Here is a 56,437-nt window from a genome sequence, read left to right on the forward strand (position 1 = left end):
TGTTTGGTGGTTCGAGAGACGTAGTCTCTCGTCATCACGAAAATCGGAGATTTTCGAACGACACAGCCATCGGTGCGCCTGTTCGATAAATCAACGGGCAGACTACGCCCACAAGAACAGGTAGTGTCGTAAACCACAATATCCCAACGGCGGTCGGGAATCCTCGCCCTTCAGGGCGGGGAGGATGTCAAGTATATGTGCGAGCTCGTGAGCGAGGACTCCCTCCACCTCGTCGGAGTTAAGCCTGTTGAGGAGTTCCTGTGACACGACGACAGTTCCGGCTCCCTTGCGTCCGACCGCGAAGGCGTTCGGCACCCCCATCTTAGCCACCATCAGACGCGGCTTCTCTATTCCCATGTCGTTGGACAGCGACTCGACACGTCTGTGTATCTCGGGGGCTCGGTTCTCGGCGAGATCCTCGGCTCCTACGCTTCTGAGAGCCGCCCACTTACCAACCTTGTACTGAAAACCGACCAGTCCTATGCTTCCCACGAGAACTAATGGGAGCGAGACTCCAAAGACAGCCATCGCCACAGCGGCTGCAACAGCATACAGTGCAAAAAGGACTGATCCGGCTATTAGCATCCGAATCTTGAGTCCAAGATGTCGCATATCTGAGGCTTGTTACGTCACGCATAAATGAGTGGTGTGGGTACTGTTGTCACTCTCAGCTAACCAAAAGACTCGTGTCCCCACGGGTGAAACCGACTGTAATGCCTTCTCAGAGAGAGTTCGACACGAAGCTCCGAGAGCTGTCTAACTACGTCGAACGTATAGGCGACGAGGTAACAGGAGAGGTTGAGGGAGAGGCTGACGGGTCGCCTCTCCATGGCTACGAATGTGACCACGGAGGTCACAAGTACCGGATAATCGGGACTCAGGACTGGGAGTACTTTATACTGAGGTACTCTTACCAGATATACGGTGACTACGCCGTAGCCCAGAAGCTCCAGAGAGCGGAGGTACCTGAGGCGAGTGAAGACCAAGAGGTAAACATAAACGTCGATCTGACCGACCAAGACCTCCAGAATGCGAAACAGGAACTATACCAACAGCTTTCTCAGGAGAGCCAGGAGGAGGTGGCTCAGGTTCGACAGAAGATGATACAGATGCTCTCGACCCCCGAATCAGCGATTTCTTTCGTGCCTGATGACTCTCAGCAGATTCACGGGTTCAACATCGATAGAAAGATCTTCCCTTACTCAGAGAGATTCTGTCTCTCGGAGTTCAACCGCAGTGTTCAGACTGTGGTGAGCCTGGGTTTTAAAGGGGTTGAGTACCTCAAAAACAGCTACGGCATACGAAGTATTACTATCTCTCAGTCGAGCACGAAGCAGGATCATCTTCGAGACCCCGGCTTTCGGTAGGATTCGGTCTTGGATATCATCGTGGGAGTTATATATCGGAGCCAAGAAGGTTTAGAAGAGAGATGGACAGCCCGACCCGGATCCTGGTTGTCGACGACGACGAAGTCGCCGACTCCCTGGAACAGAGCCACAGCGGGTTCGACGTCGAAACCGCGTCGTGCTATACAGACTGTCTCGAACGGATAGTCTCGGTTGACTACGACTACGACTGCGTGGTCAGCGGCTACGGAGTACCCGGAGGAGATGGTGTCAAGCTACTCGAATCCGTGCGCGATAGGTTTCCCGATCTTCCCTTCATTCTGTACACTGACAGTGGCTCGGAGGAGATCGCTAGCAAGGCTATTTCAGCAGATGTCACTGACTACCTTACGAAAGACAGACACGCCGACGGTGATCCGGATCACGAGGCACTAGCCCGCAGGATACTCGGTGCAGTTGAGGATTACCACGCCAAAAAGGAAGACGGGGTAGGCGAGCATGACGCCTTGTCTCGGCGTATCGATCTGGATGGGGACGTAGATGTGGATGTTGACGTTGACGTGGAGACAGTCTCCCAGAGCCTCAAAGAGCCTATCGTCGCGGTCGATGCCACCGGTCAGATCGCGTTCGCTAACACGACATCCCGACTCGGCACCTGTTCCCCCTAAGTTACCCGCGGAGGCACGCGTAGTCCCTATGGAAGTGAAAGAAGACGGTTCGAGGATCGGGTCAGTAGTAGTCTGGCGCGACATCACCGAACGCAAACAGATGGAGTCCGAGCTTCGGAGACGTGAGAGGCAGTTCCGTGCTATGTTTGAGCGCCACAGTGCTCCCATGCTTCTGATCGAACCCGATACGGGTAGTATCCAGGAGGCGAACCAGGCGGCGGTCGAGTTCTACGGCTACTCAGACGACGAACTCACGTCGATGGGAATACAGGAGATAAATATTCTCTCCCCGGAACAGGTCGAGGAGGAACGTAAGAAGGCGGAGAGACAAGACCGCAATCACTTCATCTTTGAGCACGAGCTCGCTGACGGTGAGATCCGTACCGTCGAGGTACATTCGTCCCCGATCGAGTTAGAGGGCGACGAGCTTCTCTTCTCGATCATACACGATATTACCGAGAAGAGGAGACAGGAGAAAGTCAGAAAGCGGTTCGAACGAGCCATCGAGGAGACGGGACATGCCGTCTATATCACCGATGCAGACGGCGTGATAGAGTACGTCAATCCGGCGTTCGAACGTATAACAGGCTACACCACTGAGGAGGCTATCGGTAAGACGCCTCGTATTCTCAAGTCGGGAAGGATGGATGACGACTACTACGAGGAGCTATGGGAGACTGTGGAGTCGGGGAAGATATGGAGCGAGGAGATATACGATCAGCGGAAGTCGGGAGACATATACATCGCTCACCAGACGATAGCCCCGATCACTCAGGACGGAGAGATAACCGGATACGTCGCCATCCAGAATGATGTCTCAGAGCGTAAGGAGTACGAGCACGAGATAGAGAAAAAGAACAGACAGCTTTCGGTCATGGATCGTGTCCTCCGCCATAACCTACGTAACGACCTCAACGTCGTCAAGGGACACGCCGAGCTAATCAGGGATAGTGTCGGAAGAGGAGAAGATAGGAACTCCGTAGATATCAGATCCCATTCAGAAACGATCATAGACGAGACTCAACAGCTTCTCAGGACTGCCGACAAGCAGCGTGAGATCACGAAGCTTCTCGCCGATCCTTCGTCGGTAGGCGAGGTTGACATCGCGGCAATGATCGAGTCGAAAGTCGAGAAGTTCCGTGAGAAGTACCCCGACGCCGACATATCCGTGTCGGTCGCCGAGTCCGAGATTTCTGTCAGAGCCATACCCGAGATAGGAACCGCTCTTGAGGAGCTAATCGACAACTCGTTGTCCCACTCCGACCGGTCGACACCTAAGGTCGACGTAGAGCTAACACTCGACGAGGAAGAGGCTGTTGTCGAGGTCAGGGACAACGGTTCGGGAATCCCCGAGATGGAGAGGAAGGTTCTGACAGACAATGAGTCTATCGAGCCACTCTACCACGGAAGCGGTCTCGGACTCTGGCTCGTCAAAGAGATAATCGATCAGAGCGGCGGATCACTCGACTTCGACGAGAGGGAGTCTCGGGGAAGTACTGTCAGACTCCGTCTCGGACTACTTTAAGACAGGTCGAACCGGTCGAGCTTCATAACTTTACTCCATGCGTCGACGAAGTCCTCGACGAACTTCTCCTCCCCGTCATGGGAGGCATAGACGTCGGCGACGGCTCGGAGACGCGAGTTGGACCCGAAGACCAGGTCGACACGTGAACCCTTCCATTCGACCTCTCCGGTGTCTCTGTCACGTCCCTCGTAGACGGTCATGTTCCCGGACTCGCCCGACTCCTCCCACTCGACTCCGTTGTCGAGGAGATTCACGAAGAAGTCGTTTGTGAGCGTCTCGGGCTCTTCTGTGAAGACTCCCAGATCCGAGTCGTCGTAGTTCGCGCCGAGGGCTCGCATTCCGCCGACGAGAACCGTCATCTCGGGGACTGTCAGGCTGAGAAGCTCCGACCTGTCGACGAGTATGTCCTCAGGGCTTCTGTCTGCCCCGTCGCCGACGTAGTTACGGAAGCCGTCGGCATCGGGCTTGAGAGCCTCGAAGGACTCGACATCCGTCTGTTCCTGCTTCGCATCTGTCCTCCCGGGCTCGAACGGCACCTCTACGTCGTAGCCGGCTCTCTCAGCCGCCTTTTCGACAGCCGCGTTTCCGCCCAGAACGATCAGGTCAGCTAGCGACACCTTCTTTCCGTCGGAAGACGACGAGTTGAACTCGTCCTGTATCTCTTCGAGAGTCCCGAGTACGTCTTCGAGCTTCTCGGGCTCGTTGACCTCCCAGCCCTTCTGAGGTTCGAGACGTATACGCGCGCCGTTCGCGCCTCCACGTTTGTCACTTTCACGGTAGGTCGAAGCCGACGCCCAGGCGGTCTTGACTAACTCGGAGACAGACAGGTCGGAGTCGAGTATCTCGTCCTTGAGGTCGTCGATCTCCCCGTCGCTGATAAGGTCGTAGTCGGCATCCGGGATCGGATCCTGCCAGATCATCTCCTCGTCGGGAACCTCGGGACCGAGGAACCTCTCGGGGGGTCCCATGTCACGGTGGATCAGCTTGTACCACGCCTTAGCGAAGGCTTCCTGGAACTCGTCGGGGTTCTCCTCGAAACGCTCAAGAATCTCGCGGTAGTCGTCGTCTTTCTTGAGTGCGATGTCTGTCGTGAGCATCATCGGATCGACCTCCGACGAGGGATCGTGGGCGTCGGGGACGGTGTCGTGTGCACGGTCGTCGACGGGTCTCCACTGCCACGCGCCACCGGGTCCTTTGTGAGGCTCCCAGTCGTAGTCGAGGAGGTTGGCGATATAACCCATGTCCCACTGAGTCGGCGCGCTCGTCCACGGACCCTCTATTCCGCTGCTGATTGTATCTCCTCCCTTGCCCTCGCCGTACTCGTTCTCCCAGCCGAGTCCCTGCTGCTCGATTGGGGCTGCGGCGGGCTCAGGTCCGACGTAGTCGTCGGGGTCTTCGGCTCCGTGAACCTTTCCGAATGTGTGTCCTCCCGCTATGAGTGCGACAGTCTCCTCGTCGTTCATCGCCATACGGTCGAACGCCTGACGGATGTTCTTCGCCGAGCCTTCGAGGTCGGGCTCTCCGTTGGGTCCTTCGGGATTGACGTAGATGAGACCCATCACGGTGTTTCCGAGAGGGTTACGGAGCTCGCCTTCCTCGTCGAAACGGTCCTCGGAGGTGACCTCCCACTCGTCCTCGGGACCCCAGTCGACCGCCTCGTCGGGCTCGAAGTCGTCCTCACGTCCTCCCGCGAATCCGAATGTCTCGAACCCCATCGACTCTAAGGCGACGTTCCCCGCTAGGACTATTAGGTCAGCCCATGAGAGCTTGCGTCCGTACTTGTGCTTGACGGGCGAGAGAAGCCGTCGCGCCTTGTCGAGGTTGACGTTGTCGGGCCAGCTGTCGAGAGGCGGGAGACGTTGACGTCCTCCAGACGCTCCTCCGCGACCGTCTACGGTACGGTAGGTGCCGGCGCTGTGCCACGCCATACGGATGAAGAGAGGACCGTAATGTCCGTAGTCAGCGGGCCACCAGTCCTTCGAGTCAGTCATTACTTCCTTGATGTCTTCCTTCACGGCGTCGAGGTCGACTGACTCGAACTCCTCAGCGTAGTCGAAGTCTTCATCGTACGGACTGACGTCACGTGCGTTCTTGTCGAGAATACTCAGGTCTAGCTGGTCAGGCCACCAGTCTTGAGGTGACTTCCTCATATACGTAATAATTACCGGAACCCACATCAAACCACCGGAAATCCGCATAATTTACCGGTTTTTTGGCGGGGTCACGGCTGTCGGTTCGCGTGAGACTGGGGCTGAGAAGGTCAGTCCGTCTTCGTCCTTAGCCAGACTGTCGTAGACAGGCTGTAGACAAAGACGACTCCGAAGACAGCCTTTACGACGATCTCTCCACCGCTCGCAGTCGCTCCGACGAATCCTATCAGGCTTCCGACTGCCGCGAGTCCCGAGACGTATAAGGCGGTTGTGGACATTGCGTCTTTCTTCTGTCCCTCGTCGGCGCTTCTAAGGACTCCCGACTCGGTGAAGCCGCGTGATCTCAGACCTATCCCCATGTAGAAGAGTGAGACGACTCCGACGAATCCGGCTGCGATATATACGGGTGACGAGATGCTCGGAACTACGCCGGCTAAGAGAACCCCGAGTAAGAGAAGAACCGTACCCATTACTTTGCTAGTGTTCATCGGACTGTGCGTGGGAGACGGAGACGTGGCTTTGATTAAGTTAATCTAAAGCCTTCCGACGTCTTCGACACTCACACTCTCGACGTCGTCGACGTCTCCGAAAGCTTCCTCGACCGCCTCAGTACCTCCCGCCTCGTCGGGGACGACGACGGTCACTATGAGTGCGGTAAGACCGAATGCGACGTCCTCGGTGTCGACGTTGCTTATCTTGGCGTTCTCGGGAAGAGTCCCTTCGAGTCTCTCTCTGAGACTGTCGAGGTCGACGTCGGGACTCGTTGGCATAACCTTGATCTGAGCAGCTACCTTAGCCATATTATCACGGTCCTACGAATCCGCAGTCGGGGCACTTGTACTTGTTACCCTGTTTTCTGCAGTTCGAACAACGGTAGATCTCGTGTCCGCATTCGGGACAGTTGAACTGAGCGTATCCCGTGCCGACTATAGTGATGCCACACGAGACACAGCTCTTGCGCTGATCCTGTTCTGCTTGGCTCATAGAAGGAGATTCGTCGGCTCAGTTGATAAGGTTTTATACCTGACTTTACTTCATCGCGGGACTCTCGCGGTCTCCCCAGTCGTCGAGGAAGGCTTCGAGTCCCTCGTCGGTCTTGGGATGCTCGAACATGCCGTCGAGCACACTAGGCGGAAGTGTAGCGACGTCTGCGCCCATCTTAGCCGACTCCTTGACGTGTTTGGGATGTCTTATGCTTGCTACGAGTATCTGAGTCTCGAAGTCGTATGAGCCGTAGATCTGGGATATCTCGTCTATCAGACCCATTCCGTCGTGTCCTATGTCGTCTATCCTGCCGACGAAGGGCGAGACAAATGTCGCGCCGTTCTTCGCGGCGAGGAGAGCCTGGTTGGGCGAGAAGACTAGTGTGACGTTGGTGTCTATGCCCTCTGCGGTGAGTGTCTTGAGTGCCTTCATTCCTTCACGTGTCATCGGGAGCTTGACTGCGATGTTGTCCCCCCACGTGTCGTACTCGCGCGCCTCTTCTATCATCCCCTCGGCGTCGGTCGCGATGACCTCGACGCTTATGGGACCCTCGACGAAGTTGTCGAGTTCGCTTATTATCTCGTCGTACTCCCGTCCCGTGTCGGAGACGAGAGACGGGTTCGTCGTCACACCATCTACGAATCCGAGTTCGTGTGCCTCACGTACCTCTTCTACGTCTGCTGAGTCTATGAAGAACTTCATTATGTATCGTACCTGTTTGGCTGTCTTACTTAAAGTAACTCCTTTGCCGACTCGACTATGTCTTCTGCCGTGAGACCGTACGCCTCGTAGAGTTCGTCGGGAAGACCCGACTCCCCGAAGGTGTCGTCGACTCCGACACGTCTGATAGGAACGGGACATCTCTCTGTGACAGTCTCGGCGACCGCGCTTCCGAGTCCTCCTATCACAGAGTGATCCTCGGCGGTGACTATGCCTTGCGTCTCCTCGGCGGCTTCTACCACCAGATCGTCGTCGAGGGGCTTTATCGACGGCATGTTGATGACACGAGCGTCTATACCCTCGTCGGCGAGCTTCTCTCCCGCCTCTATCGCCTCGTGGAGCATGGCTCCGTGTGCGATTACGGTCACGTCGTCTCCGTCTCTCATCACGGTACCCTCGCCTATCTCGGGGTCGTGGTCGTCGTCGAATACTACCGGAACGTCCTCACGTATCAGACGGAAGTAGACCGGACTGTCGTCGTCTGCGATCTTCTCGACGTACTTCTCAGCCTCGACTGCGTCGCCGGGCGAGATGACCTTCATGTTGGGGAGAGTCCTGTATATCGAGACGTCCTCTATCGCCTGGGCACTCTCTCCGTCCTGTCCCGTGATGAGACCCGCGTGGCTTCCCGCGACGGTCACGTTGAGGTCGTTCCTCGCTATCTGGTTCCTGACCTGTTCGAAGCCCCTCTCGGTGAATATAGCGAATGTGCTCGCGAACGCGGTCTTTCCTGTCGATGCCATTCCCGCGGCGGTCACCATCATGTCCTGTTCTGCGATACCCATGTTGAACCAACGGTCGGGGTTCTCGTCCTTGAACCACGCGCCTCGTGTCGATCCCGCGAGGTCGGCGTCGAGAGCTACGACATCTTCTCTCTCTCTTCCAAGCTCTACGAGACCGTATCCGTATCCGTTCCTCGTCGGCAGTTCGTCGTGTTCAGAAGGTGGTTTCGACATCATCTATATCTCCTCCGCTTCTTCCTCGAATCCGAGTTCCCTGAGTCCTTTCCTGAGCTGTTCGTCGTTCGGTGCCTTTCCGTGGAATCCCGAGAGCTCCTCCTCCATGAACGAGATTCCCTTGCCCTTCGTCGAGTGGGAGATTACCACGGCGGGCTCGTCGTCGCGGTTCTCGTCTATATCCTCGAACGCCTCACGTATCGAGTCGAAGTCGTGTCCGTCACAGTCGGTGACGTACCAGCCGAACGACTCGAACTTGTCGTCGAGAGGCTCTATCGTCTTCGACTCCTCGACGGGACGGTCGTTCTGTACTCCGTTGTTGTCGACGACTACGGTGAGGTTGTCTATCGACTTGTCTCCCGCGGTCATAGCCGCCTCCCAGACGGCACCTTCCTGTACTTCTCCGTCTCCGAGCATCGCGTAGACGTGGTAGTCAGCACCGTCGAGCTTGCCCGCGAGCGCGATACCGTTGGCGAACGACAGACCCTGTCCGAGCGACCCCGACGAGAAGTCGACACCGGGTATCTTCATGCTAGAGTGCCCCTGGAGTAGCTCGTCGAAGCCGCGGAACTTCATTAGCTCGTCGTCGGAGAAGAAGCCCTGTCTCGCGAGGACGGAGTAGTAGGCTGGGCAGGCGTGTCCCTTGCTGTAGATTAGCCTGTCCCTGTCGCCTGCGTCGGGATTTTCGGGATCGACATCTAGCTCCTCGTTGTAGAGCCAGATCAGCATCTCGGTCGCCGAGAGCGACCCTCCGGGATGTCCCGACCCCGCTGCGTTCGTCATCTTGAGTATCTCCTTACGTGTCTGTCTAGCTCGCTCTTCGTAGTTCTCGTAAGCTGTTTTCTCTTTCTGTGTCATTGTTTCTCCTCGGCTGCGTTTCTTATGTCTCTCATGGCTTCTGCCGGGCTGTCAGAGCCGAATATAGAAGAGCCGGACACGAGTACGTCGACACCAGCCTCGACGCAGTCGCGTGCGTTCCCGACTCCCACTCCGCCGTCGATCTCTATCTCGACGTCCGACTTCGAGTCTATCTCCTCGACCTTGTCGAGTACACCCGGGAGGAACTCCTGTCCTCCGAAGCCGGGGTTGACCGACATCACGAGAACGCGGTCGAGGTCGCTCAGAACTTCGTCTAAGACGGTCGCAGGAGTCGCGGGGTTTATCGCCACACCCGCGTCCATGCCTTCGTCGTGTATCCTCTGTACAGTTCTGTGGAGATGGACACACGTTTCCTCATGGACTGTGAGAGTATCGGCACCCGCGTCGGCGAACTCTGATATGTAGTCGTCGGGATTTTCTATCATCAGATGGGTGTCGAAAGACAGATCTGTGACCGGGTCGAGCGAGTCGAGAACGAGGGGACCGAACGTGATGTTGGGAACGAAATGACCGTCCATGACGTCGAGGTGTAACATGTCGGCTTCCTCGACTTTCTCGACCTCATCGGCGAGATGTGAGAAGTCTGCTGAGAGTAACGATGGTGCTATCTTGACCATATAGGTAGTTACTAATCCGTCTCAGCACCACTTTAAACAACCGTTTTGAGGGGTGTATGTCAAGCTCTGACCAACACCAATACACCATCAGTGTCTACCACTCCTGTCTACCACCACCAGTTTGATCTGTCTTCTCGTCGTACACCGGGTATGCAGCCGAGCAAGTTCATTTGGTGGGCGTCCGAGGACAAGGATCAGCTACACAAGTTCGAGGACATATGCGATGAGAGAAACTGGGTCTCACGCCACGGAATACAGGACTTCCTTCTATCCCAGCTTCCCGGTGAACCCGACAAGGTACGTATGGAGGTTCCGACCGACTACTGGAGCGACATAGAGAATCCTCACATCGACACCGCGGGAGAGATCGACCTACTCGAACTCGAAGGCGTCGCGCATTACCCCGAGAAGAAGATAGAGTTCGAGACAGTTACTAAGATGGTGAAGGACGACGAAGACCCGTCGATAGACTGGAAGGTCTGGAAGATGCAGAAGAAGTATCCCTGATATGAACGGAGAAGATCCCGACGAGGTGATAAGAAAGATACGCGAGGTCGAGATACAGGGAGCGACCTCAGTCGCAAGAGAGGGAATCCGTCTTCTGCGACGTATGGAGGAAACAGGAAGGAGCCGCGACGAAGTCGAGGACGTAGCCGAGAGACTCCGGGAAGCACGTCCGACTGAGCCACTTCTGTTCAACTCGCTCGACATGGCTCTCGGTCGACAGGAGAGCTACGACGCCATACTCGGACACATAGACGAGTCGCGTGACGAGATAGTATCTAACGCTAACGCTAACGCTAACGGAAGAGGGATTCTCGAGGACTCCGAGGTGGTCTACACACACTGTCACTCGTCTACAGTCACACGTGTTCTGAAGCAGACATACCGAGACACCGACTTCGAGGTACGTGCGACAGAGACACGTCCCCTATACCAGGGAAGAGAGACAGCCAGAGAGCTGTCGAACAGCAGTATTCCGACGAGTCTCTACGTCGACTCGGGGGCGCGTCTCGCACTCGAAGGCGTCGGAGAAGACCCAGCCGACGTGATGTTGATAGGTGCCGACGCTGTCGGATCGAGAGGCAACGTCATAAACAAGATAGGAAGCCGTGTCTTCGCAAACGTAGCCGACTCGCTCGACGTTCCTGTCTACGTACTCGCCGACTCGTGGAAATACCTCCCCGATGTCGAGGAAGAAGTCGAGAGACGTCTTGAGAGACGTGACCCCGACGAAGTCTGGGAGGAGGCACCCGACGGGGTCGATGTCGTCAACTACGCCTTCGAGTTAGTGCCTAACGACGTCTTAGAAGGGATAGTCACTGAGATCGGAGTTATAGAGCCCGGTGAGTTCGGGGAAAGAGTAGAGTCGGAGTATCCCGAACTCGCTTAGGCTTAAGCCATTATCGAGGCAAGGTCAACCTCCTCTTCGAGGAGCTCGTGCTCGTGTCCCTCGATGTCCATCTTGTCCTCTATTATCTTCGTGAGCTTTCCGACGGGACGTACGTTTCCTATGAGTATCGCACCGATGAGACGTCCGTCCTTGTAGCACAGTCTTCTGTACTCCTTCTCGCCGTACCTCCTCGACTCGTAGGTGTCAGCCATCGGCGGGCTTCCGAGCGATATGAACGGCATCGAGAAATGGGCGACCGAGTAGGTTGAGACGAACTCGAATGCCTCGGCGTCGTCGGGGTTGAGCATGTTCTTCGCGGCGCGCTCGCCCTGTGCCATCGCTGAGTCCCAGGAACCGTTCGTCTTGTACTCCTGTGTAATCGGATCGTAGAATTCGGCTATGTCTCCCGCGGCGTAGATGTCCTCGTCCTTCGTCTGGAGTGTCTCGTCGACGACTATGCCGTCGTTTGTCTCGACCTCGGTTCCCTCCATGAGATCGGTGTTGAGGTCGAGTCCTATACAGACGCCGGCTATGTCACAGTCGTAGACCTCTCCCGAGGTTCCGACACACTCCTCGACGCTTCCCATGCGGTCGACTCCGAACCTCTCGACGCCCTCCTGGAAGACGGGCTCGACTCCTATCGATCTTAGCTCGTCGTGGATTATCTCAGCGCCGTCCTTGTCGATGCCGTACCTCCACCATCTGTCTCCTCTCATGAGATACTTCGCGTCGACGTCATTCTCCCCCATCGCGTACGCGAAGTCTATACCGAGGAGACCCGCTCCGACTATGACGCCCGAGTCGGCTTCCTCGGCGTCTCTCCTTATTCTGCGCGAGTCGACGAAGGTCCAGAAGTTGTGTATTCCGTCGGCGTCTCCGTGTGGTACGGGAAGGTTCCACGGCTTACCTCCCGCTGCGACGAGGAGCTTGTCGTACTCGACTGTCTCCTCGTTGTGGAGTATGACCTGGCTGTTGTCGTTGTCTATCCTGTTGACACGTGTGTTGAGCATCAGGTCGATGTCGTTCTCGTCGTACCACTCCTCGTCGTGCATCCTGATCTCTTCCTCGGGCATCTTGCCCTTGGCGTACTCCTTTATGTTTATACGGTTGTAGAGCGGCTCGGGCTCGTCGGTAATAACCGTGATCTCTGCGGAGTCAGACTCCTCCCTAAGCGTCTCTGCCGCGGTCGATCCCGCGATTCCGTCTCCGATAATTACGTATTCAGACATTCGTATTGTTCGGAAGTACCTTCATATATATATATTAATTGGTATGTTCCTGTGTGCCAGTGTGACTTACCACAGGCTGTCAGTCTATCGACTCGAAGAATCCCTCGGGCGGCTCAGTGGGTGTCCAGTCTCCTTCCTCGACGACTACGGGAGTGATCTCGCCCTCTACCGCAGGATCGTCGTCACCGTTCTTGTAGACCTCGAATCCGACAGTGAAAGAAGTCTCTCCTGTCTCTTCGACCCGAGCCACGACCTCGATCTCATCGTCGTATCCTAAGGCGTCGTTGTAGTTAGCCTCGGCGTTGGCTCTGGGTATGTCATAGCCCTCGTCATGGAGTCGGTCGAGCGACCAGCCCGCCTCTCTCAGAAGCTCCATCTCTGCGTCCTCGAAGTACCTGAAGACGCTCGCGAAATGTATCTGTCCCGAGGCGTCGGTGTGTCTCCATCTCACTCGTGTCGAAAACGTGTGTTCCATGTAGTCGGCTTTGGCGAGACACGACTTATCTACTTCGGAGAGTGTCCACCGTATAAGATATAGTTAGAAACCGTACCGGTCGTGTGCTTCGTCTATTTGGAGTATTTCGAGGACACCCACCTCGCTGTTGTCTTCGTATATATCGTAGAACGCCGTCCAGGTACGACCAATATGCATCCGGTAGCGGTCATCACCGTCGATAGGAAGACGTTCTTTATCACCCAGTCCAGCCCCCGGATAAGGGTCATCGGCGAGATATCCGAGGTTCTCACGTATTATCCGTTCAGTTTTCTCGTCGACAGCTTCGAGAACCTCCTCAACGTCCGGGTGGAGGAGTACTGTATAGTCGTCAGACATCGTCAAGCCCAACAAACTCCTCACGGGACGCGTCCATCTCCTCGAAACGCTCGGCAAGCTCCTTCCGTCGGCGCTCTCTGGCAAGCGACTTCAGAAGATCATCGTATGTCTCCCCCGGCTCCTTGAGTTCGTGAAGCTCCTTGCGTGTTTCCTCAGTCACCGGAATCCGCTTATCAGCCGACATCTCTGTCAGTACGTACAGGACTAACATGCTTAACAGTTGCGTTGAGAACCAGACATAGACTGATTACTTCCGACATGGAGAATAGTACTACATCCATCCTATTTCAAGGATCGAGTCCGTCCGTTTCTGGTTCTAAAGACGACACAGATCCCTTCCATGGAGAAGGGTCTGTGAGTAAGATTACCCGACATCGTTATTACCACTCGGTAACATCCGACAGTCTTAAGCCATCCTGGAGACATCTAAGACTGTATGTCAAGTCTTCTCACAGACGACTTCGGTCGTGAGGTCACCGACATACGTATATCACTCACCGACCGATGTAACTTCGACTGTTTCTACTGCCACAACGAGGGGTTGGGGGACACGAGGGGTCCTAGGGAGCCACAGGAAAACGAGATGTCGACCGCCGAGGTTCTACGTATAGCACGGATCGCACACGAGTTCGGGATACGTAACTTCAAGATAACTGGTGGGGAGCCGATGCTCAGAGATGACTTGGAGGAGATTGTCGGCGGTATAGCCGACCTTGAAGGAACCGAGGTCAGTATGACGACCAACGGGACTTACCTCGCGGGTCGCGCCGAGGCACTCGCCGAGAGGGGTCTCGAACGCATAAACGTCTCTATGGACACCAACGACCCCGAGGAGTTCAGGGACGTCACCAAGGGAGGAATAGAGAGGGTCTACGACGGAATAGACGCCGCTCTCGACGCCGGACTCGCACCCGTGAAGCTCAACATGGTGATGGCGAAGCCGATGCGTCCGTACCTCGACGACATGATAGAGTACGTCACCGACAACGACGGTCTGCGTCTCCAGATAATCGAGTACATGCCCGAGATAGCCGGGATGCCCGAGTTCCACGTCGAGATAGACGAGGTCAAGTCTCTCCTCTCACGGAGAGCCGACGGAGTCACGACGAGAGAGATACACAACAGGTCGCGTTACGAGATAGACGGAACAGTCGTCGAGGTCGTCGATCCCGTCGAGAACCCCGAGTTCTGTGCCAACTGCCACCGTATACGTGTCACACATTCGGGCGGTCTCAAGGGCTGTCTCAACAGGAACGACGATGTTGTCTCGACCCTCGGAGCTACCGACGACGAGCTCAGAGATAAGTTCAGAAAGGTCGTCGCTGACCGTGTTCCCTACTACGGAGAGTACATGGTAAAGGACGACGACGGAAACTGGGTCAGGAACCCCGAGTACGAGGACGGTGACGCCGACGACGGGTCTGACACCGACGACATACTTAAGCTTCCGGTCATAAACTAACTCTATGCGACTCTTCGTATCGGTCGACCTACCCGAGAAGCTTGAAGATGCCTTCAGAGATCTTCAGTCTGACCTCAGAGAGACTGGTGCCGATCTCAGCCTAGTCGACCCCGAACAGGCACATATAACGATGAAGTTCCTCGGAGACACCGACCCAGACAGGCTCGACGAAATCGAACGGATTCTCGACGACGCGACCGAGGGATTCTCGTCCTTCGAGGCGACTGTCGAGGGCACCGGAGTCTTCCCGAGCCGTGACTTCATAAAGGTAGTCTGGGCTGGCGTGTCCAAGGGCTCCGAGAGTCTCTCAGAGATACACGACGGTCTCGAAACGAGGTTCGTAGAGTCGGGCTTCGAGCCCGAGAGCCACGACTTCACGCCACACATAACTCTAGCGAGGGTACAGACGGGGAAGGCGAAGAGTCAGATAAACAGCTTTCTCGACCGTACACGCCGCAGAAGCCTCGGAAGCTTCGAGGTCAGATCGGTACGTCTCAAGAAGAGCGATCTCGGTCCGAGAGGACCCGTCTACGAGACAGTCTACGAGTCGAACCTGTAGCTCTTCCAAGGTTCTGAGAACGAGTAGGAGGCTTTATATGACCATAGGAACAGTTGTAATACATGAGCAGTGAAACCAAAGCCCGGCAGGGGATATTACCCGGCTGGATCAGAGCGAGAGTCCCTTTCCGTTACTTCATGGGTGTCACACTCGTCGGAACGTATATACTCATGGTCTTAGGCTCCTACGTCAAAGCTATAGGAGCCGGACTCTCGTGTCCTGACTGGCCCACGTGTTACGGGACTTGGGTGCCTTTCCTCGACCCCAGCATAATAAGCAACTCGCCCTACACGGCTCTACAGATATTCACCGAGTGGGCACACAGAGGGCTCGCTATGGTAATGGGGTTCATGATAATCGGCGCAGCCATCGCAGCGTGGAGGCTGGGACGTGAGCGCGCAGTCGTCTGGTCTTCGGCAGTCGCGGTTCTCCTTCTGCCGTTCCAGATAATACTTGGGGGACTCACAGTCACCGAGAATCTCAAGCCGATAATAGTCACGGCGCATCTCGGTACAGCTACTATAATACTCGTAAGTCTGACTGTGGCTACTGCACTGGTGTGGAAAAATGAGACTCAAAAATCTACTGAGACACAAAGACGGACACAGACTTGAAAGCATAGACACAGCCGGGGAGAAGGGGCTGACGGATCTTCTAGCTCTCACGACAGTAGCGACTTATGTAGTCATAATACTCGGTGCGACGCTCGCAATCACCGACATCGCTTCTGTGTGTCAGACCTGGCCCACGTGTAACGGAAGGCTCGTGGTCTTTCCGTGGGAGGGAAGCCTCTTCGTGGTCTGGGGGTACAGGCTGACAGTCCTCGTGACGGGTATCCTCGTGGGAGCCACAGCAGTAACTTCCTGGCTCGTCGACGCGAGACCTCGTGTCAGAGTCGCCCTTCTGTTCGCTCTGGTCGCGTATCCCGTTCAGTCTTCGATAGGTGGAGTCCTCGCGACCTCGGATATACCCAGGCTTCCCGCTATACATCTCGGGATCGCGATGTCGATATTCACCGCACTCCTTCTGAGTCTGACGTGGAGGCTCGACTCGAACGTAGATCCCGACGAGATAGACAGCGACACCGAGGATCTGTCGGAGGAGACAGCAGAAGAGGGCTGGGGTCATCCTTCGAGCCTCACGGAGAGGATAACGATGACTCTGAGAGCGTACTACAAGCTAACAAAGCCGCGCCTGATGTGGCTCCTGTGTCTCGTCGCGCTCGCGGGTATCGGCTTAGCTGTAGGAGGATCGGGCGAGTCGGTCAGCACCGTCACTGTCGCCGCGACCCTCGTCGGCGGAGTCCTGTCGATAGGATCGAGTGGTACCTTCAACCAAGTCCTCGAACGTGAGGTCGACCAGAAGATGGACAGAACATCGGGAAGACCCTTAGTTGACGGCGTAGTCCCCGTACGTAACGCCGTCGCCTTCGGTCTCGTCTTAGGAGTCGCGTCGCTCGGCGTCTTCGTCGTCTACGTCAACGTCCTCGCCGCGGTTCTCGACTTCATAGCCATACTCTTCTACACATTTGTCTACACGGTGGTTCTCAAGCCCAACACGACACAGAACATAGTCATAGGCGGCGCGGTCGGAGCACTTCCCGCACTCATAGGCTGGTCGGCGGTCACCAACACCATAGGGGTTCCCGCAGTCGTACTCGGCGCGGTCATATTCCTATGGACACCCGCCCACTTCTACAACCTCGCGCTCGCGTACAAGAAGGACTACGAGAGAGGCGACTTCCCGATGCTTCCCGTCGTCAGAGGCGAGAGAGTTACACTCAGACACATACTCCTCTACCTCGGCGCGACTCTCCTCTCAGCGGGAGTTCTGGGTGCTGTAGCTCCCGTCGGATGGCTCTACGGAGCTACGACAGTCGTACTCGGCTCCGTCTTCATCTGGACAGTACTCCGTCTCTACAGGGAACAGACGAAGAAAGCCGCCTTCCGGTCTTTCCACGCCTCTAACATCTACCTCGGAACACTTCTGATATCCATAGTCGTCGAGACACTCGTGATATAAAAATGACATCCACAGACTCGAACAACGGCGTTGAGTGGCTCGATCTTTCGAGGATCAGACCACGTAAGTCGACTCTCGTCTGGGGAGGGCTTATCACAGCCGCCGAGATACTCGTCTTAGGATTTTACTACAGTCTTCCGGGAACATCTATGACAACAATACGTCATAACATCTACCCGTTCGTCTGGATAAACGTCGGACTCTGGGCTGTTGTACGTACGGAGCCCCGGACGTCAGCCGGAGGACGTTACAGATACCTAGCAGCCGGAGCCTCTTTGGTCTACTTCGTGCTTCTGATGTACTTCGGTGGTCTCTTCGACTTCAACCCAGTCGGCTACGGCTTCAGTATCAAGTGGCTGTCTCCGGGATGGGGACCCGCTGTCTACTACTCGGGCGAGACCTTCTGGATAAACCTAATACCGTTCAAGACGTTCGGATACGCAGTCCTGTCGTATCTCGTCTACTCGACGGTTCTCGACACCTCGAAGTCGGTCGTCTCGGGGGTCTTCGGTCTCTTCTCGTGTGTAAGCTGTACCTGGCCCATATTCACTGCAGCACTCACGTCGGCTCTCGGAACCGGATCGGCTCTCACGACTACGATCTACTCGTGGTCGTACGGTCTGTCGACTCTCGTCTTTCTCACAGCCGTAGCCCTCCTCTACTGGAAACCCTACTAGACAAGACAAGACTTACGTTAGTAGAAGTAAACAGTCAGACATGGAACAGACCGCCGAAACACAGACACAGACACAGACAGAGAGGGAGACTGAGACGGAGGTATACGCCGAATGTCGAAGCCGATGTCGATAGAGGTCACAGACCTCCGGAAGTCTTACGGGGACAGGCTTGCTCTCGACGGAGTCTCATTCTCAGTCACAGAGGGCGAGGTCTTCACCCTTATAGGACCTAACGGAGCCGGAAAGACCACACTCGTGAGATGTCTCACCGGAAGCCTGAGACCCTCGGGAGGCGAAGCCACTGTACTCGGAGAGCCGCCTTCCGACACCGACAAGACACGCATAGGTCTTCTGCCTCAGGACTTCAACCCGTCGGGTCTTCTGACGCCGCGTGAGATAGTCGAGTACTACGCGGGTCTTTATCCCGAGTCGGAGACTGCCGACGCCGAGGAGGTTCTCGAAAAGGTGGGTATACACGCTTCGGCGGATTCGAGGTACTCGAATCTCTCGGGAGGACAGAAGAGACGGACATGTGTGGCTTCGTCGCTCGTAAACGACCCCGATCTACTCTTCCTTGACGAGCCGACGACGGGAATCGACCCCGACGGACGGCGGTCTATGTGGGAGTTAATAGAAGACCTCGCCGAGTCGGGAACTACGGTCTTCCTCACGACACATTACATGGAAGAAGCCGAGTACCTCGCCGACACTGTGGCTCTCATAGACGACGGAGAGATAGTCGAGATAGACGATCCCGACGCCCTCATACGTGAGTACGGAGGAGAGAGTAGGCTCGAAGTCAGCCTAGGGACTCAGAGTCGAGACATCTCGGAGCTAGAGTCAGACGGTTTCTCCGTAGAGGTCGACCCTGACACCCAGACAGTCAGGTTCGAGGAGATAGACCCGACTACGATAGGCGAGGCTGTCGAGCTACTTGAGTCGTCGGGGATAGAGTACGACGAGCTCGTCTGGAAACAGCCCGACTTAGAGGATGTCTATCTCAACCTCACGGGTTCGAGGTTCGGAAGTAAGATGGGTGACGGAGAAGAGGGAGGTGTCGAAGCGTGATCTCGGCGCGACGTATCGCATCCGAGGCTAAGGCTTCTTGGAGAACCTTCATCCGGAAACGTGCCGCTGTCTTCTTTACATTCGTCTTCCCCATAATGCTCGTCGGGTTACTCGCCGCCGTGGTGAGCACACAGGTCGCCTCTGGGGCAGGGGGTCTCTTCTCAAAGCCCGTGGGGTACTACATACCCGGATACCTCGCTATAGTCGTCCTCTTCACGCCGATGGAGAGGATGGCGAGCACAGTCGCGATCTACGACGAGGAGAGGCAGTTCGAGAAGCTGTCGAGCACTCCTCTCTCGGCGTTCGAGTGGCTCTTAGCACACAGTCTCGTAGTAACGGCTCTTGTCTCGGGAGCGAGTCTCCTCATACTCGGCGTCCTCCTCGTCGTCACCTCGGCGGATATAGTAGTTTCGCCATCACTCATGGTATTCGTTCCTGCGGGAGTCTTCGTCTTTTCGGGGATCGGTGCTGTGATAGGAAGCTTAGCCGACTCACAGGACGGTGCTATCGCCGCCGGAAACGCACTCTCATTTCCGATGATAGTCCTCTCAGAGACCTTCGTGAGCCCCGACCTCGTTCCCGAACCCATACAGCCTCTGATAGACATACTGCCGCTCACCTACTTCTCACGCGGTGTGAGAGCCGCGACATACGAGGGAACGTCTTACGCGGTGAGTCTGGGTGTTCTCTTAGCCATCGCCGTCGTCGCCTTCGGTGCAGGCGTCCACCTACTCCCGTGGAGAGAGGACTGAGACCAAAGGGAATTTTTATGGTTCGGCTTCTGTTATCACAGCCCGTGATGGAAAGATCGGATAGCGCAAACGAGGCGGTATCTGTAACCGGAGACGGAGACGGAGACGGAGACGGGGGCAGGTGTTAAGGAGATGTCCCAGACCTCCCGTATCCGAACCCTCGTGGTCGACGACAGTTCTTTTTTCGCCAACATGCTCTCAGAGGAGCTTGAGGAGAAGTACGGAATGGAGACCTTCTGTGTCACAAGCGGGAGCGATGCCCTCGGAATGCTCTCTGAGACCGACATAGACTGTGTCGTGAGTGACTACGACATGCCGGGTATGGACGGACTCGAACTACTTCAACGTCTCCGCGAGAGAGGTATCGAGATACCGTTTCTCCTGCTTATGGGAAGAGGCGACGAGGAGGTCGCGAGTGAGGCGTTCAGCGGCGGCGCGACCGACTACCTCCTCAAGCTTGAGATAATGGAGGACAACGAGTACAGACGTCTCGCCAACACGATCGAGAACGCCGTCTCACAGCACCAGACACAGAAGAAGTACGAGCTACTTCTGAGTAACACTCCCGACTACATAGCCCAGATAAGCCGAGACGGTGAGCTTCTCGCCGTGAACCCGGCTATGACGGACGCATTCGGCGAGAAGGAGTCGGATCTCATCGGAGAGTCGGTATCTGACCTGATGCCCGAAGGAGTCGGAGAGATGAGGCTTGAGATGGGACGTGAGGTCATAGACGAGAAAGAGACGAAGACCTACGAGGACAGCTACGAGGGAAGGTACTTCCACAATATATTCGTCCCCGTCGATCTCCACGGTGAGGAAGAGAGCTTCCAGATGATCTCACGTGACATAACACGCAGGAAGGAGCGTGAGAAGGAGCTAGAGCTTCAGAACGAACGCCTCGACGAGTTTGCGAGTGTGGTCTCACACGACCTCCTCAATCCCCTCAACGTCGCACAGGGACGTCTCGAGTTAGCGCGCGAGACGGGAGACGACGACGAGTTCGACGAGGTCGAGGAGGCTCTCGAGAGGGTCGAGAACATAGTCAGCGACGTCCTCGACCTCGCACGTCAGGGTCAGACTGTCGGAGAGACCGACGAAGTAAGTCTCAAGGAGACTGTGAGGCAGGCATGGAGAAACGTACATACGAAGGACGCCTCAGTCGAGATAGACGACAGACTCGGAACCGTTTCAGCCGACGAGAGCCGTCTGCGTGAGGCACTCGAAAACCTCTTCAGGAACTCGGTCGAACACGGCGGCGACGACGTCAGCATACACGTCGGAAGCATAGAGAACGGATTCTACGTCGAGGACGACGGTGAGGGAATATCGGACGAAGAGAGGGAGAACGTCTTCGACCACGGCTACACGACTACCGACGAGGGCACCGGGTTCGGTCTGTCGATAGTCGAAAGTATCGTCGAGGCACACGGATGGGAGATCGAACTCGAAAGCTCGGACCTCGGCGGTCCGCGGTTCGTCGTGAACACGAGGTAGAGAGAGACCACCACTTAGACGTTGTGTCAGTCCTTCCGCATTTCAACTCTGTACGCTTGTCGGGCTCCGGAAGCCAAGGGATTAAATATATTTTAGGTCATATGTCTTCCCTTGTTGTCCTTGAGACAAAATATTCGGTATAGAACTTGGTTTTGTGGATATTGCAAAATTTTCACTCGTCTCCGTATTTAAAATACCTCTATTAGGAGGCATTTCTTATTCTTCGTATCACCGTGTTGTAGTAGACATGGTAGAGACGATAACAGCAGAAGAGCTGAGAGACCTCCAGGACAGCGACCAAGACTACGTCTTAGTCGACACGAGAAACCAGGAGGACTTCGAGAACTGGCACGTCGGCGGAGCCGTAAACGTCGAGTACTCGTACTCAGACAGTGAACTCAGAGGCGACTGGGACTCCGTCAAGGAAGAGTACGGCATAGACGAGGACACTCAGATAATCAGTATCTGTGCGAAGGGGAAGGCGTCGGAGGCTTTCGCAGACTACCTCGAAGACAGAGGCTACGACAACGTTAAGAGCGTCGACGGCGGCATGGAAGCGTGGGGAGCCGTCTACGACAAGACGAAGATAGCCACCGACAGGGACGAGATGGAGATAATACAGGTACAGAGGAGGTCGAAAGGCTGTCTCGGATACATAGTCGGCTGTAAGGAGACGGGAGAGGCGGCGGCGATAGATGTCACACGCCACAAGAACGAGTATCTCGACGCCGCCTCCGAACACGGCTACAAGATATCGGCGATATTCGAGACCCACATACACGCCGACCATCTCATGAAGGGCGCGCGAGAGCTACGTGACGAGCTCGACGTACCTTACTACCTCGGAAGCGAGGCGGAGACACGTAACCCGCAGTTCGAGTACGACCCCGTCGAGCCTAACGGCACCGTAGAGGTCGGCAACGTCAGTATAAAGGCGGTACACACCCCGGGACACACCACGGGATCGACGTCGTGGCTCGTCGAGGACGTCGCACTCATGACAGGAGACACACTCTTCGTCGAGTCGGTCGGACGTACTGAGCTCCAGTTCGAGGGTGCCGACGCCGAGGACGCCTCGGGCGTTCTTTACGACACCCTCCAGAACATGATGTCACAGCCCGACACGGTCAAGGTACTCCCCGCCCATTTCTCGGTCACAGACGACGGCGAGTTCATCGACGTTACTCCGGGACAGCCGATGACGGCGACAATCGGCTACATACGTCAGAACAACGAGATGATAAATATGGACAAGGACGAGTACGTCGACGCTGCCTTCGAGAACATGCCGTCGAAGCCTCCCAACTACGAGAACGTCATCGCTACGAACGAGGGCAAACGCGAGCTTGAGAGCGAGGAGGAGGCTGAGGAGCTAGAGCTAGGACCCAACAGGTGTGCGGCGACCGAGGAGAGCGTAGTCGCAGACGACTAACTAACTAATCCTCTGTTCGCGGCTCTTTCCGGTTTATTTCTAGGCTTCCCGAGACCTTCTGAGGCGAGGGTGGCTGTATCTGTATCCCCACGTCCTCAAACCTCTCCTTGACGCGCTGTGAGTACTCCGAGCGCACCTCAACCACGTTCGAACGATCGGGGTCTTTGAGCCAGACACGTGACTCCAGAGCGACGTAAGATCCCGCAAACTCCCTCAGGTAGACTCCGGGTTCGGGGCTTTCGAGTATCTCGTCGTGTGCAAACGCCTCCTGTATGAGTATCTCCCTCGCGGTGTCTATGTCGTCGTCGTAGTCTATCCCGAACTCGATTTCGAGACGAAGGTTCTGGTTCACCGAGACATTGGTGACCTGGTTAGCCACGAGCTGTGAGTTCGGAACCGTGACCTTCTCGTTGTTGAACTTACGTATACGTGTCGCCCTGTAGCCTATGTCGGTTATCGTCCCTTCAACCTCGCCGAACTTTATCCAGTCTCCGTAGTTGAGCTCGGTGTCGGCAATTATCACGATGCCGCTTATGAAGTTCGAGGTAACCTCGCGTGCGGCGACACCCACCGCGACCGTCGTGGCGGCGAGAACCACAGCCGACGCCGCGAGTATCTCCCCGAAGTCGGACGCGAGAGTCGACAGAATTAGAGCCACCACGAAGGCTAAGAAGTTGCCGAACCTCCTTACTGCGTACTTGAACCGTCTGTCGGCGTCTATGTAGACGAGGAGCTTCAGAAAAGCGGGCTTTCCGACGTGGACTCCGAGTGTATAGAGAACTACGAGTGTGAATATGAGAATCCCTATCTGTTGGATCAGACCCGTGTACTCCGATGCTATGCTCACGGGGTCTACGTCTACGTCTACGTCTACGTCTACGTCTATAGGGAGTATCTGGGTCTGGTCTGGGACGGTGTCGGAAACGCGGACTCTAACACACCGTCTTCCTACCGTCTCAAGGACGAAGAATCCATCGGCTGTAACTCTTAAGGTATCTCGACATCGTCTTCACACGACGGGACTTCGAGGAGTCCGCCGTTCGCCGCACTCGTCGCCATCGCTGCGTAACGTTCTAAGACGCCCGACGCGTCCTTCTCGACAGGTGACCAGTCCTCGGCGCGTTCTTCGAGGGTCTCGTCGTCGACTTCGAGCGAGAGGATGCCCTTGTCGACGTCTATCCTTATCTTGTCTCCCTCCTCGACGAGTCCTATCAGACCGCCCTCCGCCGCCTCAGGGCTGACGTGTCCTATCGCCGCGCCTCTCGTGCCTCCCGAGAAACGTCCGTCGGTGATCAGAGCGACCTCGCCCGAGAGTGTCGGCGAGCCGGATATCTTCGAGGTGGGCTCAAGCATCTCGGGCATTCCGGGTCCTCCCTTTGGACCCTCATACCGTATGACTATGGCGTCGCCCTTCTCTATCTCTCCGCCGTCTATGGCGTCGAGTGCCTCCTGCTGTGAGTCGTAGACACGTGCTCTCCCCGTGAACTGTCTCATCGAGTCGTCCATCGCCGCTGCCTTGACGACAGCACCCTCAGGTGCGAGGTTGCCCTTCAGGACGGCTAAGCCGCCACCGTCGTGTACGGGATCGTCGGCGGACTGGATCACCTTTCCGACCCTCTCCGCCTCGTCTATCCTCTCTCCTACCGTCTTTCCGTCTACTGTCGGACGGTCGAGATGTAGCTGATCCTGAAGCTGGGTCATCACACCGGGGACACCGCCGTCGTCCCTGAGATGCTCCATTCTCCACGTACCTGCGGGGCTCATATGTGCGAGATGTGGTGTCTTCTGGGCTATCTCGTCGAAGTCTGCAAGGCTTATGTCGACTCCCGCCTCCTGGGCTATAGCGGGGAGATGTAACATAGTGTTGGTACTTCCGCCTAAGGCGAGGTCGACAGCGAGTGCGTTCTCGAACGACTCATGTGTGAGGAACTCAGAGGGACGTATGTCCTCACGCACCAGACGGAGTATCTCCCTTCCGCTCTTCTGAGCTATGTCGTACTTACGTGTGTCGGTCGCTCCGTAGGTCGCACATCCCGTCCACGACAGTCCGAGAGTCTCGGTGACACACGCCATCGTGTTCGCCGTAAACATCCCCGCACACGAGCCCTCGCTCGGACACGCGTTACATTCGAGGTTATATAACTCCTCCCCCGACATCTCGCCCTCGTTGTACTTGCTGACTCCCTCGAAGACGGAGACGAGGTCGGCGGGCTCCCCCTCGAACTCCCCCGCCTCCATCTGTCCTCCCGTCACCATTATCGCGGGTATGTCGAGACGTGCTATCGCCATCAGCATGCCCGGGACTATCTTGTCACACGACGCGAGTGCGACTATTCCGTCGAACTTGTGAGCGTTAGCCATCAGCTCGACTGAGTCGGCAATTATCTCGCGCGACGGGAGGCTCGCCCTCATGCCGTCGTGTCCCATCGCTATGCCGTCGTCGACGGCTATCGTGTTGAACTCTAGCGGCGTTCCTCCCGCCTCCTCGACACCTTTCTTGACCTCGTGTGCGAGCTTGTCGAGATGGACGTGTCCTGGGACTATCTCGTTCCACGAGTTGGCGATCCCTATCAGAGGCTTATGTATCTCCTCGTCGTCTAGACCCGCCGCGCGGAAGAGGGAACGGTGGGGGGCGCGGTCGGCTCCCTCAGTCACCTCCGCGCTCCTTAGCTGTGAGTCCTTTTCCGTGTTAGATTCGCCGTCAGAGGCTTCCATACGTGAATTTCGCCCGCCTTTCTTAAAAGTCCGACCATCTTCTGACAGCGAGGGAATCCCGGCGTTCACGCCGGGCGGGAATCGCGTAAGCTCTGTGTGACGAACCACTGGCTACCCCATTAATGACTCCCCAACGTTGACGCGGAATATAAATAACATTTATACTGTCTCAAATATATATGGCAATTGTGGAGCTTCGCCGTACCGCCGTCGTGAAACTCGACGTTGACGACGATGCTTACCAACTCCTTCAACAGACGATAGACCGCTTCAAACAGGCCTCTCAGATGGTTGCAGACGACGGCTGGAACGGCACAGAAGACGGCTACATAGTCACGTCGAAAACTGAGTTACACGACCGGACATACGACGAAGTACGCGAAGCGACCGACAAACTCAACGCTGACCTTGTGTGCGCCGCTCGGAATCGAGCCGCTGACGCACTCGATTCTTGTGCCGAGAAACGCAAAAATGGTGATAATCCCTCGAAACCACAGTTCACGTCTGGTTCCGTCGTCTACAACCTCAACGCGATTACCTACTACGAGGAGTACGCCACGCTTGCCACTGTGGACGGCCGTATCGAAGCCGGATATATCCTACCTGACGAGGATGTACCACCGACAACCTATTTCTCCGAAGAATGGGAGAAACGTGAGGCGACACTGCATCACCGTGATGGCGATTACTACCTCCACATCGCTGTCGTGAAAGAGACTGAGGAAGAGCCGGAAGATGCCGAGAACGGAACGGTTCTCGGCGTAGACTTGAACGTGGATGGTTACCTTGCCGTCACTTCGACCGGCGCGTTCCTCGGCAACGCAGATTACCTCAACCACAAGCGGCGAGAATACGAAAAGCGGCGTGGACAGATGCAACAGGCTGGAACTCGGTCGGCCCACCTGACGATGAAATCACTCGGTGGGCGATTTGCCAACTGGAGTGAAGACTACCTGCACCGTGTTTCGAAGGCACTAGTGCAAGAGGCTCTCGCTCACGACTGTACGCATATCGCATTTGAGAAGCTGAAACATATCCGCCAACGCATCTCGAACGCGAGCAAGTTCCAACAGTGGGCGTTCCGTCGTATCCAAGAGTACACCGAGTATAAAGCCGCAGAGTATGGTATTGCGGTCGAGAAAGTTGCGCCTCGGTACACCAGTCAACGGTGTAGTCACGTTGACTGTAGCTTCACGCACGACGACAACAGAGACGGCGACGAGTTTTGCTGTCTGAAGTGCGACCGCGAGTACCACGCCGACTACAACGCCGCGAAGAACATCGCTCGGAAACTACTCCAGAACTGGCACAAGTCTGGTTCTGGAGGGGCAACCAGTCACCTTGCCCTGAAGTCGGGGACGTTGAACGTGAACGGCATTTTCACGCCGACCACTGTTTAGTGGTCAGAACGGGAGTTGTGAAATCAGAGATTTCACAATCCACAAGATCGAAGATCTTGTGAAGTCCACCGACAAGCCCCGTCCCGAATTCTCCGAATTCGCTGGCTCGGAAATCGAAGATTTCCGAACGTCCCGAGAACTTCGTTCTCGCGGGCACGTCAAACAAAGTTTGACGAACGCCGTTCACGGCGGGCGTAGGTGACGTCGGTCTGTACTGTCTTCACAAACCCAGTCTCAAGTAGAAGGTTTTTACGGGGGAAGTATCAAGCACGAACGCATGATACGTACCACATCAAACAGCAGAACCGCACACAGATATAGCTCGTTCGCCGTCAAGGAAGGTGTCATCTAAATAGATGAGCCGAGAGATGTCTACTACCGGAGTCCGCGCCGAGAAGCCTATTCTACGAAACTACAGCTACGGAATCTAAAGGAGAGCAGCGAGAGTTCCACGGGTTTCCGAAAACCGTAGGTTTTCGGCTTCGTGAATCATTGATTCACGGGCTACAAAATCAGAGATTTTGTAACTTTAGCAAATCTTCGATTTGCGAAACACCTGACCCGTGTTTTGCTGAACGTAGTGAAGCAAAGCAAGGAACGTTCGTGAATCTATGATTCACGAGCCTGCAAATCTCTGATTTGCAGACGTTAGTGACTGTGGGTGAATCGCGTCGAAGTATTTAACTAACCCTACGTTGTATAATGGTTGGAGGGTAATTATAGGCATCACAAAACCCTGAAGCATGGTGAGTCTTGTCTTGTCGTGCCGTGAGTGAAGTGGCATACGCCTACGGACAGTATGCAACTGCATACGCTCGCACGGACTGTGCGAGTGATAAACCTTCGGCGGTGATAGAAACCCTATCACGGAAGGTGAAGCCTGTTCGGGTGTTTGTTCCTCCACACGACCATTCAACATGGAAGTGCAGGCGGAATTAAATTCCGTTGCTCCGTTACGCTGGCATAGTGTCAGAGGATAGATACGGAAGCCACGGGTTTCCGAAATCTGTGATTTCGGCTTCGTGAATCAATGATTCACGGGCTGTGAAATCGTAGATTTCACAACTTTAGCAAATCCTTCGGATTTGCGAAACACCCGACCCGTGGTACTTCACTCACTACCACGATGTCATACTCGTACTCAGACATACAGAAGACGTTCCTGAGGAACCAGCATTTCTTCGTCTTCGCAGCACCCGTCGTGTTTATCGCGGCTGTCTACCTCTTCGCGCCGACATCGGTACCCGAGGGCACGACACAGGCGGAGTACTGGCTGAACTACTGGTGGCTCTTCCCGTTCTTCGTCCTCGGAGCCACGACGGTCAACACGGTCGGTATAAGCGGATCGGCTCTCTTCGTGCCGTTCTTCATATTCATATTCCCGATTCTGTCGCATCCCTTGGAGCCCGAGACACTCGTCAAGGTCGGGCTGATAAGCGAGGCGTTCGGTCTGTCGAGTTCGTCGATTGCCTTCATACGTTACGGACTCGTTGACAGACGTGTCGCAGTCGCTCTCGTCGGAGGATCACTCCCCTTCGTCGTCGGAGGCGCGCTCCTGTCTTTCGTGATACCCGAGGTAGTCTTCCATTCGCTTCTCGGGATAGCCCTACTCGCTTCGGCTTACCTCCTGTCAAGAACCGACCTGAGCCACGGACACGGTGACTCCTCCGAGACGTCGTGTGCGACTACCGACGGCGGCACTGCTTCGAACCTCCCCGACGACCCCGGAATGGTGGGTGATGCGGGAGTCAGGACAGACGAGGACGGCACCGTGACACGTGTCGACTGTGAGGGCGACGACTACAAATACGACAGGTCGGGCTACCTCAGACGGTTCGCCAACTACAGCATAGGAGGTACCTTCCAGGGACTCGCCGGATTCGGTATAGGTGAACTCGGCATCATATCGATGCTCAACACACGTGTCCCGATACGTGTAGCGATAGGTACCAACCACATAGTCGTGGCTCTTACCGCTATAATCGCCTCGGCGGTTCATATATTCGGCGGCGGCATAGTCGGAGGTCACTCGATGAACATAGCCTCGACGCCGTGGAACATGGTAGTCTTCACCGTCCCCGCGACCGTCTTAGGGGGACAGATAGCACCTTACGTCTCAAACGCCTTAGAGACCCAGACGATAAAGAAGTTCGTCTGTGGTCTCTTCTCGGTGATCGCAGTCGCTCTCTTCCTCATGGCGTCAGGAGGAATGTAGCAGTAAGCTGTCTTCTTCGTCTTCCTTTCCGTCTCTCTTCTCTTCAGTCCGGCTTCGGCAGAATGACTCTGACAGTGCTCCCCCGGGGCTGTCTCTCGGATATGTCTATCTTGCCGCCTTCCATCTTCACGAGCCAGTAGACGAGCCAGAGACCGAGACCGCTTCCGTGTTTGAGTGGTGTCTCCTCACCGTTTCTGAGAACCTCCTGTTCGTCGTCGGGTATTCCGGGACCGTTGTCGGATATGTCCACCTCTATCTCGTCGTCGCACTCGACTACGTCTATCTCGACTCTCGGATCACGTGTGTCGTTGTGTTCTACTGCGTTGTCGACTATCTCCTTTATACCCGTCTTGGTTCTCATCGAGACTGTGTATGGCTCCGACATGTCGGAGTCCCAGTATACCTCGGCGTCTTCGTGACGCAGAGAAGCCTTCTGTGTGATGTCTGTGAGAACCTCGTCGAGTCCCGCCTTACTGTCCGAGTCATCAGAGACCTCAAGCAGGCTGTTTACCCGTTCGGCTTTCTCGCTCAGGCTCTCTAGCTCGGAGGCTTTCTTCCTTATCATCTCTCCTATGCCCCGGCTCTGGCTCTCGTCGTCTATCATCTCGGAGTACCCGATTATGACGCTCAAGCCGTTTCTGAGGTTGTGGCGCAGAACCCTGTGCATCACCTGTAGTCTCTGCTGTCTGAGCATACGTGAGCTTATGTCGGTCTGTATAGCCACGAACTTGGTGGGGTCGCCGTCGGAGTCGGTGATGGGTGCTATAGTCTGGTGTGCGGTATAGAGCCTGCCGTCCTTACGTCTGTCGACGACCTCCTCCTCCCAGACATCTCCCGAGAGTATAGTCTCCCACAGGCTCTCGTAGTAGGAATCGTCCTGTTCGCCCGACTTGAGCTTTCTGGGAGTCTCTCCGATCATCTCGTCGGCTGAGTAGCCCGTGATTTCCTCGAACTCCGAGTTGACGTACTCTATAACCCCGTCGGTGTCGGTGATGTATATCGCATGTCCCGCGTGTTCGACAGCCTTCCTGAACATCTCAAGACGTCTCTGACGCTGTTTTCTCTCGGATATGTCCCTGAATGTGGCGTAGGCGAACTTCCTGCCGTCGACTTCGATGTTGGTCGATCTTATGCTCACGGGCTTCAGATCTCCTTCCTTCGTCTCTATACGGATAGGTGAGCCGTCTTCTCGCTCTGTTACTGTGACCGGATCCCCATCGGCTCTGTTACGTACAGAGTCGAACGCCTCGGCGTACTCCTGTCTCTTTTCGTCGGGATGTAGATCGGGCTGTCTCATACCCCTGAGTTGATCCTCGGAGTATCCGAAGAGGTCGGCAGTCTGTTGGTTGACCTCAAGTATGTCGCCCGTCTCGGCGTCCGCAAGCACGACTGCGTCGGGTGAGCCCTCGAATATCGACTCGTACTTCTTACGTGCCTTCTCGGCGTCTTCCCTAGCCTCCTCGGCTTCGTCGAGTGCCCTCAGGAGCCTCTGTTTCATGTTACAAGCCGACTCCGACATCAGACGCATTTCGGAGGTCGGATACGATACCTTTATGCTGTGATCAAGGTCGCCGTCTGCTATCCTCTTGGCGTCCTCGGCGAAGTCACGTATGGGCTCTGTCATACGTCTTGACATGTAGAGACCCGCTACCACGACTACAGCCGCTGAGACGACGGCTATCATCTCGACGGCATCCCTTATTCTTATTGCAGGGGCGAATATCTCCGAGGTCGGAACCGTGGCTACGGCGTAGTAGTCGCCTCCGCTCGGGAGATCGACCTGCTGGTACTCCGCGAACCACTCCTCAGAGCCGCGTGAGTAAGTGAAGCTACCATTTTCACCATCGACCCTGTCGGAGCCGATTATCCTGTACTCGTCGACGGAGGTGTTGAACGAGAGACTGGGGCTACGTCCGTTTGCGACGTATACGGGACCCAGTGACTCGCCCTCGGCGTTCGTGTAGTTGAGATCTATGAGAGCCGCGTATCCGGTGTCACGTATCTGGAGTCTCGTGATGGGCTGTGTGATCTGTTTTGCCTCGTAGTTGATTACGACGAGTCCGACACGTTCGCCGTCGACCTCGACGGGAGTAGCATACCTTATCGCGGGAGAGTCGGTCGCCCTAGCTATGTTTATTGACGAGACGAGACGTAGACGCCGTCGGACTCGACCTCGTCGGGATTCATCACTTTTTCGAACCAGATCTTGTCGCCCTTGTAGTCCTTAGTGTCCTCCTCGCCGAGTTTGTAGCCTGTGAGGACGTTACCGTCCTTCCAGAAGACACGTATCATGTCGATGTTGGGGTTGTCCTCACCGACGTCTTGGAAGAACTCCTGTGTCTCGTTGTACTCGGGTCTGCTGTCGAGGAGTCTCGGGTATGACGAGTTTCTCCCTTGTAGAGTCATGTTCGAGTACCTGTAACGTATCAGACTCCTGACAGACTCCTGTCTCTCGACCATCCTGACCTGTTTCTTGTAGAGTAGTGACCTCGTCTCTGCGTTCTCTGAGACCGACTCTATCTCAGTGCTCAGTCTCTCGACTGACTGATCCTTGAGTGCGTCCTGTGTCTGGTTGAGGCTGACGTAAGTGGTGAGAAACAGAGGTGTAAGTCCGATAAAGAGAACAGTAACCGCTATCCTGAACCCGAAGCTGTCTACTATGTCTTTTAACATCTCTTTGTTGTTGGATGCCCCGTGTCACAGGGACATATAATCGGACTCCTCCCGTCTTATCCCGGCGGTTCCTTGTACTCGTACTCATACTAATACGGCTCGTTGTACGTATATGCTCTTCGTTATAAGTATAAGATATCCAACTGTTATACGTAGAAGAGTACCAGCGGTAACAGGAGACTTCCCATACAGTGTACACGTCTGACACGGCTGTGGTTGGGAACCATCCCTATAGCTGTCGCCGAGACGAGTATCGGAAGACCTCTGATGCCCGTGAGAGCCACAGTTAGTAAGACGAGGAGAACTGCTACACAGACTGTCACGAGACGGTAGCTCACCGACTCGGCGGCTCTGAAGACCAGGCGTCCTAGAACTACCGTCGCGCCGAATGCGACTGCGGAGACTCCGACGACGACTCCTATGTATACGACAGTGAGGTCACGGCTTACAGTTACTACGTCCGAGAGTGCGACCATTGCTCCGCTCCTAGGCCTGTCTATGAAGTAGAGAGCGAGGAGAGCGAAGAGAGCATTAGAGGAGTTGACTCCCGAGACGGCGACTATGAACTCACGTGCGGATGAGTCGTGACTTTCTCCGCCTCCCATTCCGGGATCGGAGCCGGGTATGAAGCTCTGGACGAAGACTGTAGCTAGGGCGGGACTTATGCCGGGTATCCATCCGACGACTCCACCGGCTAAGCTTCCCGATGCGGCACTCGTGAGAGTACGTCTTCTGGGTATACGTGGAGACGCGTCGGCGTCCTGTTCGGGTATATCCGAGTCGGATAATGCACTCGTGGCGACGACGGGCATTCCGAAGAGTCCCGTGAAGAGAGGCATGAGGAGGTTCGACGTTTCGCCCGAGTTGAGGACGTAGTAGCCTAAGAGACCGCTGCTCACGAGAACGAAAGCCGCTGTGAGACTCCTCCTGATACCACCCTCGGTAAAGAGGAGAAAGCCGGCTGTGGCTCCGAGGACTAATGCCATCGAGTCCTCTAAGACTGGGTAAAGTCTCACCATTCCGAGAGTGAGAGGGAGGGATACGACGACACCGAAGCCCACGGCTACGAGACTCCCGAGGGCTGAGAGACGCAGAGCCTCGTGTCCCCTTCCGTCGAGTACCATACGGTGCCCGGGAAGTGCGGCGAGAGCCATTGAGTCGTCGGGTACTCCGACTACGAGGCTCGGAACTATGTCGAGGAACGTATGCGTGACAGCCGCGGCGACTATCGCCACTCCGAGGAGTTCGGGCGAGATCTCGATCCCGAGACGTGAGACTGCTGCCGGAACGGCTCCTGCGAGAAGAAGAGCGAATGTGTTGACGTGTAGTCCCGGTGTGAGACCGCTTAGGGTTCCGAGAAGAAAGCCGACGCCTCCGAAGACTAAGACTGACGCCGGCGATAACTGTGAAAATGAAAACGAGACCAAGACCAAGAACGAAGACGGAAACGAGAGTAAGAGTGTCAATCTCAGGTTCAGACCCGGCTAAACGGTCTATTCTTCTCTGTCGAGAACTCTTATGTGGTCTCCCCTGACTGTCACGGGTATCGGAACCGTCGCCTCGTGTAGCTCTACGGTGACCTCGTCGCTCGAAGAGTCTATCCTCTTGACTCGTGCCTTCTCCCCCTTGAAGGGACCGCTTATGATCTCGACGACCGCGTCTTCCTCGACACCCGAGACAGACGGCTTCGGAGTCAGGAAATGCTCGACCTCCTCCATGCTGGTGGTTCCCTCGACCATCGTCCGAGCGTGAGGTATATCCTCTGCGACACGTTTGACCACATCGGGACTCTCCGCCTCGACTAGGACATACGCCTTGAGGTCACTCGGCGCGAGAATCGCATATATCTCATCGACATCACGCTCTGCTATCATGTCGGCGACTGTCCTCTCCTGGTTCGCGGTTGTCTTGACTGCGTATATTCCCATGTTTGTCTCTTATTCTTATGTTGCGGGGGGAAGGAATCTCATGACCACGAATATCAGGAAGCCGACGAGCCCTATGAAGATTATTCCGCCTCCTGCTATGTACGACGCCTGTTTGAACTCCTGCCAAGTCGGCGTCCGTGCTAGCTTCAGAACACGGATGTACTCGTTTAAGCTGAAATCAATATCCATCAGAAGCGGTTTGTTCCTCAGTAAACTTGAGTCCTTCTAATCTTATCTAATCTATGTAGTCTATGTCGCTCTCGGTGGTCTGGGTCTCGTTGGGGGTCTTGCCGTATATCTGGGGACTCTCGACACCCGTGACGACGACCATAGTCCTCATCGAGCCTTCAAGTTCCTCGTCGACCGAGGTTCCCCAGATTATCCTAGCGTTGGTGTCTATCTTGTCGTAGATCTGTTCGACGACCCCCTCAGCCTCGTCTATGCTCATGTCGTTTCCGCCCGTGACGTTGACGAGTGCGGAGGTCGCTCCCTCTATGTTGACGTCGAGGAGGGGAGACCGCAGAGCGTGTCTCACACTGTCCTCTGCCTTGCTCTCTGAGTCGCTCTCTCCGAGACCTATCATCGCTACGCCTCCCTTCTCCATCACGGTACGTACATCGGCGAAGTCGAGGTTGACGAGACCGGGCTTCGTGATTAGCTCTGTGATCCCCTTCACCGAACGCATCAGGACTTCGTCGGCGACCTTGAACGCCTTCTTGACGGGTAGACCTCCAACTGCGTCGAGAAGCCTGTCGTTCGGGACGACTATGACGGTGTCGGCGACGTCACGCAGACGTTCGAGACCCGCCTCGGCGTTAGTCCTCCTGACCTCGCCCTCCGCGGTGAAAGGCGTCGTGACGACTGCTATCGTGAGAGCACCCTCGTCCTGTGCCGCCTGTGCGACGACCGGGGCACTTCCCGTCCCCGTTCCTCCTCCGAGACCTGCTGTCACGAAGACCATGTCGGAACCCGAGACTGCGTTGGTTATCTCCTCCTGTGACTCCAGAGCGGCTTCCTCGCCGACTTGCGGTACCGATCCGGCTCCTCGTCCTCCGGTCTTCTTCTTTCCTATCAGGAGCTTCTTGTCCGCCTCAGTCTCTATGAGATGCTGTGCGTCGGTGTTGGCGGCTACTAAGTTGGCTCCGTGTATTCCCTCCTTCTCCATTCGGGAGATAGTGTTACAGCCCGCGCCCCCACATCCGACTACGGTAATGTCTGTTTCGAGCTCCTCAAGTACGTCGAGTAGCTCCTCGTCAGTAGTCTCGGCGTTACTCGCCGGGCCGTTGCCCCCTGTTTCTGTCCCCGCACCCGTGTCCGACGAGCCCGTGTTTATCTCGCCTCCTAGTTCGTCGTTCATGTTCTCCTCGTTCTCGGCTTCCTCAAGAGCGTCTTCTATTATCTTGTCCATGCTATTACACCGTATGATGGAACTCAGTCTGATATACTATACGGTACCGTACGTAGACCTCTGAGTCGGTCTATGGACTTCGCGTATATATTATTAAGTCAGACTTACGTCTGACATACGTCTCAGACCTCAAATACCTTGGTTTCTGTAACATGAACATCCTCCGGACATATAGTTCTGTCGTCGAGTTCGACCTCCTCACCGCCGGACAGCTTCCCGAAGAGACGCCCCTCGGGAACACCCATCTCCTTAGCCTTCCCGGGGCTAAAGACCTGCCTCCGAACGGTTATCTCCCCCTCTGCCTCGTCGTAGACTACGTCGTCGTACTTGTCTCTGAGTATCCCGGCGATCCCACGTGTGAAGTCCTCAGTCTCGTCGGTCTCTAAGACTACGTCGGCGAGAGACGAGTCGTCGTTCTCGGAGTAGCCGAGACAGTGTTCTTCGATTAGATCCTCGAATCCGTCGGGGTCTGTCCTGCGTGCCTCACGTGCCGCCTCGGTACCGCCGTAGACAGCCGGGTCGACTTCATCTACTTCTTCGTCTACGTCTACGTCTTCGTGGTCGACTTCATCTACTTCTTCGTCTTCGTCTTCATCTTTGTGTGCTGTGAGGAAGAGACGTTCACCCGACATGGCTGACTCTATCGCCTCTGCTACCTCGTCTTCGAGACCCGATCGGCGTCTCAGTACCGACTCCGCCCTCGACGGATAGCCCCGCAGATCTTCCTCGGTACCGTCGCCGTCGAGTACGCCGAACCCTGCCGCCGATATCTCGAAGACATCGTCGATAAGCGTGTCGTCGAGGTCGTCGAGACAGTGGTCGGGGACGACGTGTCCGAAAGCGACGTCAGTTTCGAGGAGAATACGCGTGAACTTCGGCGCGTAATGTCCTCCTCCTAATCCGACGGCGACCTTGGGGTATGTCTCGGAGGTGTCGAGTCCGAGTAAGCCTCTCGCAACCGTCCTCGCGGCATCCTCACGTTCCCATTCGTCCTCGCCACTCCCTATCTCGGCGTATAAAGACGGTGTCTCGACAGCCGTGGGACCGTGGTGGGTCGCCTCGAACGAGACGTCGAAGCCGTCGGGAGACTCGTCCTCGAAGAATCTGAGAAGGGACTTCGCGGCGTGAGGCGCGGGCTTCGCTAACCCTCCTTCTTCGCCGCCGTACTCCGCCTCTCCGAAGTTACCCGTGAAATGTGCCGTGAGAAGCTCCCCCGTGTCTCCCGAGTGACGCGACGCGAAGACGAGGAGGTCGGTGTCGTGTGTCTCGGAGAGACGTGAGTCGACGTCGTCGTAGTAGAGATGTAGACCCTCCTTCTCCACCATCACGTATCCGTCTCGTCTGTACTCTCGCTCCCAGTCTCCTTCGGGCTCCGTCTCTTCCCAGTCTGCCTCTTCGAGGAGTCTGTCACGTATGTTGAGACTCGCCTCGTCGTCACGTGAGACTACGATGCCTATCATACCTTTACTTCGTCACGTACTTAGACAGTCTTTGGGATCTCCGACAGTCTTAATATATATGATACGGTGAAGTCTTTCACATGGGACAGGGAAGTCGTCGACCCATCCTACTATTAGCTTGGTCTTTCTTGGTCTTAGTCCTTGTAACTGCCTCTTCGGTGGCTACAGCCGAATCGGTTCACAATCCGGGAGACGTAGTCGTGACTGAGGAACCGGGAACAGACGACTCCGTCGAGATGTACTTCACCAAGTCAGACAGCTACTCAGTCAACTCCTCGAAAGTGGAGAGGGTTTTCAGAAGAAACGGCTTCAAGCCTTCGTCAGTCGAGACGACAGAGGGGGAAAACTACACTCGGGTTAAAGTTGAGACCGATCTGGGTCACAAGACGAGCATCTGGAGTAGAAGGCTCGAACTCTCGGAGCTTTCGTTTCTGAGGACAGAGTTCGAGACCACAGATACCTTCTTCCTCACGCTGAGTTCGAAGACAGAAGTCGACGGTTCTACTGTGACGTTCAAGACCTCAGAAGACCAGGACGACAAATACGTCATACGGGAATTCTCGTCACCCGTCACGTATGGAGTGACTACGGACGCATTACTCAAACTCGTAGGAAGTCTGATCTCGTTGGTTCTCATACCCCTAGCCTTGTCACGTCTCTATGCCCGGAGAGTCTTCGACTCCAGGGTGTCTGACGAGGACAAAACCCACAGGATCAGGAGGAGCATCGCGGCATTCATGGTTATCCTTCCGTTCTTAGCCGTAATACTCACCTTCGAGACTGGTCTGATGCCGATAGCCAAGTTCGGGGTGACGAGTTTCGCACCCGGTATAATGGAGTCAGTAAACACGGCACTCGGTGTGATACTGGCTGTAGTAATTATTCCAATCTTAGCCTCGATGGCTTCAGTTGTCGTGGGCATACTACCTTACGACAAGGAGATACGCAACACGTCGGTGAGTAAGAGATCCGCGGTGAAGAAGTTCGTAATCGGACTTTCGTTTGTACTGATTCCGGTTATGGTGTGGTTCTTCGTGATTGCGAACTTCTCGGATCTTCTGTCGAGCCTTCCGGCTATGATAATCTCCTTCGGTGTCTTCATCCTAGGAGTGATGGCACTGTCGCCGTACCTAGCACTAGTCCTCCAGGACACCCACGACTTCGACGATCACGACCTCCGAGAAAGACTCCATGGATTCTGCGAGACACAGGGATACAGCGTACGTGGTATAAAGCTGATCGAGGGTAAAAAACAGAAGACTGCAAATGCCTTGGTAGCCGGAACTGTACCCGGCTTCAGCTACGTCTTTCTGACCGACTATCTAGTGGAAGAGTTCGACGAGGCGGAGATGGAGTCAGTTTTGGCTCACGAGATCGGACATCTCAAGAAAAGGCATCTCTGGATAAAAGGCATCGCGGGGTTCGTCTTCTTTGCTGTCTGGATAACTCTGACTATGAAGACCGACGTAATGTCGTCGCTAGAGGAGACCTACGGCTTCTACGGAAGCTTCCTTCCCAACTTCGGTGTAATTACGCTGTATATACTCTTCGTACAGGGCATCCTGAGCCAGAGGCTGGAGTACGCCGCCGACGAGTACGCCGCGGATGTGACGGGAACCGAGACCACCGTATCAGCACTTGAGAAGCTTGCCGAGGCGAACACACAGAAGAAGAAAACAGGCAAGCTGTATAATCTACTCTCACTCCATCCCTCGATAGATGAAAGGGTCGAAAACCTTAGATAAGCCTGTTTCTCCGGCACGTTTAAGACTTCCAACTACATACGTAGTAGCAATGAATCAGACACAGTTCGTCAGACGTATAGCAGGCGTCGTCATACTTGCGGGATTCCTACTCGGCTGGTTCGTGAACGACTACTTCTACCTCATAGATGCCTTCGCGGGTCTCAACCTTCTCCAGAGCTCTTTCACGGGTTTCTGTCCTCCTGAGAAGATATACGCAAGGCTGTTCGACTAATTTTTGTGTCTCCGACGCGTCTCTCGGGCATGGATATCTACGGAATAATAGGCAATCCCGTAGAGCACTCGCTCTCACCCCCTATGCACGAGGCGGCTTACGACGAGATGGGATACGACGCGCGTTACTGTAAGTTCCCCGTCGAAGACGGAGACGTCGAGACCGCCGTCAAGGGAGCCGAGGCTCTCGGAATAAAGGGTCTCAACGTCACGATACCACACAAGCAGGCTGTCGCCGAACTCGACGCAGTCGAGAACGATCCTACGGCGGAGAAGATGGCTGCGGTCAACACTCTCGACCTCGAAGAGATGAAGGGCTACAACACCGACGGCGTCGGCGCGATCAGAGCACTCGAACACCATGGCGTCGAAGTAGACGGTGCCGAAGTCGTAGTTGTCGGAGCCGGGGGAGCGGCACGTGCTGTCTGTTTCGCGCTCTCGGAACGCAACAGTCGGATAAGAATCGTCAACAGAACCCCGGAGAAGGCACGTGACCTCGCCGACGAACTCGGTGGATCAGGGTCAGCGGAGGGCTACTCGCTCGATGCCCTCAAGGATACCGTCTCAGACGCCGACATACTTATAAACGCGACGAGCGTCGGAATGGAGGAGGACGAGACTCCCGTACCCGCGGAGTACCTCGACTCGGATCTCGTCGTCTTCGACGTCGTATACAGCCCTCTTGAGACACGTCTTCTGAGGGACGCGAAGGAGGTAGGAGCCAAGACAGTAGACGGAGCCTGGATGCTCGTCTTCCAGGGCGTCGAGGCGTTCGAGATCTGGACGGGGAAGAAGCCGCCCGTCGATGTCATGAACACAGCCGTGAGAAGGAGGCTGAAGGATGACTGAGACTGACGACGAACGTCTCGAACTCTTCTCGGAGAAGAGCTTCCGTCTCATACTCCGTATACCCGAGGTCGACACAGACGCAGTCACGAACGCTGTACACGAGGCTGCGGAGGTCGACGAACACGACGACATCGACGTCTCGGAGTTCTCAGCTCACGCCACCCATTCTGAGTTCGAGGGAGAGTTCAGAGGCAACGCCATAGAAGGTGGTGTCTCACGCGATGTCAACGGAAACACGGTTCTGACTCTCCGCAGGATAGTATATGTCGACAACGCCGCCGACTTCATCGACGAGATAAACGACCTCCTCAGAATAGAGAAGCTCGAAGACGCGGCTGAGAGGCTGCGCGAGTACGACGCCGACGAGGTACCTCTTAAGAAGGTTCTGTAAGATGGCTATGGAACGTTACTCCGAGATAATACCGGAGTTCGATGAGTTTCTCGATTACCTCGAAAAGCCACTTCCGAAGACAGCGAGGGTCAACACCGTCAAGTCAGACGTCGAAGAGACCCGAGAAGCTCTGGAGGAAGCAGGTGTCAGCACAGAGGTCTTCGACTGGTACTCGAAGGGACTACGTCTCGACATACCCGACGGCGTAAGCATAGGCAATACTCTCCCTCATTTCCTCGGCTGGATACACGTACACGAGGAGGTCAGCATGATCCCTTCGGCTGTTCTCGACCCCGACGAAGACGACCACGTCCTCGATATCTGTGCCGCGCCGGGGAGTAAGACTACACAGATAGCCGCGGCTGTCGAAGAAGGCTCCGTTACGGCGAACGACGACAACATAGGCAGGATAGCCGCGCTGAGGAACAACACCGACAGGCTCGGTCTCACCAACGTCTCCGTGACCAACTACGACGGCAGGAGGATGCCGGGGAGAGACGTCTTCGACTCAGCCGTCGTGGACGTACCTTGCTCGTCGGAGGGAACCGCACGTAAGTATCCTCAGCACAGAGAGGGTGCGAGTCTCGACCGGATTAGGAGTCTGCAGGGCGTCCAAAAAGGGATTCTGTCACGCACCGTCGATCTCGTGAAGCCAGGGGGTACAGTCGTCTACTCAACGTGTACATTCGCTCCCGAGGAGAACGAGGCGGTTCTCGACCACGTCCTCGGTCAGAAAGACGTCGAAGTCGTCGATTTCTCTTTGGGACTTAACTCCGAAAAGGGTCTGACCGAATGGAAAGGTGAGGGCTTCGATCCTTCTGTCGAGAGAGCGAGACGTTTCTACCCCCACGCCAACGACACAGGGGGCTTCTTCGTCTCAAAGCTCAAAGTGAAGTAGCTATACGTCTCAGTTCAGTTCTTTTTCTTCTTCTCACCCTTGACTTCCTGTGTCGTCATCTTATCTATTTTACAGATGATTATGTTATTGGTCTCGTCCTTGCCGTCTACTACGCCGTCTATCACTAGCCCCGAGATGGGTGTGGGTCCTACCTCTATCTCGTCACCCTCATGGAAGTCGTGTACGCTTCCCTGTACGTGTATCTCGGCGCGGCAGAGCGAGGGATGGTGGACACTTGTGAGATCGATCTCAGCTACATTGGCGCTGTCTACGGGCTCCCCGTTCTTGAGAAGAGGTACAGCAGCCTCCTCCTCCATAAGCTCCATGTCGAGCGACTCGTAGGCGTTTGCAGTCGGCTTGTATCCTCCCTTGGGTCCCGGGATTCCCTCTACCAACTGAAGTGCCTTCAAAGACTGCATCTGGTTACGTATCGTCCCGGGGTTTCTCCCGACCATCTCGGCAATCTCCTCTCCCTTGACTACGTCCTCTTTCTCCCGAAAGAGGTTGACTAGTGCCGAAAGTATCTGCTTCTGACTCGACGAAAGGTCTATTTCAGCCATGACTATAATATTAGTTCCGTACAGGTATTAAACTTATCTTTAATCATGGTTCTGGTATTCAGAACCATGTCATACGTTGTCGGTTTTCGTCACCACCTTGGACGAGACACGGGGCTGCGGCTAAGACGACTCCGACAGCTAAGACGGTGATGGGAGCGGCTTCGGGGACGACTCCGTAGACCGAAAGCGGCATAGACGCGAGAGACGCTCCGCTCGCGAGTCTGAGACCCCGCGCGTCGATGAGACGTAACCCGGCTTCGGAGTCCGATCCCCAAAAGCGGGAACGCGCAGCCACGACGCACAGACCGAAGACCGTAGCGACCCCGCCCGCCAAGACACCCTTGACGACGAGGGACGGATCGTGGACGACGAGTTCGAAACCCGACGGGTCGAGGCTGACGACAAGTCCCGCGGCGACTACCGTACGTGGCTTCGGGAGTACGTCGTCGAGTACGTCCGTGGCTACCGAGACGGCGACCGTGAAAACCGTGGCGACGGCGAAGACATCGAAGATCTGTCTCGACACGAGGCTCTCGAACGTCGGGGCTAATGCAGCCTCTATCCCCGCGACGACAGAGACGCCGGCGCCGACGGCTAAGACCTCGCTAGCACCGATGTCGTCCGACGAGACGAGGACACTCGCAGTCGCGGCTCCGCCTAAGACGAGGAGACCTGTCTGTACGACCCCGAGCGGGCTACCGAGTCCCCCGGCTAAGACGACTGCGGGGAAGACCCCGTCTATGAGAGGGAGACCCATCACCGTCGCGAGAAGACGGCTCCCGTCACCACGTCCGCGTCCGCCTACCAGCGACTCAGCTGCCCTCTTGACACCGTGGACGTGGATGGACATAGCCCTCTTGACCGCCGTAACCTCCGGCGGATCGGTGGTGTAGGGGTCTGTACCCAGCGACGGAGACGAATGTCTTCGGGGTCTTGGTGGCGTTAATAATAGTATTAGTCCCGGTAAAGACGTCTCTGTTTACGCCACGCAGTCCGAACGTCTCCGTACTGGGCATCGAAGACATATATAACACGACGGCTCTGAGAGTATTAAGGCTTCCGCCGGGACCCGTATGACCTAAGAGGCGAAGGCACGTAGATCCCGATACCCGATGAGTCAGACTGACCCCGACGGCGACACTGACACCGACGTGTACGGCTGGGAGAACTACTTCCCGTACGACGAGGCTTACGACGACCAGAAGGACGGAATAGAGTCAGCCGTCGATGTCGCACGTCGGAACGGCTTTCTCCTCTTAGAGGGAGCCTGCGGAACCGGAAAGACGCTCCTGTCTCTTGCCGCGGGTCTGAGTCTCGTGAGGAACCCGTCGTCGAGTTACAAACGTGTACTCGTACTCACGAGCGTCAAACAGCAGACGAAGCAGTTCGAGACCGACCTCGCAGAGATAAACGCGTCTCTTCCCGACTCGGACGCCGTCGACTCGGTGACACTTGTCGGGAAGTCGGACGTCTGTCCCTACTCGCGCGAGGGAATCATCGAAGACGGTCTCTACTCAAAGTGTGAGGATCTGCGTGACGAGACGAGGAGGCGTATCTACTCGTCGTCACGTGACTCCGAGACTGCGGGGGGTGACAACGTCTCGAAGGCTATCTCGAACGCGGGTCAGATAATGACTCAGCACGAGGCGAGGGTCGAGTCGGCGGGTGCTCCGACTCTCGAAACCGCGGGCGTCGAGTCGCCTTACTCGGAGGAAGTAGACGATGTCTGCCCCTTCTACGCTAGGTACGTCGCCGACACGGTCGACGACGACGCCGAGGTACTCGACCACGACGGCGTCCTCACACCCAAGAGACTCGTAGCCGAGGGCGTCAAGAAAGGGACTTGTCCCCACTCGGCGATGGGCGAGATTCTCGACGAAGCCGAGGTTGTCGTGGGTAACTACCAGCACGCCTTCGATCCGGTCACTGTGGAGGCGTTCACCCGAGATATAATCGACTCGTCGACTCTCGTCGTCTGTGACGAGGCTCACACCTTAGTCAACAAGGTACGTGAACAGCTTAGCTCTTCGGTGTCTTACACCCATATCGAGAGAGCCGAAAACGAGATCGACGACGTCATCTCTATGGTCTCAGACGAGAGCCCGAGACAAGACTCGGAGATACTACACGCAGACACCGACCTCGCGGGCACTATACTCGACGAGAACGACGTCTCTGTCTCAGACCTCAGGAAAGCGAGAACCTTCCTCAGAGACTTACGTGCCGAGATAGACTCGGTCGTCACGAGCCATCTCGACTCCGAGATAGGGGGCTGGAGAAACGTCATAAGCGATCTCACGGTCACAGGCGACGAGTATGAGTACGAGATCCCGCTGAGATCGCCCGAGAAGCCCGACGAGGTCGACGAGATAATCCGGTCACTCGACTCTTACGACGAAGCTGACTGGATGACGGTCGGACGTGTCGGCTGGGTCGTCGGTGGTGTCCTCGACAACGTCTACGAGTCACACGACTTCGACTCGGTGAGGGCGGCACCTGTCGTCGGAAACCTCGTCCAGTCGTGGTACGCCAACGGTACGGGAGAGTACTTCCGACAGCTCGAACTCTCGCCCAGAGACGACGTCTGGAGACAGCCGTCACAGGACTGGAGGCAGGTCTACAAGGGCAGCTTAGTTCTCAGAAACTGTATCCCGAGCGAGGAGATAAGAGACCGTCTCTCTGAGTTCGGGGGAGGCGTTCTGATGTCTGCGACACTCGAACCCATCGATGTCTTCCGTCACGAGATAGGCTTCGACTCCGAGGGCTTCGACCGCCACGTCGAGGAGAAGACCTACGGTCTCGACTTCCCCGAGGAGAACCGCGAGAGTCTCGCAGTCCGTACGCCCAAGTTCAAACACTCGAACCGAGGACCGCGTTTCGTCGACGGCGAGCCAAACACCCAGACAGACCCGAGACGCGCTTGTGTGAGGACGACGGTCGACGTAGTCTCGAACACTCCCGGAAACGTCATGGTCGGGATGCCGTCTTACGCTGAGGCGGACTGGATGGCGGAGGTTCTGAGAGACAGAGACGACATCGACGCCGAGGTACTCGTCGACGAGAGCACCGACGACGAGACTACACAGCGTCTCAAGTCGAGATTCTTCAGAGGAGACGACAAGGTTCTCGTCACGAGCGTACTCGGGACACTCACAGAGGGCGTCGACTACGAGGGCGATAAACTCAGAGGCATCGTCGTCTGTGGCGTGCCCCTCGCAGACACGTCGGGCGACTACTCAGAGGCGGTCGAGACGGCATACGGAAGAAGGTTCGGCGACGACAGAGCATACGACTACGCCTACACAGTCCCGGCTGTCAGAAAGGTGCGTCAGGCGGTCGGACGTGTCATAAGAGGCGACGACGAGGTAGGTATACGTCTGATCTGTGACGAGAGATATACGGAGGAGCATCTCTGGGACTCGGTGCGTGAGTACTTCCCCGAGTACGAGAGGGACGAGTTCAAGCCTGTGAGTACCGACATGGTTGATCTCGGTGTTAAGAGGTTCTGGGACTCACATGAAACGTAACATGACATGACTATCTACCTCTCTCGTCTCCGTATATGTCGACGTGGAGACGTGGCGAGAGACGGAATCCGCGTTCCTTACAGATCTCAGCTATCCATCTCGCTCTCTGTCTGACAGTCTCGGAGTCGGTTCCCTCTGGCATTAATACGACCTTCCCGTCGTCTGCTTCTACGTCTCCGAGTATCCCGTCGATCTCCTCTAAGTCGTCCTCGTCGGTCACCACGAACTTGAGCTGGTAGTCGTAGTTCGATATCCATCTCTGTATGACTTCGGTGTCGATACGTCTCTCGTCGTGTCTCTCGTCCCAGTCGCCTCCGGTATCAGGCGTCGAGTTCGAGAGCTTCGGAGACAGAGACATCAGGTCGGCGTCTATCTCGTTCTCGTCGTAGACTGTGGCGTTAGTCTCGACAGTCACGTGTCCGTCGAGTCTTTCGCAGAGTTCGCCTATCTCGTCGTGTATGAGGGGCTCGCCTCCCGTCACTACGTAATGTGACGCGCCGTAGCTCTCCGCCTCCTCGACGACCTCGTCGACCGTCATCTCGTCGCCCTCGGGGTTCCACGACGTGTAGGCGGAGTCACACCAGCTACACCGGAGGTTACAGCCCGACGTACGTATGAAGACACTCGGAACTCCGACGAGACGTCCTTCCCCCTGTACCGAGTAGAATATCTCGCTTATGTACATGGGTCTTCGACACCCGCTTCCTCGAAGCCTCTCGCGCGTTCTTCACACGACGCACAGACTCCACAGGGCTCGTCGCTCGCCTGGTAACACGACCACGTGTGCTCGAAAGGCACGCCGAGTTGGTCGCCTCTGCGTATTATCTCGGGCTTCTCGTACTCGACGACGGGACGTCTGACCTCGAAATCGGCTCTGTCAGTACCCTCTGAGAGCGCGGTCTCCATAGCGTCGGCGTACTCGTCTCGGCAGTCAGCGTATCCCTCGCGGTCGTCTAAGTTGGGACCGTACCAGATACTCGTCGCACCTTTCTTCTCTGCGACTCCAGCGGCTATAGACAGAAAGACCGTGTTTCTCATCGGGACATACGACGTCGCGACACCCTCGTTGTCTATGTGTTCGGAGAGGTCTGTCGAAGACTCTGTGAGCCCCTCTGAGAACTCTGAGAAGACGTCGGTGAGGTCGAACTCGATGAGGTCAACTTCGTAGTAGTCAGTCAGACGCCGTGCGCAGTCGATCTCCTTCTCCTCCGTAAGCTGTCCGTACGAGAAATGGACTCCGACGGTCTCTCCGCCTCCGTCTTCCTCGACCGCGACCGCCTCGGCGAGAGTTACAGCACTGTCTATACCACCCGAGAGTAAGACGACGTTCTGAGCCATCTCAGTCGCCCCCCTCGGTCTCGTCTATCCTTCCCCTTCTCCTGTCTATCTCGTCCATCTGATCGAGCATCTTCCTCAGGGAGCTCCTGACGGCGTCCGACATAGAGACGAACTTACGGTCGTCTCCGACGTGTTCCTCGACGTCCTCTAAGAGCTCACGCGGGACGTCGACGCTTATCTTGGGCATACTATTACTAGACGAATACTATTTATAAGAGTATGGATATATGGACTGATCAGTCCGCGACTGCTGTGATGATATGTACGACCAAGACAACACCGGTCGCAAGGGTAAGCCAGATATGAACTGTGTGCCACTTACTTAGGACGACTTTGTTCGATATATCACGTATTCGTCCCACGATCTCGGCGGTCTCGTCTCCTCTTCCGAGACGCATTACGTCTCTGTGTATACGTCTTCCGTATACGCCGCTGATCACCTCTACTCCCAACAGAATACCTACTAGGAGACCTGTTCCCCCCCACTCCTCAACGAAGACAAAATGCGGCACTGTCAGAGCCGTTCCAGCGAGCATTGTCCACTCGTGCGCCCGTAGGAGATTCCTCCTGTACTTCGACGGGACTACAGAGAGACGTTTTCCCGCCGAGTATCCCAAGACGCCGACGACGAGCACTGTCACGCCAATCTCGACCAAGCCAATATACGGTGCTTCGTTAGCCTCACCGCCGAGCCCCCACCAGTCGGGGAGTAGACTCACTCCCTCCTCGCTTTCTTCCTCGGACTCCTCACCTTCTTCCTCTCCGAACCCCTGAAGCTGATACTCGTCTACGGAGTCCGAGTCTGTGAACTCCAGTACACTCAGACTGTTCGATCCGTCGGATGTATCGACATGACCAGAAACAGACAGTCCAACTGCCAACGCGCTAACGAGTAGACCTGCTACTGCGATCTTTTTTGGTGTAATCTTCATGTTCTGAATATCGGTGTTGTTCGAGAAAAGGATTCACGTACAGAAGTCGAATCTTTCGAGAAAGCCTTTCGATGACTGTACGAAGTTTCGAGTGGTGTACGCGAAGCTGTATATTTAGGTACTCCTTCTCGAAGACTGTAATGAGAGTTCCAGTACCCAAGAACAGTCTGGTCGTGATGGCGCTGATAGGCGCAGTTCTGACGGGAGGGATAGCCTACGGTCTCGCTACTACTGACTCGGCGAACACAGGAGCCAATGCGGGTCAGACGGTGTCTCAAGATTCGGAGATCTCAAACGGTACAGTAACGAAGCTGTCGTCGAATGCTCCTACACCGAACCAGAACTTCACTCCCAACGTCAAACAGCAGACGGGTTACTCTGAGGAGTATGAGGAAGAATACGATGAAAAGTACGAAGAGGAGGAGTATGAAGAGGAAGAGTACGAGGGAGAGCGCGGAGGAGAAAACAGAGAGGACGAAGAGGGAGACTGACAATGTCGATTTCAGCCACGTCCTTAGGTTTACGTTCTAAGCTCGGCAAGTCAGAGGAGGTCTTCGACTGCTGTGATACAGAGTTCCGCCTGAGGGCTAAGGGTCTACGTGCTTCGAGAGCCGTCTCCGATGCGCGAGGTAAGGCGGAGACACTCGAATCCGAACTCGATGCTTTCAACGAGACGAGTGCTGTCTCGCGTCTCAACTCCGACGGATGGGTAGAGAGCTACCACGTCCGTAGAGTAGTCGAACGTGGGATGGAGTATTACCGACTCACGGACGGAGTACTCGACATACGTCACGGCGAGGTCGAGAGACAGATCAAGTCCTACATACGCGGTGAGAGATCTGAGGTGGATGTAGGAAGTCTCGACGGGGTCGAGGGGGATATAGAGGAGGACATACGCATCGAGGATGACGAAGTCAGAGTCTCGCGTGACATTAAACTCGATCTCAACTCTCTCGCAAAGGGATACATAGTCGACGCCGTACTCGAAGAACTCGACCGGCTCGGTGTCGAGGGATTCGTCGATGGAGGCGGGGACATAGCCACTACGTATCCGATTAGGGTAGGCATCGAGAGCCCGTACCCCTCCGAGAAGCCGTTGAAGAAAATCAAGACTGACTGGAGTATAGCCACGTCGGGAGGGTACAGACGCGAAAGATCCGAAATCGATCATATCTACCGCCCTCTCAGTGACGGCGAAAGAACACATGACATAGAGGTAGGATCGAAGAACAGATCCGTAACAGTCGTCTCCGAGAGAGACTGTACCGAAGCCGATGCCCTAGCCACCGCAGTCTCGGTATTAGACCCCGACGAGGCTATCGAGTTGATCGAGGAACGTGAAGGAACCGAGGCACTCGTTGTCCACTCGGGCGTTCTCAAAAAGACATCCGGATTTGAGGAACATGAAGCAGAAACATAGGAGAGCTGTGACTTTCGCCGCTGTATTTGTCCTAATCTTATCGATAGCAGTCACGTGGCAGGTGGGTGTCTACCGGGAGACACAGGCGAAGGAGTCGAAGACAGAGGATCTGGTCAACAGCCAAGTTCAGAAGCGTCACTCTACCAACGACTACGACGGAGACGGAATCACTGATGCGTCTGACCGATGTCCGACACGTCCCGAGACGCAGAACGGCTTCGAGGACTCAGACGGCTGTCCCGACATAGTCACGACCACGGGGGCGTCTTAATGGGGTGGGAGCCGTGACCTTCGAGACCCTCTGGTATATCGACAGGGCGGCGGGACTCGTCTCGTATGTCTCGCTATATCTCGCCGTACTCACTGGAGTCTTCTATAACACGAAGAGGTTTGGGGAGCTAAACAGAGCCGCCGACAGGGTACACGTCCCCATCTCAGTCTTTGCCACACTAACGGTGCTCGGACACGGAGTCGTGGGAGCCTTTGATACCTTAGCCATATTAGACGGCGCGGTTCCGTCCCCCAATTACCCTATAAACTTCTTCGTCAACGGAGTCTTAGTCGGAGTCGGGGGTCTCTTACTCCTCATGGTCGCAGTCATCGCCTTCCTCGACCCGAGACGTTTTGACAGACCCTACAGTCCTCGTGTCGTCCACGCCTTCGCGTACGGAGGATATGCTTTCGCAACGGTACACACCGTCGCAGTCGGGACTGATATCGGAAGACTCCTACGTGTTTCCATACTGAGTTCGGTGGCTTTCGTGGTCTACCTCTTGATCGTGAGGTCTCTGAGTGCTAAACTCGGAGAGACGGAGGTGGGGACAGATATGGCTTAATAATACCTAGTAGCCTTCCCAGAGACCCAGCATCTTATCGACGAGGCGGTCGGAGAAGCTCTTTCTGTGTACTGTGTAGAGACGTCTGATCTTGTCGGGCTCCTTGAGTGAGTAGAGTACGCTACGACCTTCCCTCTCCTTCTCGACGACGTCTTCTTCTTCAAGGCGTGAGAGGTGCCACGATATAGTCGAGCGTGACTTGTCTATCCTCTCGCTGAGATCGGAGGTTGAGAGCGCGCCCTCGTCGGCGAGATGTCCTATTATGCGCCGCGAGTACTCACGTCTTAGAGCGTTCATAACTGCTTTGTCCTCCGACTTGAACGAACCCGACGCGTAGTAACGCGTGTAGTCGCCGTCGTCTGATACTTCTACGAGACCCTCGTCTTCGAGCTGTCTGAGCTGATACTGGAGAGTACCCTGTGCGTAGTCGAGTTCCCGGAGTAGCTCGCGGAAGTGGATTCCCGGGTTCGAGTCAATCTCCCTGTATATATCGCGTCTCGACTGTAGTTCGGGCTCGTCATCCATTTTCTTACTCCTGAATTATAGCTATGAAGAAGAGGACTAATCCTAAGACTATGAAGAATGACGATAGATGCTCTACTGTTTCTAGAGCGAGTGTGGTTCTGAGTGTAGTCTCGACGAATACGATGAGACCACGGAGTCCGAACGCTAAGTACGCACCTGTGACGATGAGCATACTCTTGTCCCTTTCTCTTCTCCAAGTCAGGAAGCTCAGGACTCCGAGTGTCAGAGACAGGAGGAGTATGCCGAAGCTCAGAACCTGTTCTATCTGACCGGGTGTAATCTGAAGTACTATCATCTTTTCGAGTATTTCTTAGGCAGTCTCAAAAGTATATGGTCGACGAGGACTGGTCTACTGATGCACAGAAGTACGAGTTCATCATGTTCTCAAAAGACACGCCTAAAGTTACGGCTTCGCGTACATACTTCGAATCCTCGTACAGGAGTCGAAACTACTCTTCATCCCGTATAATCATAAATCTTAGTCATCGGCTCCGTCACGTCTTCCGAAGATTCCTATGAACTGTCTCTGGAATCCTATCTCCAGGACTGTGAAGACTGCCGTCATCCCCATTATGTACATCCAGTGGCTGAGTCCTATTGGAACGACCTCGAATACCGACGCAAGTGGCGTGTAAAGGAGGAGTAGCTGAGCGACGAATGCCACTCCCACGGTAACCGAGAGCCAGATGTTAGAGAAGATACTGAGTCCATAGTCCCGCCTTACTATCTGGAACATAACTATCTCGAACATCGCGAGTGATGTGAAGAGAACCGTCTGTGCGAGACGGAAATCGTCTATATAGGCGAAGAAGAGCTGGAGAAACAGGATCGCGGCTAAGGGTCCTGTGAGGAGTACCATCGAGACGATCTTTCTGTTGATTATTGATACGTTAGGGTCACGCGGGTCACGGTTCATAACATCCGGAACGCTCTCGTCGGCGGCGAGAGCCATAGCTGGAGGACCGTCGGTGGCGAAGTTGACCCAGAGGATCATGACGGCTGTGAGGACTACGGTGTCTGACCCTCTGAAGTATTCGGGGAAGAAGAGACCTCCTATGATTGAACCCAGAAAGACGAACATCACCTCGGCTGAGTTGGTTGAGAGGAGGTAGTTGGTGACCTTACGTATGTTGTCGAATATAGTCCTGCCTTCCCTTATGGCGTCACGTATAGTCACGAAGTTGTCGTCCAAGAGGACTATGTCGCTGCTCTTCTTCGCGACGTCAGTACCCTGCTGACCCATAGCCACACCCACGTCGGCGTTTTTGAGCGCGGGAGCGTCGTTGACACCGTCACCCGTCATAGCGACGTGGAGCCCGCTGTCCTGAAGAGCCTTGAGTATACGCACCTTATGGCTCGGCGAGACTCTTGCGAATATCTCTGTATCGGTGACGGCGTCACGTAGCTCGTCATCGTCCATCGACTCAATCTCGCGTCCCGTGACTGCCTTCTCGGGGTCGAAGCCTAGACTCTCTCCTATAGCCCTCGCAGTCTTTATGTCGTCACCCGTAGCCATTACGACATGTATACCCGCGGTTCGGCAGTCCTCGACCGCCTCCTTGACCTCCTCGCGCGGCGGGTCAATCATAGCCTGTAATCCGAGGAAGACCATCCCAGACTCTATCTCGTCGTCGTCGCCGTCGGTATCGCTAGGCTCTTTCATAGCGAATCCGAGGACACGGAGTGCGTCACCCGCGTACTCGGAGACCTTCTCCTCAATCTCGCCGCGTCTTTCGTCGTCGAGTTCGACGACTTCGTCGTCTACGAGCATACGGTCACATCTGTCGAGTACCGTCTCGGGTGCGCCTTTCATGTAGGCATTCGCGCCGTCGGTGATAGCAGTCATCCGTTTACGGCTCGAGGAGAAGGGTATCGATCTCTCACGCTCCTCGGGCGCGTCTATGCCTGCCTTCCTCGCGGCTACGAGGAGTGCGGTCTCGGTGGGCCCTCCGTCGAAGCCGTCCTCAGTCTCGTCGGTGTTGTTCGAGTAGACTCCACACCGGAGTATCTCGCCTATCTCCTCGGGGTCTATCTCGTCGCCGTCGGAGCCGTAGAACTCTCCCTCAGTCTCGGTTCCGACTCCGGTTACTGAGACCTCACGTCCGTTCGAGTAGATTCTACGGACTGTCATGGTTCCCTGTGTCAGAGTCCCCGTCTTGTCGGAGACTATGTAGTTGACCGATCCGAGTGACTCGACGACAGGGAGGCGTCGTACGAGTGCGTTTCTCTCGTACATCCTCCGGGAGCCGAGTGCGAGAGAGAAGGTGACTATAGCCGGAAGTGCCTCGGGAACTGCGGCGACGACGAGTCCGACCGAGAGGAGGAAGAGTGTTATCCAGTCAGTACCTGTTACGAGCCACTGTATTACGGCTATGACGGCGATGAATCCCGATACGAGGTATCCGAGCCTCTTTCCCATCTCGTCGACTTCCTTCTGGAAGGGAGTCTTCTCGTCTGAGGCAAGCTGGAGCTCGTCAGCTATCCCGCCTATTTCGGTGTCCATTCCCGTCCGTGTCACAACCGCAACGCCGCGACCACGTACGACGTCGGTTCCCCTGAAGACTGTGTTTTCGCGCTCGGCAACCGTCGCGTCTTCGTCGACGGGGTCGGTTGACTTAGTAACCTGTTCGCTCTCGCCCGTGAGAGCCGACTCGGTGGTTTCGAGCGACTCGACCTGTAGGAGACGTGCGTCGGCTGGAACAGAGTCGCCCTGTTCGAGTAGTATTATGTCGCCGGGGACTACCTTCTTCGAGTCTATCTCCTTCGTTTCCCCTCCACGTCTCACCTTCGCAGTCGGTGTCGCTATCTCCATGAGTGACGAGATAGCCCTCTCAGCACGGTAGTCTTGGTAGAATCCGAAGAGACCGTTCCCGAAGAGTATGAGTGAGATTATAGCCGCCTCTCCCCATCTCGGGCTCTCGCCGGGGAAGACACCGACCCCTACCGAGAGTACCACTGCTATCACGAGTATGTAGACGAGGTAGTCACGGAACTGGTCGACGAGTATCTCGACTGCTGAGGGTCCTTCGTCCTCCTCTATCCTGTTTTCTCCCTCTTCTTCGAGACGTCTCTCCGCCTCGTCGTGTGTCAGACCGTCGCTCTGACTCGCGGTCTCCGACAGAACCTCGTCCCGGGTACAGGCGTGTCCTTCGACCTTCATTTCCCGGAGTATCTCGGAGTATTACGGCTTCGGCTTCGGATTCGGATCTTATCAACAAACAGCAAACCCTGATGTATAGCCTTAATACACGGGCGATAATACGTGGACTGGATCGAAAGGTCCGAAGGTAAGCCAAATTCCCCGTATGGGGAGGATGGTCTAGTGGCAAAGTGGACTTGTCTCTAAGCAAAGCTTAGAGGCTAACGAAGCTCCGCTTCGTGATGCCGTAGAGAATAAGACCCACCCATAGTAGGTGTCTGAGGTAGACTTCTCTAGAAGCCTCGGAGCTTGACTCCGAGGTAGTTCACACCTTATCTATCCTCTCACAGTGACACAGACCTGTCGCCTGTCGCCTGTCACGCTTCTATACCGTATTCGGTCTCTTCTGTCCCTTAGCTTTAGTATCTGTCTCGAAGACTTCGTCGGCTTTCTCACGTGCTCTGTCGAGTTCGTCCTGTAGCCTGGAGTACTCCCGGCTGTTGTATAGCTCCGTAGACGACAACGAGCTCTCAAGTGCTTCCTTTATCTCCGAGAGGCTGTAGCTTTTCCTCGTAGCCTCGTCGTACTCTTTGAGCGACAGGACGTTTTCGACTGACTCGGTAAGCTCGTCCCTCTCGACGGGTTTGACGACGTAGTCGTCAATCTCCATGTTGAGTACGTCTATGCTCGGACTCACAGCTGTGACTACGACCACCCTCGTGCCGAGGCAGTTGTCACGTATCTCCTCGAGTATCTCGTCGCCCGAGATGTCGGGCATAAGTCTGTCGAGAACAACGAGGTCGACGTCTTCGTCGATCCTTTCGAGGGCTTCAGTTCCGGTGTACGCGACCCTGACGTCGTAGGAGTCAAGCCAGACGGAGTAGAGATCGACTATCTCCTCCTCGTCGTCGACTATGAGTACGGTAGGCTTGTCACCTCTCTCGCCGTCGGTGCCCATGCACGAAAATACTTGGTGTCTCCGAAAATACCTTTCGTTTCTACCCGTGTCTCTCGAATAACTCGACCGATCTCTTCCTCTCCTCGTCGTGGTCGAGTATCGGGGACGGATAATCGATCTCGTCGAACTTTGGAGACTCGTAGGGACGGTGTATGTAGCTGTCGTCTACCTCACGTAGCTCGGGAATCCACCGTCTTATGTACTCGCCGTCGGGATCGTACTTCTCGCCCTGTGTCCACGGGTTGAAGACCCTGAAGTAGGGCTGGGCGTCTGTTCCTACCGAGTACGCCCACTGTATACCGCCGACCATCGCGGGAGTGTCGGCGTCGACCAGATGCTTCTTGAGGTGGTCGTGGAGACGTCTCCAGTCGGCACGCAGATCCTTCGCCGCGAAGCTCGCTGTCACCATACGTGGACGGTTGTGCATCCATCCCGTCTGCTTAAGCTGACGCATTCCGGCGTCGACGAAGGGGAAACCCGTCTCTCCCTCGATAAAAGCCCTCCAGTCGGAGTCTTCACAGCCCCAGTCTATCGAGCGGTACTTCTCTATGAAAGCCTTCTCGGTCGTCTCGGGGTGGTTCCAGAGCATCTGGAAGTAGAAGTCCCTCCAAGCGAGCTCCTCCTGCCAGACTCTCGCGCCGTCGTCGTCCTTGTCCTCATCCTCCGTTTTTTCCCTAACCCTCTCCGACGCCCAGAAAGCCTCACGCACCGAGACTGTCCCGAACTTGAGATGGGGCGACAGCTTCGAGGTAGAGTCGAGTGCGGGGTAGTCCCTCTCGTCGTCGTACCTGTCGATTCGGTCTACGAAGCCTTCGAGCCTCTCTGTGCCCGCCTCTCTTCCTCCCACGAACTCCGACTCGACGTCACTGATCCCGAAGTCTTCTCGGCTCGGAAGTTCCGACGACTCGACCTCAGGAGTCACGAAGCCCTCGGGCGACTCGGGCTCGGGCTTCTCGACGTCGAACCACTTGTCTCTGTAATACGAGTAGACCTGGTAGGGATCACCTTTCTGTGTCGTGATCTCCCTCTTCTCCGAGATTACGACGTCCTTGAGTCCCTCCGAACTGACCCCGAGATCTCGAAGACTCTCCTCGTTACATCTCGCGTACGGTGTGTAGCTGTTGTTGTAGTAGATCCTCTCGGCGTCGACCTCCTCACAGACGGCTCTAACCTCCTCGACCGGGTCGCCGCGTCTCACGACGAGTCTCTCACCGTCCCTCGACCCGAAGCTTTCCTCGAGAGATCTGAGGGAGTCGTGCCAGAACTTGAGCCTCTTTCCGCCGATACTCTCCGAGTTCAGGAGCGCGTCGTCGACGACGTAGACCGGGACGACCTCGTCGTGTCTCTCGGCAGCCTCGACGAGTGCAGTGTTGTCGTACCTCCTCAGAGACCTCCTTATCCAGACGACGCCTGCGGATCTGTCCATGTCCCAGAGTCGGAGCCTCGGAAGTTAGGGCTTTGGGGAAAATGTCAGAACAGCCGAAATAAGTTTTACAAGGGTCTATAATGAAGTATCGGCTTGGTGGTGTGAAAATATGAAATCCGGCAGATGGAACCGAGGGCTTGGCTGGCTCTGGCTGATAGTGACGTTCGGGTGGGGGCTCTACGTAGCCGCGAACATAGAAACGTGGATGGCGAACGACATGGGGATGGTGAGGACGATGCACAGACACGCACATACTATGGGAAGTCTGGGAGCCTACTTCAACATCATGTACGGAAACAGGGTCTCGAAGGGGACGGAGCCAAGAAAGGCGGTGCTGTACTCGCGCTGGTAGGCATGTTCGCTGTCACACTCGTCTGGCCTCTCCAGCTGAGTGTCCCCGGTAACGTGGGTCAGATCCTCGTGGTTCTGACCTTCGTAGTCCTCGCCGCCGCGGCGGCTATCCTCGGATACGGCGAGCTCAAGTCGTAATGTAACGAAGTCCCTTTTTTGTATGAGGACGACCAAGAGACAGATGCACGTCTTCATCAACTCGGCGATGAGTGCCGACGGCAAGATATCCAACGTGAGACGCGAACAGGTACGTATCTCGGGCGCGGGCGACTTCGAGAGGGTTGACAGTCTCAGGGCAGAGTCGGACGCTATAGGAGTCGGCGTCGGAACCGTCTTAGCCGACGACCCATCTCTCACGGTGAAGGACGAGGGCGAGAATCCTCTCCGTGTCGTCTTCGACTCGGGAGCGAGGACGCCCGAGGACTCGGAGGTGTTCGAGGGTGAATCCGATACTGTCGTCTTCGTGGGCAGAAGAGCCGACGACGAGGACGTAGACAGGCTGAGACGAAGAGCCGACGTAGTACGGACATACGGCGATAGCGATAGGGTCGACCTCGGAGAAGCCGTCGAGACACTTGAGGAAAGAGGTGTAGAGAGCCTCATGGTCGAGGGCGGCGGCGGTATCAACTACTCTTTCCTGAGTGAGAAGCTCGTCGACGAGATCCTCGTATACGTCGGTGCGTCGGTCATAGGCGGGACAGACGCGCCGACAGTCGTCGACGGCGACGGCTTCGTCGATAAGTA

General features: G+C 55.7%; 61 protein-coding genes and 1 pseudogene (1 of these 62 cut by a window edge). 29 read left to right on the forward strand and 33 right to left on the reverse strand.

Going from position 1 to position 56,437, the window contains the following annotated elements:
* Positions 1-192: 192 nt before the first annotated feature.
* A pseudogene (locus SV253_04700) lies at positions 193-612 on the reverse strand (M48 family metalloprotease).
* A 101-nt stretch (positions 613-713) separates the two neighbouring features.
* On the opposite strand from SV253_04700, the gene SV253_04705 reads away from it, so the two are divergent.
* The 3 genes from SV253_04705 to SV253_04715 all read left to right on the forward strand — a co-directional run bounded on the left by SV253_04705 (position 714) and on the right by SV253_04715 (position 3,539).
* On the forward strand, positions 714-1,367 hold the full coding sequence (locus SV253_04705; protein MDY6775362.1) for a hypothetical protein: 654 nt from the start codon (positions 714-716) through the stop codon (positions 1,365-1,367).
* Positions 1,368-1,429: 62 nt separating this feature from the next.
* On the forward strand, positions 1,430-2,014 hold the full coding sequence (locus tag SV253_04710) for a response regulator (GenBank protein MDY6775363.1): 585 nt from the start codon (positions 1,430-1,432) through the stop codon (positions 2,012-2,014).
* Between the two features lie 28 nt (positions 2,015-2,042).
* A complete protein-coding gene (locus tag SV253_04715) occupies positions 2,043-3,539 on the forward strand; it encodes a PAS domain S-box protein (protein MDY6775364.1) in 1,497 nt (498 codons plus the stop codon).
* On the opposite strand, the gene katG is transcribed toward SV253_04715, so the two are convergent.
* The 8 genes from katG to rpe form a co-directional block, all read right to left on the reverse strand.
* Complete coding sequence (gene katG / locus SV253_04720) at positions 3,536-5,689, reverse strand: catalase/peroxidase HPI (GenBank protein MDY6775365.1); 2,154 nt, start codon at positions 5,687-5,689, stop codon at positions 3,536-3,538. The genes SV253_04715 and katG overlap by 4 nt on opposite strands.
* 110 nt (positions 5,690-5,799) lie before the next feature.
* Complete coding sequence (locus SV253_04725; protein ID MDY6775366.1) at positions 5,800-6,177, reverse strand: hypothetical protein; 378 nt, start codon at positions 6,175-6,177, stop codon at positions 5,800-5,802.
* A gap of 45 nt (positions 6,178-6,222) precedes the next feature.
* Positions 6,223-6,489, reverse strand: coding sequence for an elongation factor 1-beta (locus tag SV253_04730; GenBank protein ID MDY6775367.1), 267 nt, complete (start codon positions 6,487-6,489; stop codon positions 6,223-6,225).
* Positions 6,490-6,493: 4 nt separating this feature from the next.
* A complete protein-coding gene (locus tag SV253_04735) occupies positions 6,494-6,673 on the reverse strand; it encodes an HVO_2753 family zinc finger protein (protein MDY6775368.1) in 180 nt (59 codons plus the stop codon).
* A 45-nt stretch (positions 6,674-6,718) separates the two neighbouring features.
* Positions 6,719-7,375, reverse strand: coding sequence for a fructose-6-phosphate aldolase (fsa, locus tag SV253_04740; GenBank protein MDY6775369.1), 657 nt, complete (start codon positions 7,373-7,375; stop codon positions 6,719-6,721).
* A 29-nt stretch (positions 7,376-7,404) separates the two neighbouring features.
* Positions 7,405-8,349, reverse strand: a complete 945-nt coding sequence (locus SV253_04745) for a transketolase family protein (GenBank protein ID MDY6775370.1) — start codon at positions 8,347-8,349, stop codon at positions 7,405-7,407.
* A gap of 3 nt (positions 8,350-8,352) precedes the next feature.
* Positions 8,353-9,207, reverse strand: coding sequence for a transketolase (locus tag SV253_04750; GenBank protein MDY6775371.1), 855 nt, complete (start codon positions 9,205-9,207; stop codon positions 8,353-8,355).
* Positions 9,204-9,845: a ribulose-phosphate 3-epimerase gene (gene rpe, locus SV253_04755; protein MDY6775372.1), complete on the reverse strand. Its 642-nt coding sequence runs from the start codon at positions 9,843-9,845 to the stop codon at positions 9,204-9,206. Before rpe ends, SV253_04750 begins: the two co-directional genes overlap by 4 nt.
* 150 nt (positions 9,846-9,995) lie before the next feature.
* Between rpe and SV253_04760 the strand changes: the two genes are divergently transcribed.
* Entirely contained in the window at positions 9,996-10,352 is a 357-nt protein-coding gene (locus tag SV253_04760; protein MDY6775373.1) for a hypothetical protein, read from the forward strand.
* 1 nt (position 10,353) lies between these two features.
* Entirely contained in the window at positions 10,354-11,238 is an 885-nt protein-coding gene (locus SV253_04765) for a hypothetical protein (GenBank protein MDY6775374.1), read from the forward strand.
* A gap of 2 nt (positions 11,239-11,240) precedes the next feature.
* Here SV253_04765 and SV253_04770 read toward each other — a convergent pair whose 3' ends face one another.
* The 4 genes from SV253_04770 to SV253_04785 all read right to left on the reverse strand — a co-directional run bounded on the left by SV253_04770 (position 11,241) and on the right by SV253_04785 (position 13,483).
* A complete protein-coding gene (locus SV253_04770; GenBank protein ID MDY6775375.1) occupies positions 11,241-12,467 on the reverse strand; it encodes an FAD-dependent oxidoreductase in 1,227 nt (408 codons plus the stop codon).
* Between the two features lie 79 nt (positions 12,468-12,546).
* Positions 12,547-12,942, reverse strand: a complete 396-nt coding sequence (locus SV253_04775; protein ID MDY6775376.1) for a thioesterase family protein — start codon at positions 12,940-12,942, stop codon at positions 12,547-12,549.
* Positions 12,943-13,005: 63 nt separating this feature from the next.
* Positions 13,006-13,299 (reverse strand): type II toxin-antitoxin system RelE/ParE family toxin, encoded by a 294-nt coding sequence (locus SV253_04780; protein MDY6775377.1) that lies wholly within the window; start codon positions 13,297-13,299, stop codon positions 13,006-13,008.
* Complete coding sequence (locus SV253_04785) at positions 13,292-13,483, reverse strand: hypothetical protein (protein ID MDY6775378.1); 192 nt, start codon at positions 13,481-13,483, stop codon at positions 13,292-13,294. Before SV253_04785 ends, SV253_04780 begins: the two co-directional genes overlap by 8 nt.
* 252 nt (positions 13,484-13,735) lie before the next feature.
* Between SV253_04785 and moaA the strand changes: the two genes are divergently transcribed.
* The 9 genes from moaA (at position 13,736) to SV253_04830 (ending at position 22,768) form a co-directional block, all read left to right on the forward strand.
* Positions 13,736-14,761, forward strand: a complete 1,026-nt coding sequence (gene moaA / locus SV253_04790) for a GTP 3',8-cyclase MoaA (protein MDY6775379.1) — start codon at positions 13,736-13,738, stop codon at positions 14,759-14,761.
* A gap of 4 nt (positions 14,762-14,765) precedes the next feature.
* Positions 14,766-15,320, forward strand: coding sequence for an RNA 2',3'-cyclic phosphodiesterase (thpR, locus tag SV253_04795; GenBank protein MDY6775380.1), 555 nt, complete (start codon positions 14,766-14,768; stop codon positions 15,318-15,320).
* 62 nt (positions 15,321-15,382) lie between these two features.
* Positions 15,383-15,934, forward strand: a complete 552-nt coding sequence (locus SV253_04800) for a COX15/CtaA family protein (protein MDY6775381.1) — start codon at positions 15,383-15,385, stop codon at positions 15,932-15,934.
* Complete coding sequence (locus SV253_04805; GenBank protein ID MDY6775382.1) at positions 15,888-17,342, forward strand: heme o synthase; 1,455 nt, start codon at positions 15,888-15,890, stop codon at positions 17,340-17,342. The genes SV253_04800 and SV253_04805 overlap by 47 nt, the downstream gene beginning before the upstream one ends.
* A gap of 2 nt (positions 17,343-17,344) precedes the next feature.
* Entirely contained in the window at positions 17,345-18,019 is a 675-nt protein-coding gene (locus tag SV253_04810; GenBank protein ID MDY6775383.1) for a hypothetical protein, read from the forward strand.
* Positions 18,020-18,130: 111 nt separating this feature from the next.
* Positions 18,131-19,087, forward strand: a complete 957-nt coding sequence (locus tag SV253_04815) for an ABC transporter ATP-binding protein (GenBank protein MDY6775384.1) — start codon at positions 18,131-18,133, stop codon at positions 19,085-19,087.
* The gene (locus SV253_04820; GenBank protein MDY6775385.1) at positions 19,084-19,839 is read left to right on the forward strand and encodes an ABC transporter permease; all 756 of its coding nucleotides are present in this window, start codon (positions 19,084-19,086) and stop codon (positions 19,837-19,839) included. Before SV253_04815 ends, SV253_04820 begins: the two co-directional genes overlap by 4 nt.
* A gap of 132 nt (positions 19,840-19,971) precedes the next feature.
* Positions 19,972-21,336 carry a response regulator gene (locus SV253_04825; GenBank protein MDY6775386.1) on the forward strand — a complete coding sequence of 455 codons (1,365 nt, stop codon included), beginning with the start codon at positions 19,972-19,974 and terminating at the stop codon, positions 21,334-21,336.
* Positions 21,337-21,583: 247 nt separating this feature from the next.
* The gene (locus SV253_04830) at positions 21,584-22,768 is read left to right on the forward strand and encodes a rhodanese-like domain-containing protein (protein ID MDY6775387.1); all 1,185 of its coding nucleotides are present in this window, start codon (positions 21,584-21,586) and stop codon (positions 22,766-22,768) included.
* Positions 22,769-22,772: 4 nt separating this feature from the next.
* Here the strand turns inward: SV253_04830 and SV253_04835 are convergent, their stop codons facing one another.
* Positions 22,773-23,615, reverse strand: a complete 843-nt coding sequence (locus SV253_04835; GenBank protein MDY6775388.1) for a mechanosensitive ion channel family protein — start codon at positions 23,613-23,615, stop codon at positions 22,773-22,775.
* A 140-nt stretch (positions 23,616-23,755) separates the two neighbouring features.
* Complete coding sequence (ilvD, locus tag SV253_04840) at positions 23,756-25,483, reverse strand: dihydroxy-acid dehydratase (protein ID MDY6775389.1); 1,728 nt, start codon at positions 25,481-25,483, stop codon at positions 23,756-23,758.
* A gap of 179 nt (positions 25,484-25,662) precedes the next feature.
* On the opposite strand from ilvD, the gene SV253_04845 reads away from it, so the two are divergent.
* Together SV253_04845 and SV253_04850 are read left to right on the forward strand one after the other, a co-directional pair.
* On the forward strand, positions 25,663-26,883 hold the full coding sequence (locus SV253_04845) for a transposase (protein ID MDY6775390.1): 1,221 nt from the start codon (positions 25,663-25,665) through the stop codon (positions 26,881-26,883).
* 1,126 nt (positions 26,884-28,009) lie between these two features.
* Positions 28,010-29,098 (forward strand): sulfite exporter TauE/SafE family protein, encoded by a 1,089-nt coding sequence (locus tag SV253_04850; protein MDY6775391.1) that lies wholly within the window; start codon positions 28,010-28,012, stop codon positions 29,096-29,098.
* A 43-nt stretch (positions 29,099-29,141) separates the two neighbouring features.
* Here the strand turns inward: SV253_04850 and SV253_04855 are convergent, their stop codons facing one another.
* From SV253_04855 to SV253_04885, 7 genes are all read right to left on the reverse strand, one after another.
* Positions 29,142-30,782, reverse strand: a complete 1,641-nt coding sequence (locus SV253_04855) for a PAS domain S-box protein (protein ID MDY6775392.1) — start codon at positions 30,780-30,782, stop codon at positions 29,142-29,144.
* Between the two features lie 449 nt (positions 30,783-31,231).
* Positions 31,232-31,771 (reverse strand): hypothetical protein, encoded by a 540-nt coding sequence (locus SV253_04860; GenBank protein ID MDY6775393.1) that lies wholly within the window; start codon positions 31,769-31,771, stop codon positions 31,232-31,234.
* Positions 31,772-31,917: 146 nt separating this feature from the next.
* A complete protein-coding gene (locus SV253_04865) occupies positions 31,918-33,237 on the reverse strand; it encodes a tripartite tricarboxylate transporter permease (protein MDY6775394.1) in 1,320 nt (439 codons plus the stop codon).
* A gap of 27 nt (positions 33,238-33,264) precedes the next feature.
* A complete protein-coding gene (locus tag SV253_04870) occupies positions 33,265-33,699 on the reverse strand; it encodes a transcription elongation factor Spt5 (GenBank protein MDY6775395.1) in 435 nt (144 codons plus the stop codon).
* A 15-nt stretch (positions 33,700-33,714) separates the two neighbouring features.
* Complete coding sequence (locus tag SV253_04875; GenBank protein MDY6775396.1) at positions 33,715-33,888, reverse strand: protein translocase SEC61 complex subunit gamma; 174 nt, start codon at positions 33,886-33,888, stop codon at positions 33,715-33,717.
* 46 nt (positions 33,889-33,934) lie between these two features.
* The gene (gene ftsZ, locus SV253_04880) at positions 33,935-35,107 is read right to left on the reverse strand and encodes a cell division protein FtsZ (protein MDY6775397.1); all 1,173 of its coding nucleotides are present in this window, start codon (positions 35,105-35,107) and stop codon (positions 33,935-33,937) included.
* 122 nt (positions 35,108-35,229) lie between these two features.
* Entirely contained in the window at positions 35,230-36,567 is a 1,338-nt protein-coding gene (locus SV253_04885; protein MDY6775398.1) for a D-aminoacyl-tRNA deacylase, read from the reverse strand.
* 158 nt (positions 36,568-36,725) lie between these two features.
* Between SV253_04885 and SV253_04890 the strand changes: the two genes are divergently transcribed.
* Genes SV253_04890 through SV253_04910 form a run of 5 tightly spaced genes read left to right on the forward strand, consistent with a single transcriptional unit; the run spans position 36,726 to position 40,681 of the window.
* Positions 36,726-38,312, forward strand: coding sequence for a M48 family metallopeptidase (locus SV253_04890; GenBank protein MDY6775399.1), 1,587 nt, complete (start codon positions 36,726-36,728; stop codon positions 38,310-38,312).
* 49 nt (positions 38,313-38,361) lie between these two features.
* Positions 38,362-38,544 (forward strand): DUF2892 domain-containing protein, encoded by a 183-nt coding sequence (locus SV253_04895; GenBank protein ID MDY6775400.1) that lies wholly within the window; start codon positions 38,362-38,364, stop codon positions 38,542-38,544.
* Between the two features lie 29 nt (positions 38,545-38,573).
* Positions 38,574-39,392, forward strand: a complete 819-nt coding sequence (locus SV253_04900) for a shikimate dehydrogenase (GenBank protein ID MDY6775401.1) — start codon at positions 38,574-38,576, stop codon at positions 39,390-39,392.
* The gene (locus SV253_04905) at positions 39,385-39,783 is read left to right on the forward strand and encodes a hypothetical protein (GenBank protein MDY6775402.1); all 399 of its coding nucleotides are present in this window, start codon (positions 39,385-39,387) and stop codon (positions 39,781-39,783) included. The genes SV253_04900 and SV253_04905 overlap by 8 nt, the downstream gene beginning before the upstream one ends.
* Before the next feature lies 1 nt (position 39,784).
* Entirely contained in the window at positions 39,785-40,681 is an 897-nt protein-coding gene (locus SV253_04910) for an RsmB/NOP family class I SAM-dependent RNA methyltransferase (protein ID MDY6775403.1), read from the forward strand.
* Positions 40,682-40,695: 14 nt separating this feature from the next.
* Here SV253_04910 and SV253_04915 read toward each other — a convergent pair whose 3' ends face one another.
* Positions 40,696-41,241, reverse strand: a complete 546-nt coding sequence (locus SV253_04915) for an Rrf2 family transcriptional regulator (protein MDY6775404.1) — start codon at positions 41,239-41,241, stop codon at positions 40,696-40,698.
* A gap of 58 nt (positions 41,242-41,299) precedes the next feature.
* The gene (locus SV253_04920) at positions 41,300-42,091 is read right to left on the reverse strand and encodes a DUF5794 domain-containing protein (protein ID MDY6775405.1); all 792 of its coding nucleotides are present in this window, start codon (positions 42,089-42,091) and stop codon (positions 41,300-41,302) included.
* 262 nt (positions 42,092-42,353) lie between these two features.
* On the opposite strand from SV253_04920, the gene SV253_04925 reads away from it, so the two are divergent.
* A complete protein-coding gene (locus SV253_04925; GenBank protein MDY6775406.1) occupies positions 42,354-44,768 on the forward strand; it encodes an ATP-dependent DNA helicase in 2,415 nt (804 codons plus the stop codon).
* A 10-nt stretch (positions 44,769-44,778) separates the two neighbouring features.
* On the opposite strand, the gene SV253_04930 is transcribed toward SV253_04925, so the two are convergent.
* The 4 genes from SV253_04930 to SV253_04945 are packed head-to-tail and all read right to left on the reverse strand — an operon-like array spanning position 44,779 to position 47,038.
* Positions 44,779-45,453: a 7-carboxy-7-deazaguanine synthase QueE gene (locus SV253_04930; GenBank protein ID MDY6775407.1), complete on the reverse strand. Its 675-nt coding sequence runs from the start codon at positions 45,451-45,453 to the stop codon at positions 44,779-44,781.
* Positions 45,444-46,106: a 7-cyano-7-deazaguanine synthase QueC gene (gene queC, locus SV253_04935; GenBank protein ID MDY6775408.1), complete on the reverse strand. Its 663-nt coding sequence runs from the start codon at positions 46,104-46,106 to the stop codon at positions 45,444-45,446. The genes SV253_04930 and queC overlap by 10 nt, the downstream gene beginning before the upstream one ends.
* A gap of 1 nt (position 46,107) precedes the next feature.
* A complete protein-coding gene (locus SV253_04940) occupies positions 46,108-46,293 on the reverse strand; it encodes a CopG family transcriptional regulator (protein MDY6775409.1) in 186 nt (61 codons plus the stop codon).
* A 49-nt stretch (positions 46,294-46,342) separates the two neighbouring features.
* On the reverse strand, positions 46,343-47,038 hold the full coding sequence (locus SV253_04945) for a hypothetical protein (GenBank protein ID MDY6775410.1): 696 nt from the start codon (positions 47,036-47,038) through the stop codon (positions 46,343-46,345).
* A gap of 140 nt (positions 47,039-47,178) precedes the next feature.
* On the opposite strand from SV253_04945, the gene SV253_04950 reads away from it, so the two are divergent.
* From SV253_04950 to SV253_04965, 4 genes are read left to right on the forward strand one after another with little or no spacing between them, the layout of a single operon-like run.
* Entirely contained in the window at positions 47,179-47,529 is a 351-nt protein-coding gene (locus SV253_04950) for a hypothetical protein (GenBank protein ID MDY6775411.1), read from the forward strand.
* A 2-nt stretch (positions 47,530-47,531) separates the two neighbouring features.
* Complete coding sequence (locus SV253_04955; GenBank protein ID MDY6775412.1) at positions 47,532-48,458, forward strand: FAD:protein FMN transferase; 927 nt, start codon at positions 47,532-47,534, stop codon at positions 48,456-48,458.
* Positions 48,442-48,729: a hypothetical protein gene (locus SV253_04960; protein MDY6775413.1), complete on the forward strand. Its 288-nt coding sequence runs from the start codon at positions 48,442-48,444 to the stop codon at positions 48,727-48,729. The genes SV253_04955 and SV253_04960 overlap by 17 nt, the downstream gene beginning before the upstream one ends.
* A gap of 13 nt (positions 48,730-48,742) precedes the next feature.
* Positions 48,743-49,294: a hypothetical protein gene (locus tag SV253_04965; GenBank protein ID MDY6775414.1), complete on the forward strand. Its 552-nt coding sequence runs from the start codon at positions 48,743-48,745 to the stop codon at positions 49,292-49,294.
* 6 nt (positions 49,295-49,300) lie between these two features.
* Here the strand turns inward: SV253_04965 and SV253_04970 are convergent, their stop codons facing one another.
* The 5 genes from SV253_04970 to SV253_04990 form a co-directional block, all read right to left on the reverse strand.
* Complete coding sequence (locus SV253_04970) at positions 49,301-49,819, reverse strand: metalloregulator ArsR/SmtB family transcription factor (GenBank protein ID MDY6775415.1); 519 nt, start codon at positions 49,817-49,819, stop codon at positions 49,301-49,303.
* Positions 49,820-49,823: 4 nt separating this feature from the next.
* Positions 49,824-50,114 (reverse strand): hypothetical protein, encoded by a 291-nt coding sequence (locus tag SV253_04975; protein ID MDY6775416.1) that lies wholly within the window; start codon positions 50,112-50,114, stop codon positions 49,824-49,826.
* A 183-nt stretch (positions 50,115-50,297) separates the two neighbouring features.
* Positions 50,298-52,979: a cation-transporting P-type ATPase gene (locus tag SV253_04980; protein MDY6775417.1), complete on the reverse strand. Its 2,682-nt coding sequence runs from the start codon at positions 52,977-52,979 to the stop codon at positions 50,298-50,300.
* Between the two features lie 364 nt (positions 52,980-53,343).
* The gene (locus tag SV253_04985) at positions 53,344-53,916 is read right to left on the reverse strand and encodes a response regulator (protein MDY6775418.1); all 573 of its coding nucleotides are present in this window, start codon (positions 53,914-53,916) and stop codon (positions 53,344-53,346) included.
* Between the two features lie 40 nt (positions 53,917-53,956).
* Positions 53,957-55,342: a deoxyribodipyrimidine photo-lyase gene (locus SV253_04990; GenBank protein MDY6775419.1), complete on the reverse strand. Its 1,386-nt coding sequence runs from the start codon at positions 55,340-55,342 to the stop codon at positions 53,957-53,959.
* 109 nt (positions 55,343-55,451) lie between these two features.
* On the opposite strand from SV253_04990, the gene SV253_04995 reads away from it, so the two are divergent.
* The 3 genes in view from SV253_04995 to SV253_05005 are tightly spaced (at most 43 nt apart) and all read left to right on the forward strand, a layout consistent with a single transcriptional unit that may run on beyond the window.
* Positions 55,452-55,694 carry a hypothetical protein gene (locus SV253_04995; GenBank protein MDY6775420.1) on the forward strand — a complete coding sequence of 81 codons (243 nt, stop codon included), beginning with the start codon at positions 55,452-55,454 and terminating at the stop codon, positions 55,692-55,694.
* A gap of 2 nt (positions 55,695-55,696) precedes the next feature.
* Positions 55,697-55,831 carry a hypothetical protein gene (locus tag SV253_05000; GenBank protein ID MDY6775421.1) on the forward strand — a complete coding sequence of 45 codons (135 nt, stop codon included), beginning with the start codon at positions 55,697-55,699 and terminating at the stop codon, positions 55,829-55,831.
* 43 nt (positions 55,832-55,874) lie between these two features.
* On the forward strand, positions 55,875-56,437 hold the 5' portion of the coding sequence (locus SV253_05005) for a 2,5-diamino-6-(ribosylamino)-4(3H)-pyrimidinone 5'-phosphate reductase (protein MDY6775422.1). Its footprint extends 82 nt past the window's final position; 563 of the gene's 645 nt are visible here — the first part of the coding sequence; its start codon is at positions 55,875-55,877; the stop codon falls past the right edge of the window.

The organism is Candidatus Afararchaeum irisae (genome assembly GCA_034190545.1).
Taxonomy (GTDB): Archaea; Halobacteriota; Halobacteria; order Halobacteriales; family Afararchaeaceae; genus Afararchaeum; species Afararchaeum irisae.

Coding starts and splice junctions, on each gene's coding strand:
- SV253_04705 (MDY6775362.1), top strand. CDS start 714: ATGCCTTCTCAGAGAGAGTTCGACACGAAGCTCCGAGAGCTGTCTAAC.
- SV253_04710 (MDY6775363.1), top strand. CDS start 1,430: ATGGACAGCCCGACCCGGATCCTGGTTGTCGACGACGACGAAGTCGCC.
- SV253_04715 (MDY6775364.1), top strand. CDS start 2,043: ATGGAAGTGAAAGAAGACGGTTCGAGGATCGGGTCAGTAGTAGTCTGG.
- katG (MDY6775365.1), bottom strand. CDS start 5,689: ATGAGGAAGTCACCTCAAGACTGGTGGCCTGACCAGCTAGACCTGAGT.
- SV253_04725 (MDY6775366.1), bottom strand. CDS start 6,177: ATGAACACTAGCAAAGTAATGGGTACGGTTCTTCTCTTACTCGGGGTT.
- SV253_04730 (MDY6775367.1), bottom strand. CDS start 6,489: ATGGCTAAGGTAGCTGCTCAGATCAAGGTTATGCCAACGAGTCCCGAC.
- SV253_04735 (MDY6775368.1), bottom strand. CDS start 6,673: ATGAGCCAAGCAGAACAGGATCAGCGCAAGAGCTGTGTCTCGTGTGGC.
- fsa (MDY6775369.1), bottom strand. CDS start 7,375: ATGAAGTTCTTCATAGACTCAGCAGACGTAGAAGAGGTACGTGAGGCA.
- SV253_04745 (MDY6775370.1), bottom strand. CDS start 8,349: ATGTCGAAACCACCTTCTGAACACGACGAACTGCCGACGAGGAACGGA.
- SV253_04750 (MDY6775371.1), bottom strand. CDS start 9,207: ATGACACAGAAAGAGAAAACAGCTTACGAGAACTACGAAGAGCGAGCT.
- rpe (MDY6775372.1), bottom strand. CDS start 9,845: ATGGTCAAGATAGCACCATCGTTACTCTCAGCAGACTTCTCACATCTC.
- SV253_04760 (MDY6775373.1), top strand. CDS start 9,996: ATGCAGCCGAGCAAGTTCATTTGGTGGGCGTCCGAGGACAAGGATCAG.
- SV253_04765 (MDY6775374.1), top strand. CDS start 10,354: ATGAACGGAGAAGATCCCGACGAGGTGATAAGAAAGATACGCGAGGTC.
- SV253_04770 (MDY6775375.1), bottom strand. CDS start 12,467: ATGTCTGAATACGTAATTATCGGAGACGGAATCGCGGGATCGACCGCG.
- SV253_04775 (MDY6775376.1), bottom strand. CDS start 12,942: ATGGAACACACGTTTTCGACACGAGTGAGATGGAGACACACCGACGCC.
- SV253_04780 (MDY6775377.1), bottom strand. CDS start 13,299: ATGTCTGACGACTATACAGTACTCCTCCACCCGGACGTTGAGGAGGTT.
- SV253_04785 (MDY6775378.1), bottom strand. CDS start 13,483: ATGTCGGCTGATAAGCGGATTCCGGTGACTGAGGAAACACGCAAGGAG.
- moaA (MDY6775379.1), top strand. CDS start 13,736: ATGTCAAGTCTTCTCACAGACGACTTCGGTCGTGAGGTCACCGACATA.
- thpR (MDY6775380.1), top strand. CDS start 14,766: ATGCGACTCTTCGTATCGGTCGACCTACCCGAGAAGCTTGAAGATGCC.
- SV253_04800 (MDY6775381.1), top strand. CDS start 15,383: ATGAGCAGTGAAACCAAAGCCCGGCAGGGGATATTACCCGGCTGGATC.
- SV253_04805 (MDY6775382.1), top strand. CDS start 15,888: ATGAGACTCAAAAATCTACTGAGACACAAAGACGGACACAGACTTGAA.
- SV253_04810 (MDY6775383.1), top strand. CDS start 17,345: ATGACATCCACAGACTCGAACAACGGCGTTGAGTGGCTCGATCTTTCG.
- SV253_04815 (MDY6775384.1), top strand. CDS start 18,131: ATGTCGAAGCCGATGTCGATAGAGGTCACAGACCTCCGGAAGTCTTAC.
- SV253_04825 (MDY6775386.1), top strand. CDS start 19,972: ATGTCCCAGACCTCCCGTATCCGAACCCTCGTGGTCGACGACAGTTCT.
- SV253_04830 (MDY6775387.1), top strand. CDS start 21,584: ATGGTAGAGACGATAACAGCAGAAGAGCTGAGAGACCTCCAGGACAGC.
- ilvD (MDY6775389.1), bottom strand. CDS start 25,483: ATGGAAGCCTCTGACGGCGAATCTAACACGGAAAAGGACTCACAGCTA.
- SV253_04845 (MDY6775390.1), top strand. CDS start 25,663: ATGGCAATTGTGGAGCTTCGCCGTACCGCCGTCGTGAAACTCGACGTT.
- SV253_04850 (MDY6775391.1), top strand. CDS start 28,010: ATGTCATACTCGTACTCAGACATACAGAAGACGTTCCTGAGGAACCAG.
- SV253_04855 (MDY6775392.1), bottom strand. CDS start 30,782: ATGATAGCCGTCGTCTCAGCGGCTGTAGTCGTGGTAGCGGGTCTCTAC.
- SV253_04860 (MDY6775393.1), bottom strand. CDS start 31,771: ATGTTAAAAGACATAGTAGACAGCTTCGGGTTCAGGATAGCGGTTACT.
- SV253_04870 (MDY6775395.1), bottom strand. CDS start 33,699: ATGGGAATATACGCAGTCAAGACAACCGCGAACCAGGAGAGGACAGTC.
- SV253_04875 (MDY6775396.1), bottom strand. CDS start 33,888: ATGGATATTGATTTCAGCTTAAACGAGTACATCCGTGTTCTGAAGCTA.
- ftsZ (MDY6775397.1), bottom strand. CDS start 35,107: ATGGACAAGATAATAGAAGACGCTCTTGAGGAAGCCGAGAACGAGGAG.
- SV253_04885 (MDY6775398.1), bottom strand. CDS start 36,567: ATGATAGGCATCGTAGTCTCACGTGACGACGAGGCGAGTCTCAACATA.
- SV253_04895 (MDY6775400.1), top strand. CDS start 38,362: ATGAATCAGACACAGTTCGTCAGACGTATAGCAGGCGTCGTCATACTT.
- SV253_04900 (MDY6775401.1), top strand. CDS start 38,574: ATGGATATCTACGGAATAATAGGCAATCCCGTAGAGCACTCGCTCTCA.
- SV253_04905 (MDY6775402.1), top strand. CDS start 39,385: ATGACTGAGACTGACGACGAACGTCTCGAACTCTTCTCGGAGAAGAGC.
- SV253_04910 (MDY6775403.1), top strand. CDS start 39,785: ATGGCTATGGAACGTTACTCCGAGATAATACCGGAGTTCGATGAGTTT.
- SV253_04915 (MDY6775404.1), bottom strand. CDS start 41,241: ATGGCTGAAATAGACCTTTCGTCGAGTCAGAAGCAGATACTTTCGGCA.
- SV253_04920 (MDY6775405.1), bottom strand. CDS start 42,091: ATGTCCATCCACGTCCACGGTGTCAAGAGGGCAGCTGAGTCGCTGGTA.
- SV253_04925 (MDY6775406.1), top strand. CDS start 42,354: ATGAGTCAGACTGACCCCGACGGCGACACTGACACCGACGTGTACGGC.
- SV253_04930 (MDY6775407.1), bottom strand. CDS start 45,453: ATGTACATAAGCGAGATATTCTACTCGGTACAGGGGGAAGGACGTCTC.
- queC (MDY6775408.1), bottom strand. CDS start 46,106: ATGGCTCAGAACGTCGTCTTACTCTCGGGTGGTATAGACAGTGCTGTA.
- SV253_04940 (MDY6775409.1), bottom strand. CDS start 46,293: ATGCCCAAGATAAGCGTCGACGTCCCGCGTGAGCTCTTAGAGGACGTC.
- SV253_04945 (MDY6775410.1), bottom strand. CDS start 47,038: ATGAAGATTACACCAAAAAAGATCGCAGTAGCAGGTCTACTCGTTAGC.
- SV253_04950 (MDY6775411.1), top strand. CDS start 47,179: ATGAGAGTTCCAGTACCCAAGAACAGTCTGGTCGTGATGGCGCTGATA.
- SV253_04955 (MDY6775412.1), top strand. CDS start 47,532: ATGTCGATTTCAGCCACGTCCTTAGGTTTACGTTCTAAGCTCGGCAAG.
- SV253_04960 (MDY6775413.1), top strand. CDS start 48,442: ATGAAGCAGAAACATAGGAGAGCTGTGACTTTCGCCGCTGTATTTGTC.
- SV253_04970 (MDY6775415.1), bottom strand. CDS start 49,819: ATGGATGACGAGCCCGAACTACAGTCGAGACGCGATATATACAGGGAG.
- SV253_04975 (MDY6775416.1), bottom strand. CDS start 50,114: ATGATAGTACTTCAGATTACACCCGGTCAGATAGAACAGGTTCTGAGC.
- SV253_04980 (MDY6775417.1), bottom strand. CDS start 52,979: ATGAAGGTCGAAGGACACGCCTGTACCCGGGACGAGGTTCTGTCGGAG.
- SV253_04985 (MDY6775418.1), bottom strand. CDS start 53,916: ATGGGCACCGACGGCGAGAGAGGTGACAAGCCTACCGTACTCATAGTC.
- SV253_04990 (MDY6775419.1), bottom strand. CDS start 55,342: ATGGACAGATCCGCAGGCGTCGTCTGGATAAGGAGGTCTCTGAGGAGG.
- SV253_04995 (MDY6775420.1), top strand. CDS start 55,452: ATGAAATCCGGCAGATGGAACCGAGGGCTTGGCTGGCTCTGGCTGATA.
- SV253_05000 (MDY6775421.1), top strand. CDS start 55,697: ATGTTCGCTGTCACACTCGTCTGGCCTCTCCAGCTGAGTGTCCCCGGT.